This is a genomic window from Alistipes indistinctus YIT 12060, from assembly GCF_025144995.1.
Taxonomy (GTDB): Bacteria; Bacteroidota; Bacteroidia; order Bacteroidales; family Rikenellaceae; genus Alistipes_A; species Alistipes_A indistinctus.
The window spans coordinates 976,382-1,034,052 of the sequence record NZ_CP102250.1; the positions used below are offsets into that span (position 1 = coordinate 976,382).

The 57,671-nt window shown below is 55.3% G+C and carries 43 protein-coding genes and 1 tRNA gene (2 of these 44 running past the window's edge); 29 read left to right on the top strand and 15 right to left on the bottom strand.

What is annotated here, in order from left to right:
* From NQ495_RS04310 to NQ495_RS04320, 3 genes are all read right to left on the bottom strand, one after another.
* Positions 1-2,114, bottom strand: the 5' portion of a protein-coding gene (locus NQ495_RS04310) for a PEP/pyruvate-binding domain-containing protein (RefSeq protein ID WP_009134185.1). The gene continues 871 nt to the left of window position 1, outside the view; 2,114 of the gene's 2,985 nt are visible here — the first part of the coding sequence; its start codon is at positions 2,112-2,114; the stop codon falls past the left edge of the window.
* A 73-nt stretch (positions 2,115-2,187) separates the two neighbouring features.
* Entirely contained in the window at positions 2,188-3,498 is a 1,311-nt protein-coding gene (locus NQ495_RS04315; protein WP_009134184.1) for a sensor histidine kinase, read from the bottom strand.
* Positions 3,499-3,500: 2 nt separating this feature from the next.
* On the bottom strand, positions 3,501-4,859 hold the full coding sequence (locus NQ495_RS04320) for a sigma-54-dependent transcriptional regulator (RefSeq protein ID WP_009134183.1): 1,359 nt from the start codon (positions 4,857-4,859) through the stop codon (positions 3,501-3,503).
* Positions 4,860-5,135: 276 nt separating this feature from the next.
* On the opposite strand from NQ495_RS04320, the gene NQ495_RS04325 reads away from it, so the two are divergent.
* The 11 genes from NQ495_RS04325 (at position 5,136) to NQ495_RS04375 (ending at position 25,269) form a co-directional block, all read left to right on the top strand.
* Entirely contained in the window at positions 5,136-6,497 is a 1,362-nt protein-coding gene (locus NQ495_RS04325; protein ID WP_009134182.1) for a TolC family protein, read from the top strand.
* Between the two features lie 91 nt (positions 6,498-6,588).
* Positions 6,589-7,839, top strand: coding sequence for an efflux RND transporter periplasmic adaptor subunit (locus NQ495_RS04330; protein WP_009134181.1), 1,251 nt, complete (start codon positions 6,589-6,591; stop codon positions 7,837-7,839).
* A gap of 172 nt (positions 7,840-8,011) precedes the next feature.
* Entirely contained in the window at positions 8,012-10,342 is a 2,331-nt protein-coding gene (locus tag NQ495_RS04335) for an ABC transporter permease (protein WP_009134180.1), read from the top strand.
* Between the two features lie 58 nt (positions 10,343-10,400).
* The gene (locus NQ495_RS04340; RefSeq protein WP_009134179.1) at positions 10,401-12,764 is read left to right on the top strand and encodes an ABC transporter permease; all 2,364 of its coding nucleotides are present in this window, start codon (positions 10,401-10,403) and stop codon (positions 12,762-12,764) included.
* Positions 12,765-12,822: 58 nt separating this feature from the next.
* Positions 12,823-15,201 (top strand): ABC transporter permease, encoded by a 2,379-nt coding sequence (locus tag NQ495_RS04345; protein ID WP_009134178.1) that lies wholly within the window; start codon positions 12,823-12,825, stop codon positions 15,199-15,201.
* Positions 15,202-15,243: 42 nt separating this feature from the next.
* Positions 15,244-17,598, top strand: a complete 2,355-nt coding sequence (locus NQ495_RS04350) for an ABC transporter permease (RefSeq protein WP_009134177.1) — start codon at positions 15,244-15,246, stop codon at positions 17,596-17,598.
* A 50-nt stretch (positions 17,599-17,648) separates the two neighbouring features.
* The gene (locus tag NQ495_RS04355; RefSeq protein WP_009134176.1) at positions 17,649-20,009 is read left to right on the top strand and encodes an ABC transporter permease; all 2,361 of its coding nucleotides are present in this window, start codon (positions 17,649-17,651) and stop codon (positions 20,007-20,009) included.
* Between the two features lie 88 nt (positions 20,010-20,097).
* Positions 20,098-22,416 (top strand): ABC transporter permease, encoded by a 2,319-nt coding sequence (locus tag NQ495_RS04360; protein WP_009134175.1) that lies wholly within the window; start codon positions 20,098-20,100, stop codon positions 22,414-22,416.
* A gap of 50 nt (positions 22,417-22,466) precedes the next feature.
* On the top strand, positions 22,467-23,150 hold the full coding sequence (locus tag NQ495_RS04365; RefSeq protein ID WP_009134174.1) for an ABC transporter ATP-binding protein: 684 nt from the start codon (positions 22,467-22,469) through the stop codon (positions 23,148-23,150).
* 170 nt (positions 23,151-23,320) lie between these two features.
* Positions 23,321-24,646 (top strand): L-fucose:H+ symporter permease, encoded by a 1,326-nt coding sequence (gene fucP / locus NQ495_RS04370; RefSeq protein ID WP_009134173.1) that lies wholly within the window; start codon positions 23,321-23,323, stop codon positions 24,644-24,646.
* A 32-nt stretch (positions 24,647-24,678) separates the two neighbouring features.
* On the top strand, positions 24,679-25,269 hold the full coding sequence (locus tag NQ495_RS04375; RefSeq protein ID WP_009134172.1) for a hypothetical protein: 591 nt from the start codon (positions 24,679-24,681) through the stop codon (positions 25,267-25,269).
* 277 nt (positions 25,270-25,546) lie between these two features.
* Here the strand turns inward: NQ495_RS04375 and NQ495_RS04380 are convergent, their stop codons facing one another.
* The 4 genes from NQ495_RS04380 to gpmA form a co-directional block, all read right to left on the bottom strand.
* Positions 25,547-26,443, bottom strand: a complete 897-nt coding sequence (locus NQ495_RS04380) for a diaminopimelate dehydrogenase (protein ID WP_009134171.1) — start codon at positions 26,441-26,443, stop codon at positions 25,547-25,549.
* A gap of 191 nt (positions 26,444-26,634) precedes the next feature.
* Complete coding sequence (locus tag NQ495_RS04385; protein WP_009134170.1) at positions 26,635-27,690, bottom strand: Rossmann-fold NAD(P)-binding domain-containing protein; 1,056 nt, start codon at positions 27,688-27,690, stop codon at positions 26,635-26,637.
* A 249-nt stretch (positions 27,691-27,939) separates the two neighbouring features.
* The gene (locus NQ495_RS04390; protein ID WP_050808024.1) at positions 27,940-28,908 is read right to left on the bottom strand and encodes a bifunctional methionine sulfoxide reductase B/A protein; all 969 of its coding nucleotides are present in this window, start codon (positions 28,906-28,908) and stop codon (positions 27,940-27,942) included.
* A gap of 72 nt (positions 28,909-28,980) precedes the next feature.
* Positions 28,981-29,730 carry a 2,3-diphosphoglycerate-dependent phosphoglycerate mutase gene (gene gpmA, locus NQ495_RS04395; RefSeq protein ID WP_009134168.1) on the bottom strand — a complete coding sequence of 250 codons (750 nt, stop codon included), beginning with the start codon at positions 29,728-29,730 and terminating at the stop codon, positions 28,981-28,983.
* A 339-nt stretch (positions 29,731-30,069) separates the two neighbouring features.
* Between gpmA and NQ495_RS04400 the strand changes: the two genes are divergently transcribed.
* The 14 genes from NQ495_RS04400 to NQ495_RS04465 all read left to right on the top strand — a co-directional run bounded on the left by NQ495_RS04400 (position 30,070) and on the right by NQ495_RS04465 (position 42,167).
* Complete coding sequence (locus NQ495_RS04400) at positions 30,070-30,888, top strand: MotA/TolQ/ExbB proton channel family protein (RefSeq protein WP_009134167.1); 819 nt, start codon at positions 30,070-30,072, stop codon at positions 30,886-30,888.
* A 23-nt stretch (positions 30,889-30,911) separates the two neighbouring features.
* Positions 30,912-31,520 (top strand): ExbD/TolR family protein, encoded by a 609-nt coding sequence (locus tag NQ495_RS04405; RefSeq protein WP_040294518.1) that lies wholly within the window; start codon positions 30,912-30,914, stop codon positions 31,518-31,520.
* Positions 31,521-31,549: 29 nt separating this feature from the next.
* On the top strand, positions 31,550-32,206 hold the full coding sequence (locus NQ495_RS04410) for an ExbD/TolR family protein (protein WP_009134165.1): 657 nt from the start codon (positions 31,550-31,552) through the stop codon (positions 32,204-32,206).
* Between the two features lie 32 nt (positions 32,207-32,238).
* Positions 32,239-33,057, top strand: coding sequence for an energy transducer TonB (locus NQ495_RS04415; protein WP_009134164.1), 819 nt, complete (start codon positions 32,239-32,241; stop codon positions 33,055-33,057).
* 99 nt (positions 33,058-33,156) lie between these two features.
* Positions 33,157-33,390, top strand: coding sequence for a hypothetical protein (locus NQ495_RS04420; protein ID WP_009134163.1), 234 nt, complete (start codon positions 33,157-33,159; stop codon positions 33,388-33,390).
* A gap of 12 nt (positions 33,391-33,402) precedes the next feature.
* Entirely contained in the window at positions 33,403-34,347 is a 945-nt protein-coding gene (locus NQ495_RS04425) for a PstS family phosphate ABC transporter substrate-binding protein (RefSeq protein ID WP_009134162.1), read from the top strand.
* A gap of 34 nt (positions 34,348-34,381) precedes the next feature.
* Positions 34,382-36,013, top strand: a complete 1,632-nt coding sequence (locus tag NQ495_RS04430) for a tetratricopeptide repeat protein (RefSeq protein WP_009134161.1) — start codon at positions 34,382-34,384, stop codon at positions 36,011-36,013.
* 129 nt (positions 36,014-36,142) lie between these two features.
* Positions 36,143-36,931 (top strand): hypothetical protein, encoded by a 789-nt coding sequence (locus NQ495_RS04435; RefSeq protein ID WP_009134160.1) that lies wholly within the window; start codon positions 36,143-36,145, stop codon positions 36,929-36,931.
* On the top strand, positions 36,864-38,639 hold the full coding sequence (locus tag NQ495_RS04440; protein ID WP_147513067.1) for a glycoside hydrolase family 36 protein: 1,776 nt from the start codon (positions 36,864-36,866) through the stop codon (positions 38,637-38,639). Before NQ495_RS04435 ends, NQ495_RS04440 begins: the two co-directional genes overlap by 68 nt.
* A gap of 327 nt (positions 38,640-38,966) precedes the next feature.
* Positions 38,967-39,671 carry a DUF4396 domain-containing protein gene (locus NQ495_RS04445; protein ID WP_009134158.1) on the top strand — a complete coding sequence of 235 codons (705 nt, stop codon included), beginning with the start codon at positions 38,967-38,969 and terminating at the stop codon, positions 39,669-39,671.
* 122 nt (positions 39,672-39,793) lie between these two features.
* Positions 39,794-40,507, top strand: a complete 714-nt coding sequence (locus NQ495_RS04450; RefSeq protein ID WP_009134157.1) for a DUF5131 family protein — start codon at positions 39,794-39,796, stop codon at positions 40,505-40,507.
* A gap of 69 nt (positions 40,508-40,576) precedes the next feature.
* Positions 40,577-40,876: a GNAT family N-acetyltransferase gene (locus NQ495_RS04455; RefSeq protein ID WP_009134156.1), complete on the top strand. Its 300-nt coding sequence runs from the start codon at positions 40,577-40,579 to the stop codon at positions 40,874-40,876.
* Between the two features lie 29 nt (positions 40,877-40,905).
* On the top strand, positions 40,906-41,124 hold the full coding sequence (locus tag NQ495_RS04460) for a (4Fe-4S)-binding protein (RefSeq protein WP_009134155.1): 219 nt from the start codon (positions 40,906-40,908) through the stop codon (positions 41,122-41,124).
* A 65-nt stretch (positions 41,125-41,189) separates the two neighbouring features.
* Positions 41,190-42,167 (top strand): linear amide C-N hydrolase, encoded by a 978-nt coding sequence (locus NQ495_RS04465; protein WP_009134154.1) that lies wholly within the window; start codon positions 41,190-41,192, stop codon positions 42,165-42,167.
* Positions 42,168-42,460: 293 nt separating this feature from the next.
* On the opposite strand, the gene NQ495_RS04470 is transcribed toward NQ495_RS04465, so the two are convergent.
* Positions 42,461-42,533, bottom strand: a tRNA-Lys gene (locus NQ495_RS04470).
* Between the two features lie 211 nt (positions 42,534-42,744).
* Here NQ495_RS04470 and NQ495_RS04475 point away from each other — a divergent pair.
* Positions 42,745-43,911, top strand: a complete 1,167-nt coding sequence (locus NQ495_RS04475) for a sialidase family protein (protein ID WP_050807991.1) — start codon at positions 42,745-42,747, stop codon at positions 43,909-43,911.
* Between the two features lie 62 nt (positions 43,912-43,973).
* Positions 43,974-44,804: a DUF4886 domain-containing protein gene (locus tag NQ495_RS04480; RefSeq protein ID WP_232208911.1), complete on the top strand. Its 831-nt coding sequence runs from the start codon at positions 43,974-43,976 to the stop codon at positions 44,802-44,804.
* 142 nt (positions 44,805-44,946) lie between these two features.
* Here the strand turns inward: NQ495_RS04480 and rnhA are convergent, their stop codons facing one another.
* From rnhA to NQ495_RS04505, 5 genes are all read right to left on the bottom strand, one after another.
* The gene (rnhA, locus tag NQ495_RS04485) at positions 44,947-45,420 is read right to left on the bottom strand and encodes a ribonuclease HI (protein WP_040294515.1); all 474 of its coding nucleotides are present in this window, start codon (positions 45,418-45,420) and stop codon (positions 44,947-44,949) included.
* Between the two features lie 168 nt (positions 45,421-45,588).
* Entirely contained in the window at positions 45,589-45,972 is a 384-nt protein-coding gene (locus tag NQ495_RS04490) for a TraR/DksA family transcriptional regulator (protein WP_009134150.1), read from the bottom strand.
* Between the two features lie 116 nt (positions 45,973-46,088).
* Entirely contained in the window at positions 46,089-49,526 is a 3,438-nt protein-coding gene (gene ileS, locus NQ495_RS04495; RefSeq protein ID WP_009134149.1) for an isoleucine--tRNA ligase, read from the bottom strand.
* 225 nt (positions 49,527-49,751) lie between these two features.
* Positions 49,752-50,678: a DMT family transporter gene (locus NQ495_RS04500; protein WP_009134148.1), complete on the bottom strand. Its 927-nt coding sequence runs from the start codon at positions 50,676-50,678 to the stop codon at positions 49,752-49,754.
* Positions 50,679-50,857: 179 nt separating this feature from the next.
* Positions 50,858-51,643 (bottom strand): M48 family metallopeptidase, encoded by a 786-nt coding sequence (locus NQ495_RS04505; RefSeq protein ID WP_009134147.1) that lies wholly within the window; start codon positions 51,641-51,643, stop codon positions 50,858-50,860.
* A gap of 109 nt (positions 51,644-51,752) precedes the next feature.
* Here NQ495_RS04505 and gcvT point away from each other — a divergent pair, with 109 nt between their 5' ends.
* Both gcvT and nudC read left to right on the top strand, forming a co-directional pair.
* Positions 51,753-52,859: a glycine cleavage system aminomethyltransferase GcvT gene (gene gcvT / locus NQ495_RS04510; protein ID WP_009134146.1), complete on the top strand. Its 1,107-nt coding sequence runs from the start codon at positions 51,753-51,755 to the stop codon at positions 52,857-52,859.
* 109 nt (positions 52,860-52,968) lie between these two features.
* Positions 52,969-53,814, top strand: coding sequence for an NAD(+) diphosphatase (gene nudC, locus NQ495_RS04515; protein WP_009134145.1), 846 nt, complete (start codon positions 52,969-52,971; stop codon positions 53,812-53,814).
* A gap of 280 nt (positions 53,815-54,094) precedes the next feature.
* Here the strand turns inward: nudC and NQ495_RS04520 are convergent, their stop codons facing one another.
* Positions 54,095-55,891 (bottom strand): TonB-dependent receptor, encoded by a 1,797-nt coding sequence (locus NQ495_RS04520; RefSeq protein ID WP_147513066.1) that lies wholly within the window; start codon positions 55,889-55,891, stop codon positions 54,095-54,097.
* Between the two features lie 40 nt (positions 55,892-55,931).
* Positions 55,932-57,671, bottom strand: the 3' portion of a protein-coding gene (locus tag NQ495_RS04525; protein ID WP_009134143.1) for a tetratricopeptide repeat protein. It continues 1,245 nt past the right edge of the window; only the last 1,740 of its 2,985 coding nucleotides appear in the window; the start codon falls outside the window, past its right edge; it ends in the stop codon at positions 55,932-55,934.

The window sequence follows — 57,671 nt, forward strand, 5'->3', positions numbered from 1 at the left end:
TCGTCGAGCGACGTTTTGAACTCCTCGGGACGCAGGTTCAGCGCATACATCTCGCGCTGGGTATCCCGCAACGTCAGTTCGGTCGTCGAAAGCTGCAGCACATTGCGCGGGTAACGCGGTGAAAAACGCAGCGTTAATCCGCCTTCGACCACCAGTTTACCCAATCCGAAAGCCAGATTCACGATCCCGTCCTGCGGCTGCTCGTCGCCGATCGGGTAAAAATTCAGCGAGCGCGCCACGCCGGAGATGGTCGGGAAGAAATAACCGCTGTCCTCGGTACCGCAGACATCCTGGATCACCACAGCCATTTTTTCCTCGCTCAGCAGGTTCGAACTGGCCTGGATATAGGCCCGGCTCGCCGCGAAATAGACCGACGCATAGACGCTCTTGACCGCTTTGCCCAACAGACGCAACATCTGGTCTTCATTGTCCGTCTTGGGAATCATATAGGTCGAGTAGATACCGGCGAAGGGCTGGTAATGCGAATCCTCCAGTTTCGAGCTCGACCGAATCGCCAACGGCCCGGAAACGGTGCGGATGTAAGCCCGCAGATCGTTCACGAGCGTTTCCGGCAACCGCGAGCTGACGAATTCCGAGAGAATCTCCTCATCGCCCACATCGGCATTGATCACATACATCAGCCCGTTGTCCCGGACGAACTGGTCGAAATAGTCGGTGGCCACGACCACCGTGCGGGGCAGCATCACTTTGACTCCCTCGTATTTATCGTAGAGGTCGTAACGCTGCAACATATTATTGATGAAGGCCAGTCCTCGGGCCTTTCCCCCCAGCGACCCCTCGCCGATACGGGCAAACCAGATGTAGCGGTTATAGGTCTGCGCGTCGAAATGCGCGACCACGCCGTGCCCCTGTACGATGCGGTATTCGGTAATCGCTTTGGCAATGAACTCGCGGAGCCCGTCCACCGTCGGAAAATGGCTCTCGGAAACGGATTTGAACATACCCGCCAGCCGGAACAATCCCCGTGAATACATCCACTTCGACAGTCGGTTCCGGGAGGTGTAATAGAGCAACACCTCTTCGGGAATCTCCTGCACGAGCCGCTGCATATCGCGCAGGTCGCGCGCACGGCCGATCACCTCGCCGCTGCCGGGATCGCGGAATACGAAATCGCCGAAAGCGAACTCCTCGCTGATGTAGTCGCTCAGCTCGATCAACAGCGTTTTCGAATACTTGACGACAAATCCCACCCCCAGTTCCTCAGCCGTCTTGCGCATGCTCTCCTGGGAGGATTGCAACAGGAAAGGCATGTGCGGATCGTCGCTCTTGATCAGCCGGCACAGGTCGATCCCCGCATCGAGTTTCTCGCTGTCCGCAGGATCGTTCTTGTGCAGCACGAACCCCACATCGGAGATTACGCCCAGCAGGTTACGCTTGTAACGCTCGTAAAGCATCACCGCCTCTTCGTAATTGGTCGCCAGCAGGATTTTGGGACGCCCGCGTTTGCGCAGCATCTGTTGCTGCTCGTTGAGCGCCTCTTTGAGAAACTCAGCGCTCTGCTGCAGCACCAACTTATAAATTGCGGGCAGGTAGGTCGAGTAATAACGGATCGAATCTTCGACCAGCAGGATCGACTGCACGCCCACCCCGAGAATATCGTCGTCGGCGTTCATCCGGTCCTCGATCAGCTTGACGATCGCCAGGATCAGGTCGGCGTTGCCGTGCCAGCTGAAGATATAGTCGATCGCAGAACGGTCTTCGCCCTCTATGCGGCGGTAAATATCCTTCGAGAAGTTGGTCAGCAGCACGAACGGAATTTCGGGATGCAGCGCCTTGAGTTGTTTAGAGAAGTGGAATACGTCGAGATCCCCGACGTTGAACATACTGATAACCAGGTCGAAATCATTTTCACCCTGCAACAACTCCAGCGCCTCGGTCGAACTGCTCACCCGCGTGAACGACGGCGGGTTGCTCAGGTTCAGCTCCATATACTCGTGGTTGAGCTGCACCTCCAGGCGCCCGTCCTCTTCGAGGGTATAGGCATCATAGCTGCTGCAGATCAGCAAAATTCTGCGGATGCGCCGGCGCATCAGGTTACGGTAGTCGGTTTTGGCGAGCCTGCGCGCGCCGGATGGGATCGTTTTTTGTGCCATGTCGGATAAGGCTTTCCTACAAAACTACACAAAATCCGGTACTTCCGTCCTCCGGAGCCGCCGATTTTTCACATTAGCGGAACACCAGCCGGAACCGCGTCTCCCGGGGCGTCGAATGCTGCAACTTGAGGCTGCCGCGGTGCAGGCGCATGATCTGCCGCGAAACGCTCAGGCCGATGCCCGATCCATGCTCCTTCGTGGTAAAGAAGGGTACGAAAATATGCTGGGACACCTCTTCCGAAATCGGTTCGCCGTTGTTGGCCACATCGACGATCACATGCTTCTCGTCGTTGCAGAAAGCCGAAAGCGCGATCACACCTCCTTCGCGAGTACCGATCGCACCGGCGGCATTTTTCAACAGGTTCAGGATCACCTGCGTAATTTGGTTGCCATCGGCATAGAGGATCAAATCTTCGGGCTCGACGCGGATATCGACACGAATGTGCTGCTCTTCGATCTGGCGGCTGACCAGCATCACGATCCGCTCGAGGAATTTGCGCACGTCGAGCAGTTCCATCTCCGGCGCGGGAATCCGGGTAAAGCTACGGTAAGACTCGACGAATGAAATCAGGCTTTTGCTGGTCGCATGAATCGCTTCGAGACCGCGATAGGTGTCGTCATCGCGGTTGCCGTGCAGCCTGAGGAGCGTATCGCTGAGCGACATCACCGGCGTAACGGCGTTCATAATCTCGTGGGTCAGCACGCGCGTCAGTCGTATCCACGACTCCAACTCCTTATCGTCCAGCTCACGGTCGATGTCGTTCACGGCAATGATACGCAGCCTCGTGCCCCGGATCGTCACCTCAGAAGCCTGCAACGCCAAATTGACCTCTCCCCGCTCGTGATGCAGCGTCACACGCGTTCCTTCGCCAACTTCGAGCGCCCGGAACTTTTCGGTCAGCCCCTCCTCAACCCGGTCGAGCTGGCTCAGGTGCGTAAAAACCGACAACCCCAGCAAACGCAACGCCTCGGAATTGGTCTGCATGACGCTGCCCCGTTCGTTCACGACCACAATGCCGGTAATGATCCGTTCGAGGATCAGCTCATAATATTTCTCGCGCTCGATCGCCTCGTTCTTGGCCTTGACCAGCAACTCCTTGATCCGGTTGAGCGACCGGTTGAACAGGTCGTCCGAAAGCGAACTGCCGTAACGGGTGAACTGAAAGGCATAGTCGTTGTTTTCGATCGCATTGAACATAAACGTGATCTTGCGCGTATTGGACCGGTAGAGCCGGAAAACACCGCCTAACAACAAACAGGCGACGGCTGCCGTCAGGATTCCGTAAAACCAGAGATTGTGGATAATCAGCAGGGTTGCCCCCACCGTCGCCGCAATCAGCAACAGCAGCACCAACGCCAGCTTCGAGGCCACTCCCCTGAACATCCCTAAAGATTGTATTTTTTGATTTTGTTATAAAGTGTCTGCCGTGTAATCCCGAGTTGTACGGCCACCTGCGACAGATTGCCCTTGTGCTGGTCCATCGCCCGGCGGATCAGCGAGGATTCCATCTCCTCGAGCGTCGTGACGCCGCCCGGCATAACCGTTTCGTCGCGCTGCGCCAATACGAAATCGGCAGCTTGCAACCGCTCCCCTTCGCACAGAATCACCGCTTTCTCCACTGCATGCTGCAATTCGCGGATATTTCCGTACCAGGGATAGGCGCCCAGCTTCTCGGCCGCAGTCCTGTCGATCGCGGTAATGTTCTTGCCGTACCGCGCGGCATATTGTGACAGGAAACGTTCAGCCAGCGGCAGGATGTCCTCCGGGCGGTCGCGCAGCGGCGGCAGCGTCACATGGATCGTATTGATCCTGTAAAAAAGGTCTTCACGGAAAGAGCCGGACGCGACCATTTCCGGCAGGTTACGGTTCGTCGCGCAAATCAGCCGGATATCGACCGGCACCGGCGTATTGCTGCCCACGCGCGTCACGGTACGGCTCTGGATGACCGACAACAATTTGGACTGCAAATGGTACGGCAGGTTGCCGATCTCGTCGAGAAAGAGCGTCCCGCCCGAGGCCACTTCGAATTTGCCGGCCCGGTCGCTGCGGGCATCCGTAAAAGCCCCCTTGACATGGCCGAACAACTCGCTCTCGAAAAGCGTCTCGGTCAGGGCCCCCATATCGACGCTCACCAGCGACTCGTCCCGCCGCGCGGAAAGCGCATGGATCTCCCGCGCCAGCATATCCTTGCCCGTGCCGTTTTCCCCCGCAATCAGGATCGTGGCATCGGTAGGCGCCACCTTTTCAATCATCTGCCTGAGGGTCCGCATAGCCTCGGAATCACCCCAGAACATCGACGCCTCGCTGCGGAATTCACGCTTAATCTCGCGCAACTGCTTAACTTCCTGCTTCGAAATGCTCAGGTTATAGGCCGCCTGCAACGTGGCGATCAGTTTCGAATTATCCCAGGGCTTCACAACGAAATCGACCGCCCCCTTTTTGATCGCCTTGACGGCCAGATCGATGTCGGCATAGGCTGTAAAAAGCACCACCTGCGAGGCGGGAGACTCTTTCTTCACTTCGGAAAGCCAGTAAAGCCCTTCGTTGCCGTTGTTGATACCGGCCGAAAAGTTCATATCGAGCAGCACCACGTCGAATTTTTCCGAACGGAGCGTCGAAACCAGCGCGGTCGGCGCCGGAAGCGTCACCACCCTGTTGAAATAATTGCCCAGCAAGAGTTTCAACGCCGTGAGGATGCTTTTGTTGTCATCCACGATCAATATACTGCCCGCCTTACCCGTCATTTCATTTTTCCTTAAAAACTACCGGTCCTGTCGCGCCGACATTCCGGCGAATATCAAATCAAATATACCTAAAAAATCATCTGCGAAAACAAGCGCACAACCTTTACCCTCCATTTACAAAACGCAGGTTCGTCTAAAAATTATACAAGAGTGTCAAATTTATTGACACTCACCCGCACCAACCGAGCAACTAACACACTATACAACAAACACTTAATCCACAAGGCATACTTTTGGCACAAAAGAGAACCAAACACATCAGAAATTACACTAAAAATGTCACGAACCCGAATCATTCCCTTGATCACTCTGGTCACGGCAATCGGCACCCTTCCGGCCCGTGCGGCAGATGAGGGCAAAGCCTGGACGCTGCACGACTGTATGGCCTATGCGGTCGAACATTCGCCGCGCAGCAAGATACAGGAGCTGACGAATGCCAATACCGACCGCGATCACCTCGCAGCGATCATGAATTTTCTGCCTTACATCAGCGGTTCGGTAGGAGCCAATGCCAACTTCGGCCGATCGCTCGACCCCGAGACCAACACCTACACCGCTCAAAACAACTTCAATAACTCTTACAGCGTCTCCGGTTCGCTGCCATTGTTCAACGGTTTCAAAGTAGTCAACAACCTTCGCATCGCAAAAATAGCCCGGCTGCAGGGTGCCGAAAACATGCAGCTGATCAATGATGAAATCGCGCTCGAAACGATGCAGGCCTATGCCGACGTACATTATTACCGCGGGATGGTCAACCTGGCGGGGGAACAGCTCGCGGAGAGCAAAAACACGCTGTACCAGGCCAAAGTACAGGAGGAGTTGGGACTGAAAGGCAACGCCGACGTACTGGAAATCGAGGCTAAAGTGGCCAGCGAGGATTTCAATCTCACCCGGCAGCAAAACCTTTACGCCGATGCAATGCTGAAACTCAAGGAAGCGATGTTCTACCCGATCGGCGACACGCTTCCGCTCGATACCACACAGCACTGGGCAATGGCGCCTCTCGCACCGCACGTTCCTGCCGACAGCATCTACCGGACGGCCACCGATTTTCTGCCGAAAGCGCGGATCGCACAGCTCGACTTCCAAACCGCAATGCTCAACTTCCGGACAGCCAAATGGCAATTGCTGCCTTCTTTGTCACTCAGCGGCGGTGTCTCTACCAGTTACAGCCAGACAATCGGAGGAAACGCCGTAGAGCACGCTCCTTTCCGCCAACAATTCAAAGACCGGGTAGGTAAATATGTCAGTGTCGGACTTAATATTCCTATTTTTAAGAACTACTCGCAACAGATCACCATCGCCAAACAACGCAACCTGATGAAAATAAGCGATCAGGAACAAAAACAAACGCTGCACGAGATCGAAAGCGAAATCCAACGCGCCGTACAGGATATGGAAGGAACCGCCAAAGAATACATACAATGCACCAAACAAGTAATCGCCCAGGAGATGGCATACAAAGCCATGCGCAGGAAATACGAAGAGGGGCTCGCCAGCGTCATCGACCTGCAAACCTCTTCGAACCAGTTACTCGTGGCAAAAGCCGCGAAACTCAACGCACTGCTGCAATACCTGATCAAAAAACGTGTGGTCGATTACTACAAGGGTACTCCCTACCTCGAACAGGACTATTAACACAACCTGTACGGAATTAAAACAGAACCTGCGACAAACGGATACACCGCCCGAAACACGATAAGAACAAGAATCATTCAGACATACGGATATGGACAGAGTCATCGAAAACAAACGTTGGATCAAAAAGAAATACATCCCTTACCTGGCCGGCGGAGCGCTGGCGCTGATACTGGTTATCTGGCTGATTTTCGGCAACCACCTTTCGACGCTAAAAGTCGACAAAAGGCTGCTGACAATCGAACCCGCACAGCAAGGACAGTTCAACGACTACGTACGCGTGAACGGACAAGTACAGCCGGTCACGACCATTCAACTCAGTCCGCTCGAGAGCGGCATGGTGGAAGAAAAGCTCGTCGAAGAGGGAGCTATGGTACATAAGGGCCAGGTGATCGTCCGGCTGAGCAACTCTTCGCTCAGCATCGCGATCCTGCAAAGCGAGGCCGACCTGGCCGAAAAAGACAACTTCCTGCGCAATACGATGGTGTCGATGGAACAGCAGAAGCTCGACCTGCAGAAAGAACGCCTAAGCCTGAACATCGACGTGCAACGCAAAGAGCGCAAATACCGCCAGAACGAACGGCTTTACAAGGAAAAACTGATCGCACGCGAAGACTACCTTCAGGCCAAAGAAGATTACGAGCTGGCGCTCGAAACGCGCCATGTGGTACAGGAGCGCCAAAAGCAGGACTCGATCTACCGCACCACCCAGATCGAAAGCCTCGAAGAGAACCTGCAGAGCATGCGGCAAAATATGATGCTGATCCGTCAACGGATGGACAATCTCAACGTTAAATCGCCGATCGACGGCCAACTCGGAACGCTCGACGCAGAGCTGGGTCAATCAGTTTCCAATACGGTCAAGATCGGTCAAATCAACGACCTGTCGGACTACAAGATCGAAGCGCTGATCGACGAGCACTATATCGACCGCGTGCGCAGCGGACTGCCCGCATCGTTCGAACGGCAGGATGCCCGGTACGACCTGGTCGTCAGCAAGGTGTACCCCGATGTCAAGGAAGGTCAGTTCAAAACCGACTTCACCTTTACTTCGAAACGTCCCGACAACATCCGCACCGGCCAGACCTACTACATTAACCTCGAGCTCGGTCAACCTTCCGACGCAATTCTGATCCCGCGCGGCGCGTTCTATCAGAAGACGGGCGGCAACTGGATTTATGTGGTAACCGAAGACGGCAGCCGGGCATACCGCCGCACGATCCGTATCGGGCGTCAAAATCCGCAATATTACGAAGTGGTCGAAGGACTTCAGGCTGGCGAGAAAGTGATCGTATCGGGCTACGACACTTTCGGCGACAACGAAATGCTGGTGCTGAAATAGCACACAGAGAGGCTCTCGTTGCCAGAGCGGCAGATCGTCTCCGGCAACGGGAGTATATCTTCGGAGCACAAGACAAGACAAGACAAGACACACCCCACCAGAATCAAACACGACACTACTACAACTACCGCTACAAAACACTACTACTCACCTTACATTTAACACCAATCCGATGAAAAACCTGTTTTTTGCGCTCCGGTATTCGCTCAAATCATTGCGCGGCAACATCTCCCGGGTCGTTTCGATCACGCTGGGGCTGGCATTAGGGCTGCTCGCTTTCTCATTCATCGTATTCGACCTGTCGTACAATTCTTTCCTACCGGATAAAGAGCGCGTCTATCAATTTTGGGTATACTACGATGTTGACGGACAGAAAGGCAATTTCGACACAACATTCGGAACGGTCGCACCGGCCCTGAAGGCGGACTTCCCGCAAATAGAAACCGCCACCAGGTTTCGGCGCGAAGGCGCCGTGCCGTTCGAATCGGACAAACGCGACTTCGAAGCCAACCTGGTCGTTGCCGATACATCGTTTTTCGATGTGCTCGACCTCGGGGTCATAAGCGGTGACCCCCACCGAGCACTTGCCGGCAAGGACAAAGTGATGATCTCGGAGAGTTTCGCCCGTCGGCTGTTCGGGCGGGAGGACCCGGTCGGCAAAGAGCTAAGATATCAAAACAAACGACCCGTAACGGTCAGCGGAGTTTTCAAGGATATACCCCACAACAGTACTTTGTGGCCATTGGAAGCGATCCTATCGGAAAACGACTCTGAGATCAGCTGGAATAACGGCGATGGTTTCGATACTTACATCAAAATGCAACCCGGGACCGATCCCCGCACAATTGAACCGGAACTGAACGCTTTTTTCATCCGGCACGGAGCGCCCGATTTCATGGTCGATGCCATCCAGCAAGGTCTTCCGCGTTTCTTTTTCGTTCCCGTCACCTCCACCAACCTCGTCGACGGCAATACGGTACGCATGGCACTGATAATAGGCATTCTCGCGCTACTGATTATTTTCGTTTCGTCGATGAACTATGTGCTGATCTCCGTATCGATGCTGGTACGCCGCAGCAAGACGATCGGGACGCTTAAATGCAACGGTGCCGGAAGAGGCGACATCCTGGCCATTTCGCTTTACGAGACAGCCCTGCTGGTCAGTGCGGCGCTGCTGCTGGCGACCGTCCTGATCTACGCAATGCGTGCCCAGGTAGAAACGCTCACCGGCATCCCGGTTTCAGTGCTGTTCGCCCCGGCACGCATCTGGGCCCCGCTGTCGGTCATCCTGCTGGTATTCCTGCTCTCGAGCCTGATCCCCGCACTGTTGTTCGCTTCGGTATCGGTACAGGCCGCGTTCCGCAACTGTTCGGGCAACCGGCGGCGGTGGAAGCAATTGCTGCTGGCCATAGAACTGATCTGCGTCAGTTTCGTCACGGTATTCGTACTGATCACCGGACTGCAATTCCGGCACATGGTTTCGCTCGACATGGGCTACCAACACGACCGGCTTATCTACACAGAACTTAAAACGGACAGCCGTACCGCAAACCTATACCGCGAAGCGCTGCGGTCACTGCCCGAAGTGGAATGGATCGGGATGAGCCTTAACGTGCCTCTTAACAAATTTTACAACGGCACTCTCTGTACCGAGGGTGCAACGAACAATACGCTGTTCTCGTCCCGTACGGATATGGTCGACACAGGATACCTGGCCACGATGGGTATCGAGTTGGTCGCAGGCCGTAATTTCACCGACGGCACGCCCTACGATCAGGTGATCGTCAATGAACTGTATGCTAAACTACAAGGGTGGACAGACGATCCCGTAGGAAAAATTACTTATAACTTCGGTTCGCCGATGACGGTGATCGGCGTAATCCGCGATTTCAAAATCAAAGCCGTCAATGCAGAAGTCCCCCCCATGCAGTTACACTTTCTCTCGTTGCAAGGCAACCAAAACTTCGACAACCTCGTGCTCTCGATCCGGCTGCGGGAGATGAACAGCCGATCGATCCGGGCCGTCGAAGCCAAACTCAAACAAGTTACGCCGCAAGTCCGGTTCAAATTCCAGATTTTCGACGAGCAACTGACCGTGGAACGCCATTACGAACGGGCCTTTCGCAACACGGTAACGACTGTCTCGCTGGCGACGCTGATTATCGCGCTGATGGGGCTGATCGGCTACGTCAACGACGAAATCCGGCGACGCACCAAAGAGATCGCCATCCGCAAAGTCAACGGCGCCACCGCCCGCGATATCCAGCGACTGATCCTGCACGACCTGTCGGTGATCACGCTGCCGGCCATCCTGCTGGGCATAACCTCCGCCTACCTCTTCAGCCGCGAGTGGCTGATGCGGTTCAACGACCGGATTACGCTCCACTGGTGGATTTTCGCCGTAGGCGCGCTGTTCGTCGCAGTAATCGTCGCCTGCGTGGCGCTCTGGCAAACCCACCGATCCGCCCACGGCGATCCGATCAAAATGATCCGCACCGAATAAGAGCACCAACGATAACGACCCAAACGAACCGTTCACCGAACTTCAATCTTTTTACCGCATGAGAAATATAACCCTGGCCCGACGGAACCTTTTTAAAAGAGGACAAAACAACGGAATCAAAATTCTGTCGCTGGGCGTCGGTCTGGCGGTAGGATTGGTGCTGACCGCCAAAATCTACTTCGAACAGACCTACGACACTTTCTATCCCGATGCCGACCGAATCTGCAAAATTCAAGAGAATTTCTCGGTAAACGGCGAGAAACTAGAGGGAGGAACCGTGCCGGGAGGCATAGCTCCGGGGTTGAAGAACGACATTCCGGAAATCGAAGCGGCAACCCGGTTTACTCCTCTGGAAGAAGACAACACTCGCTTCGTCATTTTTACTGCCGACAGGCAACGCCACACCGGGAAAGTAATTCTGGCAGATTCATGCCTGTTCGACGTCCTGCCGCGCCCGATGATAAGCGGCAATGCAAAGGAAGTGCTGAGCCGTCCGCAATACGTACTGGTTTCCGAATCGCTGGCCCGCAGCCTGAACAAAGGCGGCGACCCGGTGGGCATGACCCTCCGGCTGGACAATTATGCGGACGTGGAACTGACCGTAGGCGGGGTCTTCAAAGACATTCCCGAAAACAGCCAGATTTCCTACGACGTCATCATTTCGATGAGTTCGATCGCAAAATTTATCTGGGACGGTACAGACAACTGGTATGCTAATGACCGCTACCATGCTTACGTGAAACTACGCCCCGGCGTGCGATACGAAACCGTCGGTCCAGCAATCCGCCGGTGTGTCGAAAAACATCTCGATGAGGCAAAACTCAAAGAAAGAGGCACCGAACTGTGCTACTACCTTCTCCCGCTGACCGACATTCACAAGCAGTCCCCCGGTGTGCGCCACATGAGCGTCCTGCTCGGCATGCTGGCTTTTGCGCTGCTGTTTACCGCCATGATGAACTACATCCTGATCATCGTCTCATCGATGATGGGACGCAGCCGGGAAATCGCCATCCAGAAATGTTACGGGGCACAAGGCAAAAACATCACGGGACTGATCCTGACCGAAACATTGTTGCACATAGGACTCGCGCTGCTGCTGACCGTTTTATTGCTGACTCTGTTCAGAGGCATGACGGAAGAGCTGCTCTCCGCTTCGCTGTCGTCCCTTTTTACGGGAACCAGCCTCGCGATCCTACTGGCGGTTTGCCTGTCGGTATTCGTTGTAACCGGCCTGATTCCTTCGGGCCTTTTTTCCCGGATTCCAGTATCGACCGCTTTCCGCCGCTCCACGCAATCCCGGAAAATATGGAAACGGATATTGCTTTTCATTCAATTCATGGCCGCCACTTTCCTGATTATCCTGCTGATCATCATCAGCAGGCAGTACGACCGGATGGTCAACGACCGACCGGGATACAACTACGAACGGGTGGTCTATTGCACCACCGACGGAGCGAAAACATCCGACAGGATAAAAGCGCTGGAGGAACTGCGCAGGCTGCCGGAAGCCGAAGAGGTAGGGTCTTGTTCCCTACTGCCTGTCCTGACCGGAAACAATGGAAATGATGCCACACTGAACGGTCGCACCCTTTTCAATTTTGAAGATCTCGACATGGTGGACACGGGTTTCGTCCGGACGATGGGGATAAAAATCATCGACGGGAAGATGTTCGAGGCCAGTGCGCCCAAAACATTTTCTGTCATGGTGAGCCGTTCGTTTGCGGAAAAACTGGCCCTGACCGCCGGATGGCACGACGGAGTGGTCGGAAAAATGTTCGAGATAAACAACTACACCCCTGCCACGGTCTATGGCGTCTACGAAGACATCCGCACCGGCAAAAACAGAATGGACGAACATCCGACGATCATGTATCATACCAATTGGTCGAGCCGCTACATCGTCATCCGGCTGCAATCGCTCACCCCGCAGGCCATCCGGCAGGTAAGCGACGTACTAAAGCGAATGCTGCCCGACAAGGATATCGTGGTCATACCCTATAAGGCCGAAATGGCTTACCTGTACAACGACTCCCGCCTGATGCGCAATACCGTGATGATCGGGGGAATCATCACGCTGCTGATCGCGCTGATCGGACTGATCGGCTATGTGCGTGACGAAACGAACCGCCGCAGCAAAGAGATAGCGATCCGCAAAGTGAACGGCGCCACGGCTGCGCAAGTTATCGCGCTCCTTTCGCGGGAGATCGGATATCTCGCCCTTCCCGCCACGCTGCTCGGCGCCGGGTTCGCCTACCTGGCAGGGAAAAGCTGGCTCGAACAGTACCCGGAAAAAATCACGCTGTCACCGTGGATGTTCCTCGCAGGCATCCTTTTCACTATACTGACCATATTTGTCTGCGTCACACTGCAGTCCTGGCGTATCGCAACCGAAAACCCGGCCAAAGCGATCAAATCGGAATAACAAACAGACTCCTGTAAACCTAACGCATGAAAAACCATATCCCCTAAGCATACACCTAATGAAAAACATCACCCTGGCATACCGGAGCCTTTTCAAAAAAGGACGAAGCAACGGGATTAAAATCCTCTCGCTGGGCGTCGGCCTGGCGGTAGGATTGGTGCTGATCGCCAAAATCTACTTCGAACAGACCTACGACGATTTCTATCCGGCCGCCGACCGGATTTACCGCATATACGGGAACTATTCGATGCCCGGCGAAGAGGGCGGCGAACCCTCTCTGATGCTTTCCGGTTATACCAGCGGCGGAGTCGCTCCGGGCCTGAAAACCGAAATTCCGGCGATCGAAGCGGCCACCCGGTTTACCGTTTTCAATTTCTCAGACAAAGAGGATGTCTTTTTCACCGAAGACGAAGAGCGTCGCTCCGGGAAATTCATCATGGCGGACTCCTGCTTCTTCGACGTGCTGCCACGCCCTATGCTGATCGGAAACGCCAAAGAGGTGCTCGCCCGGCCGATGTACGCGCTCGTTTCGGAAACGCTGGCCCGCAGTATCGGGCACGGAGAAAACGTCGTGGGGAAAAACATCCGGCTGGACAGCTACCCGAACAACACGATCATCATAGGTGGGATATTTGAAGAGATGCCCGAAAACAGCCACATCCAATACGATGCGATCGTCTCACTAGCCTCTATTTCCAAGTTTTTCTGGGACGGAACCGACAATTGGATAGGCAACGAGCGCTACGGCAGTTTCGTCAAATTGCATCCCAGTGCCAGCCCCGAAAGCATAACGCCGGCCATAGAGAAAGCCAAAGGAAAATACCTGGACACAGAATCCCTGCAAAAAGCCGGTTACCAAGTATCTTACACATTACAACCGCTGACCGGATTGCACAGCAGCGATCCGGCCACCGGGCGGATGAGCGTAATGCTAGCTCTGCTGGCTTTCGCGCTGTTGTTCACAGCCGTGATGAATTACATCCTGATCGTCATCTCGTCGATGGTAGGGCGCAGCAAGCAGGTGGCCATCCAAAAGTGTTACGGAGCCTCGGGCCGCAATATCTCGGGATCGATCCTGACCGAAACGTTATTGCACCTGTTCCTGTCGCTGGGCATAGCGGTTCTGTTCGTCATCGCATTCCGGACGACGGCTGAAGAGTTGCTGAACGTCCGGATTTCAAGCCTCCTTTCGTGGAGCAGCGGAGTAATCCTGACGGGAGTATGTCTGATCGTATTCATCATCACAGGCCTGATTCCCTCCAGCCTCTTCTCCCGCATTCCGGTGGCAACGGCCTTCCGGCGCTACAGCAAATCGAAGCGACACTGGAAACGGGCCCTACTGCTCGTCCAGTTCACGGCCTGCACACTGCTGACCATCCTGTTGATTATCATCGTACGGCAATATCATATGCTGGTGAACGACAATCCGGGCTACTCCTTCGACCGGCTGCTCTATTGCCAAACCGAAGGCGTCGCCCCGGCAGCCCGCGCCAAAGCGATCGAAGAGCTCAGGCGCCTGCCGTGCGTCGAACGGGTCTCCTCAGCCGACGCATTGCCCGTATTCGGGTCGGGAGGTAACAATGCCTTCTACGACGACAAAAAGGCTTTCAATTTTTCGGATCTTTCGGAAGTGGACACGGCCTATTTCGCGACGATGAACATCCCGATCATCGACGGCCGGAGATTCGAATCAGGCAGCTACAAATCTCCTTCGATCATGGTCAGCCGCGCGTGGGCCGACAAAATGGTGACCGTTTCGGGCTGGAAAAACGGCGTCACAGGCAAAACCGTCCGGATGACCCAACACGGCAACGTACTGATTACCGGAGTATACGACGACATTCGAATCGGGGGGAGCGGCCTGCACGACGACCCGTCAATCCTCGTGTACAGCAATCAGCCGCAGCGCTTTATCCTGATCCGGCTGTACGAAATGTCGCAGGAAAACATCCGGCGGGTAAGCGACCTGCTGACCCGCACGTTGACCGGGAAAGACATCGTCGTGATTCCATATAAAGCGGAGATAGCCTATCTCTATAACGATTCGCGGCTGTACCGCAATTCGGTTCTCATCGGGGGAATCATCACGCTGATCATTTCGGTTATCGGCCTGATCGGTTACGTTCGCGACGAGACCGTGCGGCGCAGCAAGGAGATCGCCTTGCGCAAGGTGAACGGTGCGACTGCAGGACAGATCATCGGCATGCTGACACGCGAAGTCTGCCTGTTGGCCCTGACCGGCGCCCTGGCCGGAGGTGCGCTCGCGTACCTGGCCGCAAGGAAATGGCTCGAACAATTCCCCGAAAAGATCGCGCTGTCGGCGTGGATATTCCTCGCCGGAATTCTTTTCATGCTGCTGATCGTCACAGGCTGCGTCATCCTCCAGTCCTGGCGCATCGCAACCGAAAATCCCGTCAACGCGATCAAAGCCGAATAAACAGACACCAAAATCCGTCCACACACTATACTACGCCAAGTTATGCAACTGATTCTGCGAAACTTTATAACCATCCTCAAACGCTTCAAAACGGCAAGCATCCTCAACGTCCTGGGGCTGTCAACGGCTTTCGCGGCTTTCCTCATTCTCCTGATGCAGGTTCGCTATGAACAGAGTTTCGATAAGTTCCACTCGAAAGCGGAACGTATTTACCGCCTGGAAGCGCAGGACGAAGAGGCGGGACGTACCTTATATGCCTGTATCCTGTCGCGCCCGCAAATCGAAGAGTTCGCCGCCTCTTCGCCGCACATCGCAGCCGGAGCGCTGACCGAAGACCAGGATGAGGTTTACCTGACCGTGAAACAGGGTGACCACCCGACGGGAATGCGCGAGCAGATGGTACTCTGCACCCCGGAGCTGGCGCAAATTTTCGATTTTGCCATGCTCGAAGGAGATACCACCGCCCTGCGCACTCCGGATCAGGTCCTCATTCCCCAAAGCATGGCCCGCAGGATGTTCGGCCACCGACCGGCCTATGGAGCGCAAATTACTTACGGATCGGAGCGCCTGACCGTCGGGGGCGTCTACCGGGATTTCCCGCGCAACACCCAAATCCACAATGCGCTGTACCGCAACATGGGCAAGCGGTTCGCCAACCAGCGGGGCATGTGGGCATTCAAGGGATACATCCTGCTCGACAGGGCCGCAAACAAGCAGCAAGTTGTGGACAACTACATGAAGAACTATGTGGCACCCCATCCCGACCAACGGCAAAAAGACTACCGGTTAACGCTGCTCTCCGACGTTTATTACACGAACGACTCCGAAGACATGACCCCGCAAACGCATGGGGACAAAGCGCAGACACGCCTGCTGCTGATCGTGGCGTTCCTGGTAATCGCCATCGCAGCGATCAACTTCATCAACTTCACCACGGCACTCGCTCCGATGCGCATCAAGAGCATCAACACACAAAAGGTGTTGGGCTGTTCCACGGGAATCCTGCGTGCCGGACTTATTTTCGAAGCCGTCGGGCTGAGCCTGATCGCTTATCTGGTCGCACTGGTTATCGTCCATGTGCTGTCATTGACCTCTTATGCCGACCTGATCTCGGCGGACATGGCCCTCACGGCCAACCTGCCGCTGGCAGCTTATGTCGCCGCAGGCGCATTGCTGGCGGGCCTGATCGCCGGACTCTATCCGGCCTGGTACATTACTTCCTTTCCGCCGGCCCTGGTACTGAAAGGTTCTTTCGGGCTTTCGCCAAAAGGGAAACGATTGCGAACCGTTTTGATTTCCATCCAGTTCATCGTATCGATCGTCCTGATTATCTCACTGCTGTTCGTCAAGATACAAACCCGTTACATGCAAACCACCCCGCTGGGATTCGACAAAGACAACATCGCCATCACGGAAATCAGCCCCGATATTTACCGCAACCACCGCGAGGCACTGACCGACAGGCTCGAATCGTTCCCGGGCATTACACATGTCAGTTACGCAAACAAAAAGTTGTGCAATTCGGACGATTACGGTGTTCAAGGCATTATGGATCAAGGGATAAACATCCATTTCGGCATTATGGCCGTCTCCCATAACTTCCTGACGACGATGAGCATCCCGATCATCGACGGCCGGAATTTCACCGATGTCGACGCCCGCAAGCAGGATGCGGCCACCCTGATCTGCAATCAAAAAATGGTCCTGGGGAATCCCCAACTTATCCCCGGGAAGCGCCTTGCAGACGGATTTGTCGCGGACATCGTAGGAACCTCTGCCGACATGCATTTCACCTCGCTGAGGAAACCGGTCGATCCGTTTGCCCTGATGCTGGTCTCAACAAAAAGTTCCCAGGTATTGAATTTCTGTTATGTGAAAATCAAAGCCGGCACCGACCTTAAGGCTGCGGTCGGACACATCAACCAGTCGATCCACGCCATCGACCCGGCCTACCCGGTGAACGTGGAGTTCTTCGACAATGTGTTGAATGCACTGTACCAGGGTGAAATCAAACTGAACCGACAAATTACCCTATTCAGCCTGCTGGCGATTCTCATTTCGATGATTGGCGTTTTCGGGCTCGTCATCTTCGACACGCAATACCGCCGCAAGGAGATCGGGATCCGCAAGGTATTCGGCGCGACAGTCGGAGAAATCCTCACGATGTTCAACAGGACTTATCTCTACATTGTTGCCGTCTGCTTCGTAATCGCCGTACCGGTAGCGTGGTACGAAATAAAACTCTGGCTGCAAAATTTCGCCTACCAACCCCCCATCCGCATCTGGGTTTTTGCCGTAGCGCTGCTGGTCGTACTGGCTGTCACTATCCTCACCGTCACGCTGCAAAGCTATAAAGCTGCGACCGAAAACCCCGCTCAATCCATCAAAACAGACTAAATATAAAACAATCCGGGAATATTCCTATCTTCAAATACCATCGCAAGGACATGAAACTGATTATTCGCAACTTTTCAACACTGCTCAAACGTTTTCGCCTGGCCAGTACGCTCAACATCCTGGGTTTGGCAGTCGCTTTCGCCGCATTCACCGTTATCCTGATGCAGGTGAACTACGAACGGGGATTCGACAAATTCCACTCGAAGGCCGACCGCATTTACCGGCTCGAAGGACTCGACACCGACCATGAACGGGCTTACTTCGCAAGCACGCATTCCCGCCCCGTGATCGACGAATTCATCCGTTCCTCGCCACACATCCGAACCGGCACACTGGTTTCCGATTGGGGACAGCAATACATCACGGTAGAACGCAACGGGGCGAAAACAGGTTTCTTCGAATATTCACTGCCCTGCTTCCCCGAGATCGTGCAGATTTTCGACTTCAAAATGATCGAAGGGGATACTTCGGTACTGCGCAAACCCGCCTATGCACTTATATCCAGCAGTATGGCGGAACGGTTGTACGGTACGGAACCGGCCCTCGACAAACAATTCACCTACGCCGGAACGACCTTCACGGTCGGAGGTGTTTACCGGGACTTTCCCCGGAACAGCCAACTCAAAAATGGTTTTTATTACAATTTCGGACCAGGAGCTACGAACGATTGGGGCAACTGGAGTTACAAGGCCTATATCCTGCTGGACGATCCGGCCAACAAAGAGGCGGTCGTGGAGAACCACCGGCAAAATTATGTCCGCAAACAGGACAATCCCGACCACTACGCTACCGACTACCGCCTGAACTTGCTCTCGGATGTTTTCTACTCGAACGACGTGGACGGCATGAGCCCGGAAACGAACGGTGACCGGAGCCAGACTCGGCTGTTGCTGATCGTGGCCTTCCTGGTAATCGCCATCGCAGCGATCAATTTCGTCAATTTCGCCACGGCACTGACCCCGATGCGGATCAAGAGCATCAATACGCAAAAAGTGCTGGGCAGCCCCAACAGTCATCTGCGCTGGGGATTGATCCTCGAGGCGGTCGGGATCAGCCTGATCGCATACCTGATCGCCCTGATTATTGTTTACCTGCTCTCCGTCTCCTCGTTCGCTACGCTCATTACGGCCGATATGACCCTACAGGCCAATGGGCACCTGCTGTTACTGACGGCCGGCGTCGCGCTGGCGATCGGTTTCATTGCAGGCTCCTACCCGGCCTGGTACATCACTTCGTTCCCGCCCGCGCTGGTGCTGAAAGGCTCTTTCGGCCTCTCCCCCAAAGGGCGAAAACTTCGCACCGTTCTGATTTCGATCCAGTTCATCGTTTCGATCATCCTGATTATCTCGCTGCTGTTCGTCAAGTTACAGACCCGTTACATGAAAACCACACCGGCCGGATACGACCGCGACAACATAGCCGTCGTAGGGCTAAGCCCGGAAATAGCCAAAACACAAACCGAAGTACTGTCCAACCGGCTCAAAGAATATGCGGCTGTGGAGGATGTAACGTTCGCTCACCAACTATTGGGCGGCTCCGACGACTACATGGGCTGGGGAAGAGGGTATAAAGACGGAGACGTCCACTTTAACGCATTCCCCGTTTCGCCCGATTTTCTGAAATTCATGCGCATCCATATCGCCGAAGGCCGGGACTTCAGCGAATCCGATCTGCTCAAACCGGACTCGGAAGGCACGCTGGTCATCAACCGCACGATGCAGCAGGAATACGGCCTGGAACTCGGAGACATTATACGACGGAACATGGAAGTGGTCGGGATCATCGACGATATCAACTACACTTCGATGCGCAAACCGATCGAAGCGCAGGTATTCGTGCTCCAACCCGATATATTCAAATACAAAATGCCGCTCTACGTCTGTTATGTCCGGCTCCGGCCCGGGACCGACCTGCCGGTAGCCGTCGAACAGATCAAAAAAACGGTCGCGTCACTCGACCCGGCCTACCCGACCGACGTGCGGTTTTTCGACAACGTACTCGACACGCTCTACAAAAACGAACTGCGCCTCGACCGTCAGATCACGCTGTTCAGTCTGCTGGCCATCATCATCTCGATTATCGGAGTCTTCGGGCTGGTCATTTTCGACACGCAGTACCGACGGGGAGAAATCGGGGTGCGCAAAGTGTTCGGCGCGACGGTCGGCGAAATCCTCGCGATGTTCAACAAGACCTATGTACGCATCATTGCCGTCTGCTTCGTAATCGCCGCACCGATAGCCTATTATGAGGTATCACTCTGGCTCAAGAATTTCGCATCCCGTACCCCCGTCCACATCTGGGTGTTCGCAGCGGCCTTGCTGATCGTGCTGTCGATTACGCTGCTGACCGTCACGCTGCAAAGTTATAAGGCCGCAACAGAAAACCCGGCAAACGCCGTTAAAAGCGAATAGGCTGCCGGCGAACTTACACCGAACACGCACTAAACACGCCCCCGCATTAACTAAAACGAATACACTACGGCCTAAACTACCCAAGACCATGAAAACCATCTTCGATTTCCGGGCATTTCTCAACTTTCTGGGCCGCAACAAGCTCTATACGGCGATCAATATCTTCGGATTTTCCATCTCGCTGATGTTCGTGATCCTGCTGGTCACCTATACCCGTCAGGAATACGCCGTGGATCAGTTCCACTCCAACAAAGAGCGGATATTCCGGCTGTGCGACGAAACGGACGCCTGTTTCGCCCCGTTGATCGGCCGGGACCTGAAAGCGCGTTACCCGGAGATCGAAACCTACGTCCGCTTGTTTGAGACGGATGAGGTCGCAACAACTGGAGAACGCCACTTGAAAGCAAAGATACTGTTGAGCGACCCCGATTTCTTCAGGATGTTCTCGTTCCGACTCGCAGAAGGCGATACCGCCCAAGTCCTGCGGTCGAAAAACGGGGCGCTCCTTTCCGAATCGTTCGCGCGCAACCTGTTCCCCGAAGGGGATTACCTCGACAAAACCGTTACGATCAAAGGCGAAAGCGTCCCGGTGACGGGAATTCTCCGGCCGTTCGGCAACAGCCAGTTCGTCACTCCGGACGTGATGCTCTCTTTTGAAGAATGGGCACCCTTAGTTTACGGGTGGGACGGTGTCCTGAAACGCGGATACGCCAGTGCTTCGTTCCCGCTGTACCTGATGCTGAAACCGCATGCCGACCTGTCGGCCAAGATGCCGGATATGCTCTCGCACCTCAAAACCTACTACTGGCCCTACAAAGACGACCATGCCCGTGAATTGACAATCATTCCCCTAACCGAAGTTTACCTATCCAATCCGTTATACGCGAGCGAACAGATCCGGATCGGCAGCAAAACGCTGATCAACACGTTTTTCAGCGTAGCCATGCTGATCCTGCTGTTCGCCGTAATCAACTACATCAATCTCTCGACAGCCCAATCCGAATCCCGGGCCCGGGAGATGGCCGTCCGGCGCCTGCTGGGCTGCTCACGCAAAGCGCTTTTCACCCGGCTGATCGTCGAATCCGTTCTGCTGTGCATCCTTTCGTTGCTGATCGCACTACTGCTGGCCGGCATAGCCGAACCTATTTTCAACCGTATCCTTCAAACCCATATTTCGGTAAGCAATCTTTTCTCGGCAAGCAACTTGGGAATCGGGGTAGTAGCCATCATTCTGCTGGGCCTGCTGACGGGAGTAATCCCGGCCTCTGTCATCACACGGGCCCGCCCGATAGACGTGGTCCGCGGGAGTTTCCGGCACAAGACCAAAATGGTTTACAACAAAATTCTGATCGGGTTCCAATACCTGATCACGATCGTTTTGCTGGGCTGCACGCTGACCATGTCCCGCCAGATCGACATGATGCTGCATGCCGACCTGGGTTTCGACACCGCAAACAAACTTTACCTCTCTATCCAGAATATGAACGGCTATCAAGCCTCAGGATTAAAAAACCGATTGCTGCAAATCGCCGGAGTGGAAAATATCTCCCGGGTACGCGGGGTTCCTATGTTCGCCAACAACAATTCATCAGGCGTATGGCACAACAAACCAATTCATTTGGAAATATTCGAAGGAGATAGTACCTATGTCGGTCTCATGGGCTTCAGAAAGATACAAGACAACCGGAATTTTGCACAGAATGCAATATGGCTCAACCGAACGGCTATGCGAGAATTGGAACTCCCCGACAATGCGTCTTACTGCGAATACCTTAAGAGTCCAATTGCCGGAGTTATCTATGATTTCCTGTATCAAGACCTTACCCATCACCCCCAGCCCTGCGTCATCAAACCATTGCCTGAAAAAGAATGGTGCTGGGCCTTCGTCATCCAATTGACAGACGAATATTCGATTACAACACTCCAGAAGATCAAACAGGCGTATAACGAATATACGGGAGGAATGCCAATTGATTACAAAACATTCGACGACGTTATGCACCAACAATACGCCGCCCAGCAGCGGATGTCCGATATCCTGTTCGGTTTCACGCTGGTAGCCATCCTCATTTCGGCATTGGGTATCCTCGCCATGGCGACCTATTTCATCCGGCAGCGTTCGATGGAGATCGCCGTCCGCAAGGTCTTCGGATCGACGAACCGGGAAGTGCTGCAACGGTTGGTCCTTCACTTCGTCCGCTATGTATTGGCCGCTTTCGTCATCGCCGTACCGGTCATCTGGTACCTGATGCACGACTGGCTCTCGCAGTACGTCCTGCGCATCCCGCTCAGCTGGACGATCTTCGCGCTGGCCGGACTGACCGCGCTGGCCATCGCAGTGGCGACCGTCTTCGGCCAAAGCTGGCGGGCCGCCAACAGCAATCCGGTGGATGCCATCAAACGGTAACATTTGCAAACAAACGATATTGAATCCATAACCATTTAAAACCAAACATCATGTTAAAGATCGAAAACCTGAGCAAAACCTTCCGCACGGAAGAGATCGAGACGATCGCGTTGAACAACGTTTCGATGGAAGTGAAAGAGGGTGAATTCGTCGCCATTATGGGGCCGTCGGGCTGCGGCAAATCGACGCTGCTGAATATCCTCGGCCTACTGGACAACCCCACCGCAGGCAAATATTACCTGCTGGACAAAGAGGTCGGCGGGCTGAAAGAAAAAGAGCGTACCCTGTTCCGCAAGGGCAACATCGGATTCGTCTTCCAGAGCTTCAACCTGATCGACGAACTGAATGTCTATGAAAACGTAGAACTGCCGTTGATCTACCTGAAAGTGAAAGCGGCCAAACGCAAAGAGATGGTACACGAAATTCTCAGCCGCATGAACATCAGCCATCGTGCCGGACACTTCCCGCAGCAGCTTTCCGGCGGTCAGCAACAGCGCGTAGCGATCGCCCGCGCCGTGGTGGCAGGTCCCAAACTGATCCTCGCCGATGAGCCCACCGGTAACCTGGACTCGAAAAACGGCAAAGAGGTGATGGACCTGCTCACAGACCTGAACCGCAACAGCGGTGCGACGATCGTGATGGTGACCCACTCGCAGCACGACGCGTCGTTCGCGCACCGCGTGGTCAACCTCTTCGACGGCGAGATCGTAACCGACATCAAGAACCGGCTGTAGCCTGCGGGTCGTAATTCCGGCCGCAAGGCCGGTCCGCGGTAAACCGCCCCCGCCCCGGAAAGTGATTTTTTCTTCACTTTTCGGGGCGGTTTGCTTGTTAAAACAAGTTGTTTCGGTTACATTTGCTTTCGCCAAAAAACTTTTAACCGAACCTTTAACGTCCAATTTGCATGAACCCGAAACCTAAACTGGTATCCCGTGCGGTCTTGGTGCCGTTTATTCTGGTCACCTCCCTCTTTTTCGCCTGGGGCTTCGCCAACGACATCACCAACCCGATGGTGAAGGCCTTTTCCAAAATTTTCCGCATGAGCACCACTGACGGCGCACTCGTGCAATTGGCTTTTTACGGCGGTTATTTCGCAATGGCCTTCCCAGCGGCGCTGTTCATCAGGAAATTCTCATACAAATCGGGAATCCTGGTCGGTCTCGCCCTTTATGCATGCGGTGCACTGATGTTTATCCCGGCCAGCAAAACCGGCCTCTACTTTCCATTTCTGATCGCCTACTTCATCCTCACCTGCGGACTCTCGTTCCTCGAAACCAGTTCGAATCCCTATATCCTCAGCATGGGCGACGAATCGACCGCTACCCGCAGGCTGAACCTCTCGCAGGCGTTCAACCCGATCGGATCGCTGCTGGGCATGTTCTGCGCGATGCAATTCATCCAGGCGCGAATGAGCCCGCTCGACACGGCGGAACGGGCACAACTCTCGGACGCAGAATTCGAAGCGGTCAAAGCCGCCGACCTGAATGTCCTGATCACTCCTTATGTGATTGTAGGATTGGTTATTTTGGCTCTTTTCTTCCTGATATTTTTCACCAAAATGCCGAAAAACGGCGATAAAGACCACTCGATGAACCTCGGGCGCGTGCTCAAGCGCATTTGGGCCATCCCGCGCTACCGCGAAGGAGTGATCGCACAGTTCTTCTACGTCGGGGCACAGATCATGTGCTGGACATTCATCATCCAGTACGGAACGCGGGTTTTCACCCAAACGGGCATGGAAGAACAAGCCGCAGAGGTGCTTTCGCAGCGTTATAACATCGTGGCGATGGCAATCTTCTGCGTAAGCCGCTTCATATGTACGTTCCTGATGAAATACTTTTCGCCGGGGGCCTTGTTGATGACATTCGCCATCGCAGGCTCCGCACTGACCGCAGGCGTAATCGGATTTCAGAACATTAACGGGATGTACTGCCTGGTAGGCGTATCGGCATGTATGTCGCTGATGTTCCCGACAATCTACGGCATTGCGCTCGAAGGGCTGGGCGACGATGCCAAATTCGGAGCTGCGGGCCTGATCATGGCTATCCTCGGCGGTTCGATCATGCCTCCTGCACAGGCTGCGATCATCGACCAGGGGATGCTGTTCGGCCTCCCGGCCGTAAACGTATCGTTTATCCTGCCCCTGATCTGTTTCCTGGTTATCATCGTGTACGGCTACCGGAGCCATACGATCCACCACCGCGATAGAAGAACGGCAGCTAAGGCATAGCGCTCCGGTTCCACCTTACTGCCGCCTGCCATATGAAAAGTTTAATTATTTGCGCGCTGGGTTCGCTCTTTTTCGGCTGCCATCATCAACCGAAAGAAGCGTCTGTTCCCCCCGCAATCACGAATACACAAGCCGCCGATACTATGTGGAAAAAAGAATTTGAACAACTGCTGCCCAAACTGGGCCACCGCAATTGGATTCTGGTCGTGGACAAAGCTTTCCCGTTACAAAGCGCGCCGGGCATCGTCACGATCAACACCGGCGAGCCGATGCGTCCCGTACTCGGCGAGCTCGTCCGGATGCTTGAAAAAGCTTCGCACGTCAAGCCGGTTTATTACACCGATCTCGAGTTAAATTCGCTTTCGGACGACCTTTGCCCGGGAGCGGAACAGGCCCGTACCGAGATTTTCCAGGCCCTGCAGGACGCCCAGGTCAACACGATCCTGCACGAAGAGGTTTTCTCGAAGATCGACACGGCATCGAAACTCTTTACCACCGTGGTACTGAAAACCGAATCAACCATTCCCTATTCGTCGGTATTCATCGAACTGGACTGCGGGTACTGGAGCGCTGCCGCAGAAAAAGCATTGCGGACAAAAATGAAATCGCGCCCGAAACGGTAAATATCGAATTCGGACATTGCCGCATGCGTGGTTCCGTCCGGCATAGCCATAAAGCAAAAAGCGATCCCGGGGGGGATCGCTTTTGCTTTTATCGTTTTTGTCGTTCCTATTATTGTCCTGAAGCAGTGCTACGAAACGCACATACCGGACCTGGTCATATTCTGTTCCGGTACGTTCCTCATGCGCACCTCCCAATATCAAGGATACCCCGAGAAATATCCAGCAATACTCAGGAACATCCGCAGACATCCCGATCAGGAGATGCGCACGAAGCAGGTTACACCAACCGCCGGATCAGCGCTTCACGTTCGCCGTACAGGTAGTCGATCGGCGGAATTTCGATCATCGTATAGACGCCGGGCTGCTGCACCAGTGACGCCCGGGCCGCAGAAACGAGAATCTGCCCGGTCAGCGCAGGATTGTTGATCGACATGTTGAACTCGAAACGCTGGTTCTGCGTCTTGCCCGAAACCCCTTTGCGGGTCAGGTTCACGCCGTGTCCCATGTCGAGAAGGTCATCGACGCACTCTACCTGCATCACATGTGTCTCGTCATGCACGAAATAGTCGTCGGATTTGATCGCCTGGGCCACTTTCGAAAAATCGTATCCCTCCTTCAATTCGACATAGACCATCCGGCGGTGGATACCCGTCCCGGTCGGAATCGTCATCGACAAAGCCGCTTTCACGCCGTCGACCGCTTTTACCGCCACGGTATGGCCCATACTCATGCCGGGGCCGAAATTCGTATAAGTCAACCCTTTCGGAGCACAGGCCTCGAGCAGTGCACGCACGACCGAATCGCTGCCGGGATCCCAGCCTGCCGAAATGACAGCCACGGCACCGTGTTCCTTAGCGACAGGCGTCAGTCGGCTGCGCAGGCCGGCAATGTCGGTGTGGATATCAAAACTGTCGACCGTATTGATCCCCTGCGCGAGGATCTTCCCGGCCTGCTCCTCGACGCTGCGCGACGGTGTGCACAGCACAGCCACATCGACCCCTTCGAGTTTCTCGACCGAATCGACCACACGGTACCCTCTCAATTCGTCGGGCACATTCGACGCATCACGGCGCACGACGCCCGCCACTTCAAAATCGGGCGCTGCATCCAACGCTTCCAGCACATACCGGCCGATATTGCCGTAACCCACTACGGCTGCTTTGATCTTTTTCATCGTTCGTATTTTATCTGTTTAGTATCGGTTTTATCGTTTCAACATCGTCATGTCCAGCCGAGGGAATTTAGCCCCGAACCCCGACGACCGGTTGCGCCCCGGGAGGGATCCTCATCGGGAAACTCTCGGCTATAAAAATCTCCACCGGATGCAAACCTAGCCCGCTCCTCCCGGAAAGCAGTCCACCCGGTTCAGAGCCCGATCAGCCGCAACTCCCCGGCAATGCCCCCCTCCCGGCGCACGATCTCCAGCAACGACTCCTGCATCGGTTCCGGCGGTACCACGATTCCCCGCGCTTCAGGATGGTTCAAGATCCACTCCAGTCCCGCATTTTGCAACGCGAAAGTGGTTTCGATATAACGCAGATGCGTCGGCTCCTCCAGCGCAAAATTCACCGCCACCTTGCGGTTCAGCACGCTCTGCTCCGGGAACAGGGGGCCGTATTCATCCTCGGCGCCGATATTGACCAACACCTGCCCCTCCAGAAACGGCTCCACAGGATACCGGCGGCCGATCACACCCGCAACCGAGGTGGCCGTCACGATATGCGTCGCACGGCGAACCGCCGCCACGACCGCATCGGGATCTTCCATATCCACGAAGGGGAAATCCCCCTCCGGAGTGTTCTCCAGCCGCCCGCGCACCGCAACGGCCTCGACCACTTCGACCGGAACACCCGCCGCCCTGAGCCGCATGCCCACACCGCTGCCGATCTTTCCGAAACCGAACAGCAGCCAACGCTGGGACGGTTCCACCCCCAGACCGAACGCCTGCAGGCCACGGATCAGGCCGTCGCCCGTTCCGAGCGCACCTTCGATCCGTTTGATCCGGCTGCCGTCGGTATTGAAACAGGGTTTATCGCAATCGGCATAGTAACCGATCCCCGAATGGGTCAGTTCGGCGAAACCGTATTTGGGGCGCAGGTCGCTGTGCAGGCCGATGCAGTCGGAAACCAGATCGAAACCCTCTTCCTTGTTCGTCGCGATTCGAATTCCCTGAGCTTCGGCCCATCCGATGAATGCCGGGTCGTACGGCACCCCGCCGATATGCGACAAGGTCACCTCCGCCCCGCCCGCCATCAGCGGCAGGAATTTGGCGATCGTATTAAAAAACAACGGGGTAGCCTCCAATATCCTCAATCCGGCAAACGGTCGGCGGCCCTGGAAATCGTTGTATTGCGCGCGAATCACGGGGTAATCCTGCGGCGCATAATGGGATTCGAGATATTGCAGCAATTTTTCGGTCATCGACAACCTGTGTGGCGGGTTCAAAACCGGTGTTTCCAGTGCAAAACCGAAACTTTGCACAAAGAATCGAACAAAGATACATTTTTTTTGACATTTCCCATTTGTCCGGCCAATTTACCCACCGTCCCGGACATGCCGTACCGGACAGGATATGTTATAAAACAGGCCGGCCCGGGCAATTTACCCGGGCCGGCCTGTCCCATTCCTGATTATCGGACCATACCATATCCCGGCATGGCCCGCAACCAGCTAAAACCGCCGCGTATACTTGTGGCAATAGGGAAGCGTGCCTTTGCGCTCGTAGTAATCCTGATGATACGCCTCAGCCGGATAGAAAACCGATGCAGGCGTAAGCCGCGTGACCACGCTATAGCCTTTTGCGCGCAAGGTGTCGAGCAACCGTTCTGCCACGGCCCGCTGTCCGGGCGACGCATAATAGATTTCAGAACGGTACTGGTCACCCACATCGGGCCCCTGGCCACCGGCCTGCGTCGGATCGTGTATCTCCAAAAACAGCTTCGCCAGCGTCTCATAATCCGTTTTTGCCGGATCGAACACGATCCGCACCGCTTCGGCATGGCCGGTTCGCCCGGTACATACCTGTTGGTAGGTGGGATTGGGAACGTGGCCTCCCGTGTAGCCCGACTCGACAGAAATCACGCCCGGCACCTGTTGCATCATGTATTCGACTCCCCAAAAACACCCTCCGGCAAAGATTGCGGTTTCGGCACGTTTCTCCCCCTGTTCTTTCGCGCCTGCAGGCCCGGAAGGCAACTCCACGCCGCCTCCCGCGGCACCGGATCCGGCTGGAACTGCAGCCGTACCGCCGACCGGAACGATCTCCGAAACCAGTGCGACAGGCTGTTCCGCAGGAGCAAAGTCGAGCGAAATGGAATTCACGCAATGGCGCGTATTCTTCGGTGTGAACCGTTCGCCCTCGAACACATGGCCCAGATGGCCGCCACAACGGGCACAGACGATCTCGGTCCGCCGGCCGTCGGCATCGGGCACCCGTTTAACAGCGCCGGGAATCTCATCGTCGAAACTGGGCCAGCCACAACCGGAATCGAACTTGTCCGACGAACGGTACAACGGCGCACCGCACCGGCGACAATGATACGTCCCCGATTCATGGTGGTTTTCGTATTTACCGGAGAAAGGGCGCTCCGTCCCCTTGTGCAGGATTACCCGCTGCTCTTCCGGGGTCAATGGTTTCATAATCTTCGCATTTACGGGACCCAACGGTCCCAAAACGAATAACAATACCAGAATAAACCGCATACGGTATAATTATGCTTTCTTACCTTGCGATGCCACTGCATTCATCTTGCGCCTGATCTCTTCGGGATCGCCAAGGAAGTAATCTTTCTCCAGCCTGAGGTGACGGTCGTCGAACTCGAACACATAGGGAACCCCGGTAGGCAGGTTCAACTTCACGATCTCATCGTCCGGAATATGCTTCAGGTGTTTGATAATCCCGCGCAGGCTGTTGCCGTGGGCCACCACAAGCAGTTGGTCGTGATGTTTCAGCGAAGGGAAAATCACATCGTTCCAATAGGGCAAAATCCGTTTGACCGTATCTTTCAAAGATTCGGTTCGCGGCAATTCGGCGGCAGGTACGTCACGATAGCGGATGTCGAAGCGCGGATTGCGCGGATCGTCCTCACCCAGCGGCGCCGGCGCGATATCGTAGCTGCGGCGCCAGATAAGCACCTGCTCTTCGCCGTATTTCTGGGCCGTCTCGCTTTTATTCAGCCCCTGCAACTGGCCGTAGTGCTTCTCGTTCAACCGCCAGCTCTTCTCCACCGGAATCCACTCCTGATCCAACCGGTCGAGCACACAATTTAATGTACGTACCGCCCGTTTCAAATAAGAAGTATAAGCTTTGTCGAAATGGAAATCATCGGCGAGCAACTGCTCCCCCGCCGTATAAGCCTCGGCTTCGCCTTTGGCAGTCAAATCGACATCGGTCCATCCGGTAAACCGGTTTTCCATGTTCCACAGGCTTTCGCCGTGACGCAGTAAGACGATTTTTTTCATAAGGCACTCTTTATTTTGTAGAATATCTGCTATAATAAGTAAACGTTAACATCTATCATTTATGATGCCACAGGCTTGCCGAGACTAACGTTAAATTAAAAAAACATTGTCCAAACAACCCGTGGATTGTGTTTTTTCAAAAAAAAGAATTACTTTTGGCTCGGTTAAAGTTAAACCCGGGGCATATTGTGCGATTTTCACTAGAAGAGCGAACAGATTGTATGTTTTTTTAACATAAAACCGCCCGCCCGGCCTCGGGGAAAACGGATGAACCTGAACTTCCGAATTCAACAAACAAAAAACCAAACAACCAAACCAAACCAAAACAATACTTAAAACATGAAAACAACATCTTCAAAACCTGCAAAGAATTCTGTTGGCGGCGTACGTTCTGCCGGTATCGTTCTGCTGATCTGCTTCATCATCGCAGTGTGCCTGTTCAACTTCGTTTTCGGTAACCCCGCAAACTTCATGAACAACGACCCCAACAACCATCCGCTGCCGGGCAACATGCTGGGTACTATCTATAAAGGAGGTGTCATCGTACCGGTTCTGCAGACCCTGTTCCTCACCGTACTCGTATTGAGCGTTGAGCGCTGGTTCGCCATCCGCAAAGCCAACGGTAGCGGTAACCTGACCAAGTTCGTCCGCAACGTGAAAGACTGCCTCGAGAAAAACGACCTGGAAGGCGCCCGTGCACTCTGCGCAAAACAGCGCGGTTCGGTTGCCAACGTAGTTCTGTCGGCTCTTGAGACCTATTCTCAGGTAGAGAAAGACGAAACCCTGAACAAAGAACAGAGCGTAGCTGCGATCCAGAAACGTCTCGAAGAGGCTACCGCACTGGAGCTGCCCACCCTGGAGCAGAACCTGCCGGTTATCGCTACGATGACCACGCTGGGTACCCTGGTCGGTCTGCTCGGTACCGTTATCGGTATGATCCGTGCATTCGCCGCTCTGGCCAACGCAGGTGCTCCTGACTCGATCGCCCTGTCGACCGGTATCTCCGAGGCCCTTATCAATACCGCCTTCGGTATCGCAACCGGTGCCTGCGCCGTTATCTCTTACAACTACTACACCAGCAAAATCGACAAACTCACTTATAGCATCGACGAAGTAGGTTTCACGATCGTTTCGGCTTACGCTGTAGCACATAAATAACCCATCGACCAATACGTTTAGCTATGCCTAAAGTAAAAGTAAAAAGAAAAAGTACGTTCATCGACATGACCGCCATGAGCGATGTGACTGTACTTTTGCTTACATTCTTCATGCTGACGTCGACCTTCATCCAGAAGGAGCCGGTCCAGGTGAGTACGCCGGGTTCGGTATCGGAGATCAAGATCCCCGATACGAACATCCTGCAGATCCTGGTCGATTCCAAAGGCAAGGTCTTCATGAGCCTCGACAGACAGGAGGATCGTGCGGCAGTGCTGGAGAAGATGGGTGAACAGTACGGCGTATCCTTCACGGCAGCGGAAGTCGGCAAATTCAAACTGGCCAACTCTTTTGGTGTGCCCATCAAAAAGATGAAGGACTTTTTGGCGTTGCCTTCCGATAAGCAGGATGCTGTCCTGCCCTCGCTGGGTATTCCCACGGACAGCACGGACAACCAGTTTAAGGAATGGGTGAAGGTGGCCCGCGAACAAAACCGCGACCTGCGGATCGCCATCAAGGCCGACCAGACCACTCCTTACGCTCAGATCAAAAACATCATGAAGTCTCTGCAGGATATCCGGGAGAACCGTTATAACCTGATCACTTCCCTGAAAGTCGTGTCGGAAGACATGTAAACGTTAATCGATTAAAAGTAAGAAAAGCTATGGCTGAAGTACAAGCAAAAGATAACGGAGGGAAGGAGAAAGGCAAACAGAAGAAAATGACCATCCGCGTGGACTTTACCCCGATGGTGGATATGAACATGCTGCTGATCACTTTCTTCATGTTGTGTACCTCCCTCAGCAAGCCGCAGACCATGGAAATCAGTATGCCCTCCAACGACAAAGTCACCGAAGAGGAGCAGAACAAAGTACAGGCTTCGCGTGCAATCACCGTCATCCTGGGCGGAGATAACCAATTGTTCTATTATACTGGCGAACCGAACTACGAGGACTACAACTCCCTCAAGGAGACCTCATACGAGGCGGACGGGCTGCGTGAACTGCTGCTCAACCGCAACCGCGAGGTGGTCACCGAGATGAACCAGTTGAAAAAGGATAAGGCAGAACACAAGTTGACCGAAGAGCAGTACGACGAAAAAGTCAAAGAACTGCGCAAGAACGAGAAAACCTCTCCGATCGTGATGATCAAGGCCTCGGACGACGCCAGTTACAAGAACCTGATCGACGTACTCGACGAAATGCAGATTTGCAACATCAGCAAGTATGCGATCGTCGATATGACCGAAGGCGACACGTTCCTGTTGGACAACCTGGCAAGCAAAGGCGAGCTGACCAAGAACATTGACCGATCCAAATAACCAACTAACGACACACATTTAAACCGAAAGAAATGGCTAAAATAGATTTAACTTCGAGGGAATGGTGCGAGTTGGTTTTTGAAGGCAAAAACAAAGCCTACGGTGCTTACGAGATGCGTCAAACGTCTCCGTCACGGCACAACAAGGCTACGATTATCGTAATGATTTTCGTTCTGATCGCATTCTCGCTTCCCGCTTTGCTCAAGATCGTCGTTCCGAAGCAAGAAAAGGAAGTCATGACCGAAGTTACCGAATTGACCAACCTCGAAGCTCCGGAAGAAAAGACCGAAGAGATCAAGAAACCGGATCTTCCTCCTCCTCCTCCCCTCAAAAGCTCCATCAAGTTCACCCCGCCGGTGATCAAGAAGGACGAAGAGGTACGCGAAGAGGATGAAATGAAGACCCAGGAAGACCTGAACCTCAACAAAACCGCAATCTCCATCGCCGATATCAAAGGTACCGACGATATCCACGGTAAGGACATCGCAGACATCCGCGAGGTGGTTAAGGAACCTGTAAAAGAAGTAAAACAGGAGATTTACCACTCGGTAGAACAGATGCCGCAGTTCCCCGGCGGAGACAAGGAATTGATGAAATACCTGCGCGACAACATGCAATATCCGCAGGCCGCCCTTGAAAACAATATTCAGGGCCGTGTTATCGTTCAGTTCGTAGTAGGTAAGGACGGTTCAGTCAGCGACGTGCAGGTCCTGGCCGGTCTCGACCGCCTTTGCGACCGCGAAGCCGTACGCGTGGTGGAATCCATGCCCAAATGGATTCCCGGCAAGCACAACGGCGTATCGGTCCCCGTATACTACCGCGTTCCGGTAACGTTTAAGATCCTGCAATAAGAAACAACGCTTATTTATTATACCGGGCATCCTTTTTTGTGGCTTTCCACACAAAGGATTCCCGGTATTTTTTTAACTTTGCAAACAGAGGCACAAAGTATGGAAAACGGAAACAACAGGACAGCCCGCTCACGGGGAGCTTTGATGATGTACATCTTCGGGATATTCATGCTCGTATTTTATCTGGGAATGGCCTATATGTTCCTTTTTTCCAGGGTGCTCGCCGAGAGAATGTCACCCACGGTACGTTACGTCATGGGAGGCGTATTCCTGCTTTACGGAGTCTACAGGCTTTACCGGCAGGTAAAAGCCACTGACCGGGATAACGAATAAAACAGCAATGCCATGTCAAGGAATGCCGCAATCGTTTTGATGCTGTGTGTCGCTGTGGCGGTTTCATCGTGCCGCAACCGCAGCAAACAGCCTACCGATACCGTATCGAGCGGTGTCATCAAAATCAGTGCTGACGAAAGTTTTCGTCCGCTCATCCAGCAGGAGATCGACGTTTTCGAAGGGCTCTACCCCGCCGCCGGGATCATTCCCGAATATACCAGCGAGGTCGAAGCGATCAACCTGCTGATCAAAGACAGCGTGCGACTGGCCGTCAGCACCCGCAAACTGACCCAGCCCGAGATCAACACGCTCAATGAGAAAAAACTTTTTCCCAAAGAGATCAAGATCGCGACGGACGGTATCGCGCTGATCACGAACAAACAGAATACGGATTCAATGCTTTCGCTGCCGAATCTGACAAAAATCCTTACCGGCAAGATTACCAAATGGAAGGAACTCGACCCGCAAAGCAAACTGGGCGACATTCAGGTGGTATTCGACAATGCCAACTCCAGTACGGTCCGCTACGCGATCGATTCGCTCTGCGGCGGCGCGCCCCTCTACGAAGGTCTCAGCGCCCAGGGCAACAACCCGCAGGTAATCGACTATGTCGCCAAAACCCCGAATGCACTGGGAGTGATCGGCGTCAGTTGGATCGGCAACAAGGGCGACTCGACGAACCTGTCGTTCTCGGACCGAATCAACGTCATGCGTCTCAGCCGCGAAGATCCGGCGATGGTCGCCAACAGTTGCAAACCGTTCCAAGCTTATCTGGCATTGGGGCGCTATCCGCTTACGCGCGATGTATACATCCTGCTGACAGATCCCAAAAGCGGACTGGCCTCCGGCTTCACCACTTTCATAAGCTCGGACCGCGGACAGCGTATCATCTTAAAATCAGGCATCGTTCCCGCCACCCAGTCGATCCGGCTGGTGAACGTCCGTGAAAATCTCTAAAACATCTAAAACTCAAATAATCAATCATTCTGTTATGAACATCCGGAAAACATTACTGACCACCACCCTGTTCTTCGCAGGAACCGCCACCGCCCTGCTCGCAGACAACGGTAAAGCGATCGAATTCTACAAAACGGGCCGTATCGAACCGGCAAAAGCCATGTTGCTGCAAAATCTCGCCACCGGTGCCGGAGACAAAGCCGAAGCCGCCTATTACCTCGGCGAAATCTATAAGGATGCCAACCAACTCGACTCCGCAGCCTATTACTACGGCGTCGGCAAAGCCGCTGATCCGGCCAACCTGATGAACTCGATCGGCGAACTTTCACTGCTGAAACTGAAGAACCCCACGGCAGCCGACCAGCAATTCGAAGCCCTGCTGAGCAATAAACTCAACCGGAAGAATCCCGACCTGCCCAGCCTGTACGTGGCTGCCGCTGCCGCTTACAAAGACCGCCCCATCAAAGCCGAAGAGTTCCTCAACAAAGCCAAGGCGATGGACAAGAAGTTAGCCAGCATCTACGTGCTGGAAGCCGACATGCAGGCTGCCAACAAAGACTACAACGGCGCCGCCGCCAACTACGAGCAGGCCATCACCTTCGACCCGAACTGCAAAGAGGCTTACGTGAAATATGCGCGCATTTACGCCCCGATCAACTCGGAAGTCGCTGCGGAAGTGCTGAACCGCCTGCTGGCTCACGACCCCTCGTCGGCAGTCGCACACCGCGAGCTGGCCGAAATCTATTACAAGGACGGCAAACTGCTCAAAGCCGCTGAAGCGTATGCGGAATACATCAACGATGCCCACGTTTCGACCAGCGACTACGCCCGTTACGCAACGATCCTCTTCTTCAAGGGCGACTACGCTAAATCGAAAGAGATCGTGGAGCAGGCCCTGCCGAAAACCCCGAGAGATCTGGTCCTGAACCGTCTGATGTTCTACAACGATTTCGAGCTGGGTAACAAGGAGGCTGCACGCAGCGAAGCCGACAAGTTCTTCAATGCCGGTTACGAAGCGGCCGATTTCATCGGCCAGGACTACCTGTACTACGGTCGCCTGCTGATTCAGGACAAACAGTTCCAGCAGGGTATCGCCCAGTTGCAGAAGGCACTCGAGCTGGATCCGGGCAAAATAGAGCTCTACCAGGAGATCGGTTCTGCATACGAGGGTATGAACGACTATGACAATGCCATCGCCAATTTCAGCCTTTACATCCAGAAAGCTCCCGAAGATCAGGTACAGGTTGCCGATTATTTCAACCTCGGCAAAGCCGCCTACTATGCCGGCAGTGAAATGGACACCACCGCTGCCGATTACCAAGCCAAGAAAGCGGCTTACTTTGCCAAAGCGGACAGTATGTTCAGCTTCGTGGCCGAGAAGGTGCCCGACAGTTACCTGGGCCACTTTTGGCGCGCACGCGTGAACTCCGCGCTCGACCCCGAAACAGACAAGGGGCTCGCCAAACCGTTCTACGAAAAGACGATCGAAGTACTGGACGCCAAAGGCGACGGCGATCCCCGCATCTATATCGAGTGCTACAGCTACCTGGGCTACTATTATTATGTCAAGGAAGACATCGAAAACTCGAAGATTTACTGGGAGAAGATTCTCGCGATCGATCCGACCAACGAAATCGCTAACCGCGCGATGAGCGGCCTGAAATAATCCCGTTCGACAGACTATGCCGCAAGCCCCCGTACCTTAGGATACGGGGGCTTGTATATTGGGTGGGTTGCATATCTGCAAACAATTCATTATCTTTAGAATTACTACTTTCCCAAGAACCCATCCGCTATGAAACGTTTGAGACTCTGCGTGTGCGTACTGACATGCTGTTTGGCAACCTACGCCGCACCCGTATCGGGCAGTAATCCGCCCGGTCCTCACAACCAACACGGGAATGAACCCGTCTGGGAGCACAACCTTTTCTCCGCCGGATACGATCCGATCTCCTTCAACGGCGGCACAGTTTCGGCAATCATCCTCGAGGACGGTACCGAACGCAAAATCACACCGCAGGGAGAACCGCAGGTCGAAATGACGGAACGCCCCACCCCGCTCGGACCGGCCGTGCAACGGACATACAGCTGGACGACGGTGCAGGGATACCGCCTTGAATACAGGATTACCCGGATCGGCAACGATGCTTTCACATTGTCGGCCGCCCTGACCAACGGTTCGCTGAACCCGATCCGTCTGAAACGTTTCTGGTTGCTGAAAACCCCGGAAAACGGGATGACGGTTACCGGAGAACCTTCGGATTGGATGCTCTCCTCGACCGACCCCGAAGCGCGCCGCTGGGGCACACTCGACCGGCGCCTGCCCACCGAAAGGGAATTGTTGCAGGAAGGCGCTTTCTGCCGCAACTACCTCATATCCGGTGGAGACGAAACCAAAATCAACGACCCGGCATGGCGAGGATTCGGCGACAATATGAGCCTTTACCACCGTTCGGGCAGGGGGGGTAACGTTCGCCGCCGTCGATACCGTCGCGGACGTCAACTTCGATATCCGGGTGGAGGGTACGCAGATGCGGCTCGACATCTGGTGCGACATGACCGGAGTCCTCGTGGAATCGGGTGAAACGCGGCCCTCCGACGAAGTACTCGTGGCAATACGGCCGTGGGGCGCGGCTATGCAGGCCCGTAGCCGCTGGATAGCCGACGTCGCCGGGGTCCGGAATACGAAAAAGCCTGTTTTCGGCTGGTGCAGCTGGTACCGGAGCAAAACGGACGTAACGGCCGAAGAGGTGTGTTCGCTGGCCGACTATGTGGGAAAAAACCGCGACCGGATTCCGATGGAAGTGGTACAGATCGATGAAGGGTGGCACCGTTCGCGCTACGACTGGCGGGAAAACGGTAAATTCTCCATGGGTATGGACAGCATTGCGCGCTGTATCCGGAAAGCGGGTATGGTGCCGGGCGTTTGGCTCTGCCCCGTCAATCCCGAAGTAATGCCGTTCGAGGCAGGATCCCCGCGCCGGGTTTTCCCGGCCGAGTGGTATATCAATTACGGCACCGGCGAACCGTCGATGACCCGGCTCGACCCCACCCAACCCGAGGCACGGGCCCATATGCGCAAGGTGCTGCAAACACTCTACGACCAAGGCTACCGCTATTTCAAACTTGACTTCTCATACATCCCCAACGACAGCCGCAGTTTTTACAACCCGAAAGTGACACGCCTACAGGCGCAGCGGGCGCTTTTCCGGCTGTACCGCGAAGCGATCGGCGAGGAGAGCTACCTTATGGCATGCTGCTACCAGCAGCGCACGATCGTCCCGTATGCCGACGCCAACCGCATCGGAACCGACTGCTGTGCGGAAGAGGGTTTCTGCCGCCCGCTGGCAAGCGACGGGCTGCCGGGCAACTTATGGAGTCCCTATTTCCCGATCCTGTCGATGGCGAGCAGCTGCTATGAAAACGGCATCCTCGGCAACAGCGATCCGGACGTCACCTACCTGGCTTATACGCACAAAACCAAACCGGCACAGCTGCTCACCTTCCACAGTTTCATCGGAACGCTGGGCGGCGCGGTGCTGACCTCCGACCTGCTCTACCTGCCGGAGTTCGACCAGCCGCAGAATATCCGCCTATTCGAAATACTCAACCCGTCCGCGCGGGAAAAGGGGGTATCATTCAGCGGGGGATTCGACCCCTACGGACGCGAATTCGGCTGCGTGGTCGAACGTTCGTACGGAAATTCGGTCAACCTGCTGCTGTGGAACCCGGAACACAAACAGGCCGCCGACCTGACCATGACCCATGTTCCGCTGGAGAAGATCGGAAAGCGGTTCCACGTCTGGTCGCTGTGGGACGAGGCTTACCTGGGTATCCACGGCAACGATTTCCACGTGCCGCAGGTGGCTCCCTACGAACACAAATTGCTGCGCCTGACCGCACTTTCAGAGGGTCCCAGCCTGATCGGATCCAATCTGCACATCAGCATGGGCGCCACCGAGGTGCTCTCGTTAGAACGGCAGCAGGACAAACTGCAGATTACCCTCGATCCCGACGCCGGCGCACGCAACGGCAAACTCTTCATCTATTCGGAAGAGCCGCTTTCGCAGGCCGTTTCGACGAACTCGGATGTTTTCGTATGCAAACAGCAGGGAACAGACCACGTCTATGTGGTCACGCTGACCGGCCGGGTCCGGGAGCGGCCCGAAACAGTCACCCTCCGGATCGGAGCCGGAGAGGCCCCCGGACAACAAACCGTACTGAAAGACAAAGCCCGTGCGGCGAAATGGGATAAAGCCTCGTTTTCGCAGGGGTGGCTGACCGCCTGGTAAAACAGGAGATACAAAGTTCTGCCAACCGGAGCCATTAGCGGAAGACCCGCCCAAAAACGGCACAATATTAAGAAATGAAGCCTCGTGCTGAGGCTTCATTTTTCATATGCGCTCTATCCACTCGATACCTGCCGGATACCTACCCTCGGATGCCTGCTCCGATTATCCGTTCCGATACCTGCCCGGATGCCTGTCAACCATTTAACCGCTAAAAAACACTGCATTTCACAAAACAACAGTTGTTCATTCCTATTGTTTGCCCGGCACATAACCCGATACGGTATAAAGTTTGTTTCAACACAACACAAATACCGAAACCGAAAGACGATGAGTTATTTTCCCCTCCTCGCAGCGACCACCGTATTGGCCGGGCTGCTTTCAGCGATCTTTATCGCGATTGACCTTTCGAAGCATCCGCAACGGATGAAAGTGATGAATGCCGTGTGGGTATTGACCGGTTTGTGGGCCGGACTGCTGGGTCTGGGGGCTTATATCCTCTTCGGGCGGCAGGACGATCCGGCTGAAAACCGAAACGCAAACGGCTCGAACCCTGTTGCGCCCGGCAAACCCATGGCCATGGAGCGTCCCCGGTGGCAGGCAATCGCCCTCTCGACACTGCACTGCGGAGCGGGATGCACGCTGGCCGACCTGACCGGAGAGTGGTTTACGGCCGTTGTGCCCATATCCGTCGGCGGCAGCCTGATCGCCGGCAGCTGGATATTCAACTACCTGCTCGCACTAGTGTTCGGTTTTTGGTTTCAATACCTGGCCATCCGCAGCATGGGCGGTCTCTCGGCCGGGCGCGCACTGAACCGGGCCGTCAAGGCGGATTTTCTCTCGCTCACCGCATGGCAGGCGGGTATGTACGGCTGGATGGCCCTCGTCTATTTCGTTTTCTTTGCCGCAACGCCTCTACCCAAAAGTTCATGGACCTTTTGGTTCATGATGCAGCTCGCCATGTGCGCCGGTTTCCTGCTCGCCTACCCGGTAAACGGATGGCTGATTCGCCTCGGCATCAAAAAAGCGATGTAAAAAAGTTTTGAGACAAAACTTCGGAAAACTGAAAATCGAAAAACAGCAAACAGGAAGACCGCAAACCAAGAAGCCGCATATCGGAACGAAGGAAATCGTATCTTTGTTCAAAACCTGCGATTATGCCCCTGTGGAATCCCTGGCACGGTTGCCACAAACTGAGCGCCGGGTGTCGGCATTGTTACGTGTACCGGATCGACGAAAAGCACGGTCGCGACAGTTCCGTCGTCACCAAAACGCGCAATTTCGGTTTTCCGGTGCGGCGCACACGTACCGGCACCTATAAAATTCCGGCCGGCAGCACGGTTTTCACCTGTTTCAGTTCCGACTTTTTCGTCGAGGAGGCCGATCCTTGGCGGCCCGAAGCGTGGGAGATGATCCGGGAACGCAGCGACCTTCATTTCTTCATGATTACCAAACGGATCGACCGGCTCGAAGCGAACCTGCCGCCGGACTGGGAAGCGGGATACCCTCACGTCACGATCTGCTGCACGGTCGAAAACCAGGAGCGGGCCGACTACCGGCTGCCGATCTACCGGAATGCACCGATCAGACACAAAATAATCATCTGTGAACCGCTGCTCGGACCGATCGACCTTTCGCCGTGGCCCGGCCCGTGGTTCGAACAACTGGTCGCCGGAGGCGAATCGGGCCTCGAAGCGCGTACCTGTTCTTTCGAATGGGTGCTCGATCTGCGCAGGCAATGTGTCGAACGCGGCGTATCGTTCCGTTTCCGGCAAACCGGAGCCCGGCTGCTCAAAGACGGAACGCTCTACCGCATCCGCCGCCAATTCCAGCACTCACAAGCCCGCAAATCGGGCCTCGACTACAAATAATCCTCCGTTCGTCTGGGTTGGCAAGCATATTGCTTGAATATTGGCAAACCAAGCCTTAACACCCGGATTATGGAAACATACCCATTCACCGATAACACCGAAAAAAAGCAGTATGAACTGCATGTCGGCAACCTGACCCCGAAAATCGAATACATCAAGAACAAAAACGGGGAGATATACCTGACGCATACCGAGGTGCCGTCCGCACTCGAAGGCAAGGGCATCGGCAGCCAGCTCGTCGAACAGGCTTTGAAAGATATCGAGCGGCAGGGACTCCGGCTTGTCCCGCTATGTCCTTTCGTGGCCGGTTATATCCAAAAACATCCGGACTGGAAACGTATTGTGATGCAAGGCATCAATATCGGCTGACCCGCAACGGCTTTAAACAAGACATCCTCATGGGAAAGAAAATCGAATATTCAAACGACGAACTGACCATCATCTGGCAGCCCGAGGTCTGCCAGCATGCAGGGATCTGCGTCAAAATGCTGCCTCAGGTATACCGTCCCAAAGAACGCCCCTGGCTCAGGATCGAAAACGCTCCGACAGACCGGCTGATCGCGCAGATCAACTGCTGTCCGTCCGGCGCACTGAGCTACCGGATGAATACAAAATAGTATCTCAATCATAATAGTATATAGTATCTCAATCATAATAGTATTTCACTCACACCTTGCATTTTATGTGTACCAGAGTCGTTTATCAAGGAACTAACGCAACGATCCTCACCGGAAGGTCGATGGACTGGAAAGAGGAGTGCCGGAGCAATTTGTGGATTTTCCCGCGCGGCATGGACCGTAGCGGTGAAGCCGGCAATAATCCGGTACTGTGGAAGTCGAAATACGGCAGCGTGATCGCTTCGGCCTACGACATATGCAGCACGGACGGCATGAATGAACGGGGATTGGTCGCCAACCTGCTTTGGCTGGCCGAATCCTCCTATCCGAAATGGAGCGGCACCAAACCGGGACTGACCATCGCGGCGTGGGTGCAATATGTCCTCGACAATTATGCGACGGTTTCCGAAGCAGTCGACGACCTCTCCCAGGAGAAATTCGAAGTGGTCTCGAGCCTGATGCCCGACGGATCGCGGTTTGCGACGCTGCACCTGGCCATCTCGGATGCTACCGGCGACAGCGCCATATTCGAATACCTCGGCGGCAAACTGACCGTTCACCACGACCGCAGCTACCAGGTTATGACCAATTCACCGGTATTCGACCAGCAACTCGCGCTGAACGAATACTGGAAAAACATCGGGGGCACCACCTTCCTGCCGGGTACCAACCGGGCCGCAGACAGGTTCGTCCGGGCCTCGTTTTACGTGAACGCCGTTCCGAAAACCGACGACCAGCGAATCGCCACCGCAAGCGTATTCAGCGTTATCCGTAACACTTCCGTCCCCTATGGTATCAGCACGCCTGACGAGCCGAACATTTCATCGACCCGCTGGAGGACGGTCTCCGACCAGAAAAACCTGATTTACTTCTTTGAATCCACTCTTTACCCCAATGTATTCTGGGTCGATTTTAAAGAGGTTGACTTTTCGGAAGGAGCTCCGACCCAAATGCTGGACCTCGTCGGAGGAACGACCTACGCCGGGAACGCCACCGACCGGTTCACGGAAGCACAGCCGTTCAAATTCCTCGGGGTAAAATAATTTATAGCACTGAACAGCCGGAAATATTCCGGTTTTCTATCGGCCGAATCATTCCCTTTGATGATTCGGCCTTGTTTGTTCCATTCTGTTCTGCCTGATGTTCCCGGCATACGGACAGGCTGGCGATGACGCTGCTCTCAGGGAGTGGTGGACCCGAATGAATGCAACCAAAAAGGAAGTATTGGCTACACAGTTCAAATGATTTTCAGTACAATAACCCCAATCTACACAATAAATGAAGCCTCTTTCCAGAGGCTTCATTTGAATTCTGTGCTCCCTCAGGAGCTTGAAAGTGATCCGTCTGGGGCTCGAACCCAGGACCCCAACATTAAAAGTGTTGTGCTCTACCAGCTGAGCTAACGAATCTCCGTTTTTCGTGGTGCAAAGATAATCAGTTTTTTCTTTATCCCAAAAAAATCAAACGTTTTACACAAAGTAAAAGATTCATTTCGTCTCTCATGCACACATACGGCACGCTTGGAAACGAAAAATTCATTAATTTTGAATACAAATAAAATTTCAGACCGTGTTTCTTTCCAACCGTAAAAATTCCACATTTTGTCCGGGTACCGGAGTCATGCTCATCGGTTTTCTGCTTATTCTTGCTACCGCCGTAGGATGCGGCAGCGACAGGCCGCCGGGCACCGTAATCTGCCACTACAATCAACAGGACAGTATCTACGTCGGCTCCCCCAGCCTTTGTATCCTGCCGGACGGCACCTACATCGCTTCGCACGATGAATTCGGCCCCGGTTCCTCGTCCACGACAGCAGCCGTCACCCGGATCTACCGCTCCGAAGACCGGGGCGAACACTGGCGCCCGGTCACACGCCTCGACGGACAGTTCTGGTCGAATCTTTTCGTGCACAGGGGAATACTCTTCCTGATGGGAACGGACAAAGAGCACGGCAACCTCATCATCCGGCGCTCCGAGGACCGGGGTAATACATGGAGCTCCCCGATCGACAGCATCACGGGCCTGTTACGGATGGGTGAATATCACACCGCTCCCATGCCGGTAATATCCTACCGGGGACGAATATGGCGGGCCGTAGAGTGCGCACGTTCCAACACGGATATTTGGGGAAAGCGTTACAGCGCGATGATAATCTCGGCACCGGACAGTGCAGACTTGTTACAAGCCGCCAGTTGGAGTGTCACAGACAGTTTGCCGTACGATTCGACCTATCTGGACGGGAAATTCGGTGCATGGCTCGAGGGAAATGCTGTCGTCACACCCGACGGGAATGTCGCCGACCTGCTGCGCGTAGATTATGCTCCGGGACCCGAATACGCCGCCCTGATCCGGTTGCGCGATTCGGTATCATTCGACCCGTTCGACCCTGAAAAAGATTTCGTCCGGATGCCGGGAGGAGCCAAAAAGTTTACAGTGCGGTACGACTCTCTCTCCGGCCGCTACTGGTCGTTGGTCAACTATGTCACACAGGAGTGGGCCGGCAAACAAAATCCCGCATGGGTCAGAAATACCCTGGCGCTATCCAGTTCGCCGAACCTGCAGGAATGGACCGTGCACCGCACCGTGCTGCACCATCCCGACATTGCCAAGCACGGTTTCCAATATGCAGACTGGCTGTTCGACGGAAACGATATCGTATTGCTGTCCCGTACGGCTTATGACGATAACGGAACCGGTGCGCACAACTGCCACGACGCGAATTACATGACCTTCCACCGCATTAAGGACTTCCGTAAGGCCTTGACCGAACAAGCCGGCAACCGGTAACCAACCCCGACGACAAAACTTTTACATTCATGAAGCCCAATCGTTTAAACAGATTTTCGTTATTGTGCAGCCTGATCTGCTACCTGATCGTCTGCTGCCCGCCTACCCTGACTGCCCAACAGCAACCGCGCGAGGTCGTCCGCATTCTCGCCGTCGGCAACAGCTTCTCCGACGACGGGGTGGAATACCTGGACGAACTGGCCAAAGCCGCCGGCATCCGGCTGATCGTCGGGAACCTCTACATCGGGGGCTGCTCGCTGGAGCGCCACTGGGAGAACGTCAGCAAGGGACTTCCCGCATACGATTACCGCAAGAACTGCGAAGGCGTGCAGTCCAACACCCCCAAGACCTCCCTCCTGTCGGCATTGCAGGACGAACCGTGGGACTACATTACGGTTCAGCAGGTCAGCCAGAATTCCGGCCTATACGACACCTACTACCCCTTCATGCCCTCCCTGCTGCAATACCTGCGCACACACGCAACCAATCCCGGGGTGCGCTTCGCCATCCATCAGGTCTGGGCTTATGCCTGCGATTCCAACCATTCGGGATTTGCGAATTACGACAACGACCAATCCCGAATGTATCGGGAAATCGTCAAAACGGTCAACCGGGTCTCCCGCAAAGAGCACATTCCGATCGTGATACCGTCCGGCACGGCGATCCAGACCGGGCGCAACCTGATGGGAGATCGGATGACCCGGGACGGATTCCACCTCGATTACGGACTGGGCCGCTACATCGCAGCCTGCACCTGGTATGAAACTTTTTTCGGGCCGGTCGAAGGCAATCCGTTCCACCCCGAAAGCGTATCGCCCCGGGAAGCCGCATTGGGCCAACGTATCGCACACACGGCCCTGCAACATCCCGACGAGCCGGGTGTCCTGAAATGACACAAGCCTCCCAAGCATCTCCGGACAAAGGAGGGAACACTGCCGCAGGCAAGGGCCCGGACACAAAAAGAAAAGCGTTTCCCTGACAGAACCAAGGGGGGGAGAACGCTCCGGATGCCAGAAGAAAAAAGGTAGCGCCCGCTCAAAGCAGGCTGCCGGCCTCACCGGCCCGGTACCCCGTATCTTCGATCAGGTCGCCCGACGACGAAGCAGCCACGGCCAGCCGGTCGCATCGCTCGTTTTCAGGAATTTCGGCGTGCCCCTTAACCCAGACGAAACGCACGTTATGCCGCCGGTACAGGGCGAGAAACCTCCGCCACAGGTCGGGATTTTTCTTGTCTTTGAATCCTTTGCGCTCCCAGCCGAAGACCCATCCCTTCGCAACGGCATCGACCACATATTTCGAGTCCGAATAAACCGTTACGTCGCAGCCGTCGTTTTTGAGCGCTTCGAGCCCGGCGATGACCGCCATCAGCTCCATCCGGTTATTGGTCGTATGCGCATAGCCGCAGCTGAGTTCCTTGCGGTAAGGGCCGCTCATCAATACGACGCCGTAACCGCCCGGGCCGGGATTCCCCAGCGCCGAACCGTCGGTATACATAGTAATTGTCGCCACTGTCCGTTTTCTTCTCTTTATGAATGTTACCGTGCCGCAGGCACGAAAAAAGAGGGCATACCACCCTCTTTACCGTTTTACTCCGGCATCGCCCGCCTCGTTTCCCCGGCGCCCGTCCTTCGGCTCCTCACCGGACCGGGCGTATGTCCGGAGACACCGCAGCACCGGCTAACGGCGCTCGCCTTTGGCTTCGATGCACAACGTTGCGTGCGGTACGATCCGCAGCCGCTCTTTGGGGATCAACTTACCCGTCTCGCGGCAAATACCGTAAGACTTGTTCTCGATGCGCACCAATGCCGCCTCGAGGTGCTGGATGAACTTCAGCTGCCGCTGGGCCAACCGGCCCGACTCCTCTTTGGAAAGCGTCGCAGCACCCTCTTCCAGCACTTTGAACGTCGGAGAGGTATCTTCGATGTCGTTGCTCGAAGTGTGGGTGATCGTAGAACGCAACAGGTCGTAATCGGCCTTGGCCTTCTCCAGCTTATCCAGTATTATCTTCTTGAATTCGAGTAGCTCCTCATCTGAGTACCGAGTCTTTTCATGCTCTGACATGGCTCAAAAATTTAAATATTCCAGACCATCCTGCGACGATCTTTTTATAAAGATAAAATTAATTTCGGAATATACCAACATTTTCGCGCCCGGTCCGGATGAAATTCACCCGGGTGTCAGACGCGCTCCACTTTCATTCTCACGGTCAGTTCATCCAGCTCTACCGGGACGCTTCCCGCCTCATCGAGGGAATCCGCCAGTGCGACGCTCAGGGCCAGCGTCTGTGCAGCGATGTAATCGCCGAACGACTCGACGGCTCCTGTCAGCGCTTCATGCCGCTCGATCACCACGCGGATACGGTCGGTCACTTCGAAACCGCTCTCCTTACGGAGATTCTGGATCCGGTTGACCAGCTCCCGGGCGATACCTTCGCGACGCAGCTCCTCCGTCACAGTAATGTCGAGCGCGACGGTCAGCTTGCCCTCCGTAGCGACCAGCCACCCCGGCATGTCTTCCGACACGATATCGAAATCGGCTGCAGTAGCTTCGATCCGCACGCCGTCGATTTCGGCCGTCCAGCGGTCCTCCCGCTCGATCTGCGCGATGTCCCCCTGCGAAAAAGCGGCCACCAGTGCCGATATCTGCTTCATCTGCTTGCCGTAGCGCGGCCCGAGCGTCTTGAAGTTCGGCTTGATCCGCTTGGTAATTACGCCGGTGGTATCCTCGATAAATTCCAGCTCCTTGACGTTTACCTCGCCGAGGATCAATCCCCGAACCGCTTCGATTTCGGCTTTAATAGCCGGGGCAAGCACCGGGATCACGATCTTCGTCAACGGCTGGCGCACCTTGATATTGACCTTACGCCTCAAGGCCAGCACCATCGACGACACTTTTTGTGCCAAAGCCATCATCTGTTCCAAACGAGCGTCCACCAATTCGGCCCGGAAAGCCGGAAAATCGGCCAGGTGCACAGAGGTGTCACCGTGGCGTCCGCTCACCGCATTCAGGTCGGTGAAGATCCTGTCGGTAATGAACGGTGCGAACGGTGCGGCCAACTGCGAAACGGTCTCCAGACAGGTGTACAGGGTTTGGTAGGCCGCCAGTTTGTCGGGAGTCATGCCGCCGCCCCAAAAGCGTTTGCGGTTCAGGCGCACATACCAGTTCGACAGGTTTTCATTCACGAAATCCTGGATCGCACGGGCGGCCGGGGTCGGATCGTAATTTTCGAGCGACTCGGTTACCTCTTTGACCAGCGTATTGAGCAGCGAGATGATCCAACGGTCGATCTCCGGGCGTTCCACCACGGGAATTTCCGCCTCGCGGCCCGTAAAGCCGTCGACATTGGCGTACAGCGCGAAGAAGCTGTAGGTGTTGTACAGCGTTCCGAAGAACTTGCGCCGCACTTCGTCCACGCCGTCCACGTCGAACTTGAGGTTGTCCCACGGCTGCGAGTTCGAGATCATGTACCAGCGCACCGCATCGGTACCGTATTTTTCAAGCACCTCGAACGGGTCGACCGCATTGCCCAAACGCTTGCTCATCTTATTGCCATTCTTGTCGAGCACCAAACCGTTCGAAATGATATTCTTGAACGCCACGCTGTCGAAAAGCATCGTCGCCAGCGCATGCAGCGTGAAGAACCAGCCGCGCGTCTGGTCGACGCCCTCGGCGATGAAATCCGCCGGATAAACTTTCCGGAACTTCTCCCCGCTGAGTTCGAACGGATAGTGCACCTGGGCATAAGGCATCGCCCCCGAGTCGAACCAGACGTCGATCAGGTCGCTCTCGCGCACCATGCGTTCGCCTTTCGACGAGACGAGCACGATGTTGTCCACATAGGGACGGTGCAGGTCGAACTTATTGTAATTCTCCTTCGAAAAATCTCCTTCGGTAAAGGCCGCGAACGGATTTTCGGCCATAAAGCCAGCAGCGACCGACTTGTCGATCTCCGCCTTCAGTTCGGCGACAGAACCGATGCATTTCAGTTCGCTATGGTCTTCGGTCGCCCAGATCGGCAGCGGGGTACCCCAGTAGCGCGAACGGGACAGGTTCCAGTCCACAAGGTTTTCGAGCCATTTGCCGAAACGGCCGCTACCGGTCGAAGCCGGTTTCCAGTTGATCGTTTCGTTGAGTGCGATCAGGCGCTCTTTCACGGCTGTCGTCTTGATGAACCACGAGTCGAGCGGATAGTAGAGCACCGGTTTGTCGGTACGCCAGCAATGCGGATAGTTGTGGGTATGCTTCTCTATTTTGAACACCTTGCCTTCCGCTTTCAGCATCATGCAGATCGAGACGTCGAGCGTCTCGTCGGCATCGGTCAGCTTCGGATCGTAGGCGTTCTTGACAAAGCGGCCTTCGTACTCGCGGTACGCCTCCGCATCGACATTCGATGCGACGAACGCCGGGTCCATATCCGCCATCAGGAAGAACTTGCCCGTGCGATCGACCATCGGCTGGCGTTTGCCCGCTTTGTCCACCACCACCAGCGGCGCGATATTCTGCTGCTTGGCCACCCGGTCGTCGTCGGCACCGAACGTCGGCGCGATATGCACGATCCCGGTACCGTCCTCGGTGGTCACATAGTCACCGGAGATCACCCGGAACGCATCGCCCATCGGTTTGATCCACGGAATCAGCGGCTCGTACTCGATCCCGGGCAGCTCTTTGCCGAGGAATTCGCCCGTCACCCGGTACGGAATGTTCTTCCCGTCGCCGTTGTAGCCGTCCAGATCGAGTTCCTCGTTCTTTTTCGGAAAATAGTTGTGAAACAGGTCACGGGCCAGCACCACTGTAACGGGCTCCCCCGTATACGGATTGTAGGTCCGCACCCGTACGTAATGGATACCGGGACCGACAGCCAGCGCGGTATTCGACGGCAGCGTCCAAGGTGTGGTCGTCCAGGCCATGAAATAGAGGTCGCCCTCCACACCCTCGAACAGCTTTTCGCTCTTTTCGTTGCGGATCACCTTAAATTGTGCGGTACAGGTGGTATCCTTCACATCGCGGTAACACCCCGGCTGGTTCAACTCGTGGTTGCTGAGGCCCGTCCCGGCCGCAGGCGAATAGGGCTGGATCGTATAGCCTTTGTAGAGCAGTCCTTTTTTATAGAGCTCGCTCAGCAGGTACCACAGCGTCTCGATGTATTTGTTGTCGTAGGTGATATAGGGATCCTGCATGTTGACCCAGTACCCCATCTCGCGCGTGAGGCTCTCCCACTGGTCGGTATAGGTCATCACCTCGCGGCGGCAGGTATCGTTGTACTCTTCGATCGAGATTTTCGTCCCGATATCCTCTTTGGTGATTCCGAGTTTCTTCTCGACGCCCAGTTCCACGGGCAGGCCGTGGGTATCCCAGCCAGCCTTGCGGTGCACAAGGAAACCGCGCTGCGTCTTGTAACGGCAGATAATATCCTTGATCGTGCGGGCCATCACGTGGTGGATGCCCGGACGGCCGTTGGCCGAGGGCGGCCCCTCGTAAAACACGAACGTGGGGTGTCCCTCGCGCGTGGATATGCTTTTGCGGAACGTATCCTCAGCGTCCCACTGTTTCAAAACCTCCTGTGTGATCCGGGGCAGGTCCAGCCCCTTGTACTCGTTGAATTTCGAACGGCCCATAACTATTTTCGGATTCTCGTTGCGTTTGCCGGGAATGCGCCCCGGCGGTAACGGGCAAAAATAGGTATTTCCGGGCAGAATATCAAGAGTAAACACAATTCCGGCAACAATAGCCGGGCGTGTTCGAGTGAAAGCAGTGTATCGAATCACTTGTCCTCGATCCGTCAGGAGATCATCGGCCCCAAATGGCGTACCGGAGATACTCCTTCGATCCGCCGGGAACTCTTACCCGTCCAATTGGTGCATGGGTGAAGAGATCGTGGATTTGTACGAACGTACGACGAAGAAAACGCCCGCGAAGACGACGAGCGCCCCTACGACCCGTTCCCAGGTCAAATGATCCATATGCAACGCCACCGAGAGGATTGCGGCTCCCACCGGCTGCAGGTAGAAAAAGACGCTGCTGATCGTCGGTTTGACATAATGCAGGCTGAATATCAACAGGTAATTAGGGCCGAAGGTGGGAATCAGGATCACATAGAAGAACATCCACAGCGCTTCGGCGGGCATCGCGGCGAAATCGGTATGGATCATCGAATCGAACCCGAACGGCAACAACATCACCGCAGCCATCGGATAGTACACCCTCAGCACCGTGATCGGCCTGTATTTCATGATCAGCCCTTTGAGCCACACCATCGAGAACGACGACGCAGCGATGGCGCCCACGACAAACAGGTTACCCATCAGCTTCTCGCCCGAAGTGACGGCACCGCCGCCGCTGAGGATGACCAGCAGCGCACCGCCCATTCCCAACACCATGCCAAAAACCTTCATCGGCGTAAACCGGTCGATCCCGAAAAAGAAAGAAAAAACCAGCACGAGGATCGGGCCGAGCGTCGCAATGATCGACGCTTCGATGGGACTCGTATGCTGCATACCGATCATCAGCAGCAGTTTTTTGGCGATGCCCATCAACAGCGCCGCCCCGATGAATTTATAGATGTCGTTCCGGTCGATTTTTTCGATGCCGCCCCAAAAAAGCGAGACCAAACCGAGCAGTCCCGCTACTGTAACGGCAAACGTCGCCAGCGCGACAGGCGTGATGTAATGGGGCATCAGTACCTTGTAAAAAGGATAGTTGACCGCCCACACCAGATTGGCCAGCAACAGGCCGAGATGGGCCCGGGTCACGTTCTGTAATTTCACCATCAAGAGTCTTTTCCGGAAGACCGGTACAAGAAACGCGCCAGCTCCTGTTTAGAGGTTTGCGGATCCGGACCTTTGGCCGCATGCGGGCATACCCGGACGACCGGGCCTGCCGGCTTTCTCCTGCATCTTTTGTCCCCATAGCGGACCGACCGGTTTTCCTCACATCCGCCGGACAGGGACTAAGCTCCCGACCGGCGGCCGAGATGCAGGTCGGCTTTGCTCCGCATGCGGGCTGCCCGCCACGCGCTGTCGGGATGAGTCGAAAAGAGTTGCATCACCTCGTCCGCTTCGCTGCCACCCTGGCGTGAGATTTGCGTGATCTTCTCCAGTGCGGAAGCCATCGCATAGGGATCGTAACCGTTCCGGATCAGGAATCCGAAACTGAAATCGTCGGCCAGCGTCTCCTGTCCCTGCGAAAACTGCGCCGAGGCGTACTGTTCGGCTATCGAACCGAGTTGGGAGGCGCTCAGCGCACCGAGTGCGCCGCCCACGGCGCCCAGCGCATTGCGGGCCGCCGAAGCGAGGTAGGCTTTGCGCATCGCACCGATCGTATCGTGATTACGCACATGCCCCATCTCGTGGCCGACGATGGCCATCAGTTCGTCGTCACCGAGGCGGTCCATCAGGCCCGAAAAAACGCGTATGCTGCCGTCGGCCGTGGCGAACGCATTGACTGCAGAGGTTTTGTACACTTTGAAATTGAGCGGAATGCCGTTGACCGCCACATAGCGCCCGGTCAGCCGCGCCAGCCGTTCGGCGTACGGATCGCCGGCAGGGGCTACCCGGTTCTGTGCGTCGCAATACCGGACATACTGCGCGGCCATCCGTTGCACCTCGTCATCGCTCAGGTCGGCCGCCTTGAGCACATCGACCGTGGCCTGCAGGCCCGGATGCGGCAGGCGTATCCGGGCGCGCGTCACCACGAGCAGGTAGATCACCAATGCTATGATAAGGATTTTAATCATCGTCCTTTCGGATGTTTTTCTTTCGGTAAAGGCTATAAAATTAAACGAAAATAGCGTAACTTCGCAAGCAAACCGAAAAAACGAACCCACAAAACAAACACCCCGTAACATGAAAACAACCCCGTTTACGAAGTATCATATTGAGAATGGCGCACGTATGGCCGAATTTGCCGGATTCAACATGCCGATCGAATTCTCCGGCATCAACGACGAACACCACACCGTACGCGAGAAGGCCGGCGTATTCGACGTCAGCCACATGGGCGAAATCTGGGTCAAAGGGCCCCGGGCGATCGACTTCCTGCAGCATGTCACCTCGAACAACGTAGCCACGCTGTACGACGGGAAGATCCAGTATTCGTGCCTGCCCAATGGACGGGGGGGCATCGTGGACGACATCCTCGTCTACCGCATCGACGCCGAGACTTTCCTGCTGGTGGTCAACGCTTCCAACACCGAAAAGGACTGGAAACACCTCTGCAAAGAGGGTGAGGCCTTTGGCCTGACGCCGGGCAAAGAGCTCTACAACGCATCGGACGAAATCGCCCAGCTGGCCGTACAGGGCCCCCTGGCGATGCAGATCGTCCAGCGGCTCTGCCCGAATGCCGATGTCGAGCACCTCGAATACTACACCTTCATCAAAACCGAGGTGGCGGGCATCCAAGACGCCATCGTGTCGGCCACCGGCTACACCGGATCGGGCGGATGCGAAATTTATGTAGCCAACGAAGACGCCGACAGGTTGTGGACGGCCCTCTGGAAGGCGGGTGCGGAACTGGGGCTGAAGAATATCGGGCTCGGCGCACGGGACACGCTGCGCCTCGAGATGGGCTTCTGCCTCTACGGCAACGACATCGACGACACCACCTCGCCGATCGAAGCCGGACTGGGCTGGATCACCAAATTCGTCGACGGCAAGGATTTTATTGACCGGGAGGCCAATGCAAAGATCAAGGCAGAGGGGCCGAAACGGCGTCTGGTCGGCTTCGAACTGACCGAGCGGGGGATTCCGCGCCACGGTTACAAACTCGCCGACAACGGCGGCGGCATCATCGGCGAGGTGACTTCCGGGACGATGTCGCCCTGCCTGAAAAAAGGCATCGGGATGGGTTATGTAGCCGCTTCCCACGCCGCTCCGGGCAGCGAAATCAACGTAATCATCCGTGAAAAACCGATCAAGGCGGTGGTAGTCAAACTGCCGTTCATCAAAAAATAGGGGCCTGCCGTTTTTACCGGCCGTCAACGGCCAATCCCGCGACAAGCCATAGCAGAGCCGCGGGCAGGATCGTACAGACCGGTAATATCCGATTTTCCAAGATTCGATCATGCCAGACACACCCCATAACAGACCGGATAGGCGGCCCTCCGAGGCCGCCTATTGGTTTCTCTTCGACCGAGACCGCCTGCTGCTGCGGCACAATACGGACGGATGGTACATTCCGCTGGCTGCGGAACCGCCCGTAGAAGCCGCAGCAGCAATGGAGATTACCGGACAGGTCGCCCGGACGACTCCAGGCCCGGAACCCGCTTCCAATACAATCAGGTACTTTGCCTCGTCGGTCGAGGTTCCGCAGGCAGCCCCGGCCGGAATGGAATGGGTCGCACTGAGGGCCTCTTACGACCTGCTCGGCGAACGGGTGTACGCCTTGGCCGGAAAAGCCTTCGAACTGGTACACTGGGAACGCAACAGCCGCTTTTGCCCGGCCTGCGGTACGGGGATGGAGCCCCACTCCGAGATTTCGAGGCGCTGTCCGACCTGCGGCAAAGAGCTGTTTCCGGCTATCTCTCCGGCAATCATCGTACTGATCTGCAAAGGGGATTCGATCCTGCTGGCCCGCACCTGTTATTCCCGGTCACCTTTCATGGGACTCGTGGCGGGATTCCTCGAGACGGGCGAATCGCTGGAAGCATGCGTACACCGGGAAGTGTTCGAAGAGACGGGACTGCAAATCCGGAACCTCCGCTACTTCGGAAACCAACCGTGGCCCTATCCCAGCGGCCTGATGGTGGGTTTCATCGCCGACTACGCGGCCGGGGAGATCCGCCTGCAAAAGGAAGAGTTGAGCGAAGCGGCATTTTTCGACCGCAACCGCCTGCCTCCGTTGCCACCACCGCTCAGCCTGGCCCGCCGCATGATCGACTGGTGGTTGGATTGCCCCTCATCCCGCTAACCCCTCGAATTTTCCATTTACCCCTGCCCTCCATTATCCCTTGCACTCGGATGATTCATAAGCCGTCAGGCAGACACTGTGCGGTTAATCCTGGCCGGGAAAGCCCTTCTTCACAGAAAAACCCAGACAGCCCCTGACACACTGAAGGCCGCCTCCCGACGGCCTTCAATCATATCATTTATACCCTTTCCTTTGACACTCCTGCACATACCCGGCACTCTCCCGCATGTACTGTTCCGGAACCGCCCGCTCCCCGCATCGGGAACAGCCGGAGAGCGGCTTAAAACACAAGTTTCACACCGGCCAGTACGTTGATGCCCAGCCCGCGGTAGAAATAATACGGATAGAGTTTCTGGTTAGCCAGGTTGTTTCCCTGCAGGAACACCCCGACAGCCTTCGAGATGCGGTATTCGGCGCCGAAATGGACATCGACCGTCGTACCTACCTGCTGCCAGATCAGTTCCGGCAAGGACATCATGATCTCCCTACCCGACAGCGCGAACCAGCGGCTCGACTGCAGCGTAGCCCCGGCGGTAAGGATCATTTTGTCGCGGATGCTGTAACGCAGGTCCAGACGACCCGTAAAATTGGGGACTCCCGATACGTGGTCAAAACGTTTTTTAGAGAAGCCTTTGTACTGCACCGACGCTTCTATCCCGAAAGCCCCTGAAATACGTCCCTCCAGATCGGCACCCACCGTCCACATCGTCACGGTGTCGTTCAATACGTCGAACAGGTTTCCGTAAGATTGCCGCTCAGGAACGAACAAATTGGCAAACGTTGCCATATCCTGGGCGTGCGTCAGACCGCCGTAGACTTTGTACGAAAAAGCCGACGAGAAGCTGCCCGTAATGCCGACACGTCCGTTATACTCCGAAGTATTCGGGGCCCACGCCGATCCGACATAGGGATTCATCGAAGCCAGCGTCCGGTAGTCGTTGCTTTTCAGCCTGCCGTCGATCTCCACGAACGGGACGAAGTAGCCGTTGGTTCCGTCATAGCGCAGCGTAAAACGGGGATAGAAATAGCATTTGGATTTCTCCGTCTCACCCCTGAGATCCCTATCGAAATTGCGGCTGTTGAACGTGAAATCCACACCGAGCGAGAAGTCGAATTTACCCGCTTTCAAGTGATAGAGCGGCGCCACCGTCACCAAGTGGTTATCCTGCCCTCCCAGCTCGTCCATTCCGAAATAGCCTTCGTACTGCGTATGCAATGTCACTTCGTGCATGCCGCCGAAACGCTTGCCGAGATCGAGGTAAGCGTTCATTCCGGTCTGCGCCCGGTCGAAACGGTCGTTGAAATAGGCAGCGTCCACCCCGACCCTGAAATTAAAGAGGGAAAGGTCTTCGAACGTATCGCCGAAACCGACTTTGCCCCGGACGGTCGTAAAGTGCTGCCGCAAACCCGAAGCGGTCGTATCGAACGAGGCCGGGAGCGGCATATCCGGATTCGGATTGGCATACCCGTAACGAGTGACCATGTCATAGTCCACGCCGATCTCGCCGTTGAGGACGTAGCGTGTCCACCGCCGCTCGCCCAAAACACCGATCTTGTTGAATGTCTGCGATGCCGGGGTCTCGATCCCGTCGCCGTTCTCGAGCTTGCTCCAACTGCCGTAATGGTTCAGGTAGGCGCCGAACATCCCCTTCGATTTGCCCGTCGTGTTGAAATAGACATCGGCGAGGCTCTGCATCGGATAGCCCAGTGCGACCTTGGCATACAGCGGATTCAGCCGTTTGTAGAGGTCGATATCCACCGTTGCGGCCTTGATCGGGGTCACTTCGAAACCGTAAGCAATCGGAGAAGGGGTAATACCGTAGCTGAATTCGGGCCTCAACTTGACCGTATCGACCAGGTTCGGCTTCACATTGAGTTTGTTCGCCTCGCTCACGGTCGGTTCGTACGCACGGGTCACCTCCATCTCTCGGTTCAGGTCGCCGGCTTTGGTCTCCTTGGTCTCCGCAGCCTTTTCGGTCTTGGGTTTGGAGGCGCTTTTGCCGCCGCGCTTTTGCGCCGAAACCGACAGGCCGCAAGAGAGCAGCAGTACCGCCAATATCACTTTTTTGTTTATCATCGCCGTATCCATATAAAACTCGTTATCCGGTTCAATCTCGCTATTTCAGTTCATTCATCTTGCGCCGGGCCTCCTCTACCACGCCGTCGGTCTTGTCGGTGTAGCCGTCCACGATGCTCTGGTAAGTCGCCTTCGCCTGGAACGCGTCGTTCTGCTGCACGTAAATATCGCCCAGAATCAGGAACGCCTTACCGGTCCAGTATTGATAGGGCGAGTTTTGCTCGGCCAGCGCGAACACTTCGGCCTCGGCCTCCTTAAGCTTGCCCTGTTTGTACAGGATCGACACGATCCGGTAGCGGCTCTCGGCCCCTTCCCGCGTCCGCTCTACTGCCACCTGGCGGTAGAGTTTCAGTGCTTCGTCGTCGTGTCCGTCGGCCTGCAGCGCGCGGGCCTTCGCAAAGTTGGCCTCACGGGTCAGGTCGGCCGTCACGTACGGCGAGGCGAGCACCTCGTCGGCAGCCCGGCCCATCTCGGCGACATTACCCGTCGCGATCACCGCACTGAGGTAACCGCCCAATGCCGAAGCGATATCGGCGGACTTGATCGCCACCGTCGAAAGGGTTTTGTACAAAGCCGCCGCCTGTGGATAATGTTTGTCCTCGACCTGCATTTTGGCAGCCTGTTGCAGTGCGGGAACTTTGTATTCGCTCATCGGCATCGAGCCCACCTCCTCGAAGGCGGCCAGCGCACCGGCCCGGTTCCCCTCGCGCAGCGAACAATCGCCCAACGCATAAAGCGCCTCGATACGGAACGAGCCCTTGGGATACTGGCGCAGGTAGTTATCCATCAACGTCAGCGCCCGGGCATAGTCGCCGTTCTGGTAAACACGGTTGGCCGCAGTGTACGACAGCGAATCGCGCTCGACCATCGTCACATTCGTTTCGACCCCGCTCTCCCGGGCAAACGCCACATAGCTGTCCACATCATTATTGTCCACGTAGATATTCCGGATGCTCAGCATCGCATCTTTCGCCTGGCGTGACGACGGGAACTCGGCAACGATCTGTTTGTAATAGCGCAGCGCCTCGTTCCCGTTGCCGAGGTTCTGGTAGGTAAGTCCCAACTGCGAAAGAGCCGGCAGATAATAGGGCGATTCGGGATAGGTCGCCGTCAGCCGCTTGAGCACCGCCGCACCGTCGTTGAAACGTTCGGTCTGCACGTAGGTGCGGCCCAGTTCGTACATCGCATCGTCCACATAATCCCCCTTGCCCGACGAGATGATATCCCTGAGCGACTCGATCTTGCGGTCGCGCTGATCCAGCAGGCCCAGCATCACCGCGCGCTGGAACTGCGCGTAGTCGGTCGCCGGCGCATTCAGGCGGATCGCCTGGTCGTAGTTATTGACCGCCTCGCGGTAATCGCGCTGGGCAAATGCCGCATCGCCGAGCCGGTTGTAAGCATCGGCCCGCAGGTTGTCGCGCGTGGGATAGACCGACAGGAACTTGTGGAAACTGGCCGCCGCATCGCCCCAGCGCTGGGTATTGAAGTAGCAATACCCCAAATTGTAATGAGCCACCTTGTTCTCATACTCGGTGCCGGGCGAAAGCTGGATATAGTCCCTGTACAGCGGAATGGCACGCGCATAGTTGCCCTGCCGCGCGTAAGTTTCGGCCCGCCAAAACTTCGTCAGTGCGGAATATTTCGCATTGAACCGGTTTGCATCGGCCACATCGAACATCCTGAGCGCCTCGGGATACTCCTCTTTCTGGAACTGCTCCAACGCCCGGAAATAGGCGATTTTCTGCATCGCGGCCTTCACATTGTTGTCCGGGTCGCGCAC

What these genes read in the sequence shown, in the direction of transcription:
- NQ495_RS04315 (WP_009134184.1), bottom strand. Translation starts at nt 3,498, where the DNA reads ATGTTCAGGGGAGTGGCCTCGAAGCTGGCGTTGGTGCTGCTGTTGCTG.
- NQ495_RS04320 (WP_009134183.1), bottom strand. Translation starts at nt 4,859, where the DNA reads ATGACGGGTAAGGCGGGCAGTATATTGATCGTGGATGACAACAAAAGC.
- NQ495_RS04325 (WP_009134182.1), top strand. Translation starts at nt 5,136, where the DNA reads ATGTCACGAACCCGAATCATTCCCTTGATCACTCTGGTCACGGCAATC.
- NQ495_RS04330 (WP_009134181.1), top strand. Translation starts at nt 6,589, where the DNA reads ATGGACAGAGTCATCGAAAACAAACGTTGGATCAAAAAGAAATACATC.
- NQ495_RS04335 (WP_009134180.1), top strand. Translation starts at nt 8,012, where the DNA reads ATGAAAAACCTGTTTTTTGCGCTCCGGTATTCGCTCAAATCATTGCGC.
- NQ495_RS04340 (WP_009134179.1), top strand. Translation starts at nt 10,401, where the DNA reads ATGAGAAATATAACCCTGGCCCGACGGAACCTTTTTAAAAGAGGACAA.
- NQ495_RS04345 (WP_009134178.1), top strand. Translation starts at nt 12,823, where the DNA reads ATGAAAAACATCACCCTGGCATACCGGAGCCTTTTCAAAAAAGGACGA.
- NQ495_RS04350 (WP_009134177.1), top strand. Translation starts at nt 15,244, where the DNA reads ATGCAACTGATTCTGCGAAACTTTATAACCATCCTCAAACGCTTCAAA.
- NQ495_RS04355 (WP_009134176.1), top strand. Translation starts at nt 17,649, where the DNA reads ATGAAACTGATTATTCGCAACTTTTCAACACTGCTCAAACGTTTTCGC.
- NQ495_RS04360 (WP_009134175.1), top strand. Translation starts at nt 20,098, where the DNA reads ATGAAAACCATCTTCGATTTCCGGGCATTTCTCAACTTTCTGGGCCGC.
- NQ495_RS04365 (WP_009134174.1), top strand. Translation starts at nt 22,467, where the DNA reads ATGTTAAAGATCGAAAACCTGAGCAAAACCTTCCGCACGGAAGAGATC.
- fucP (WP_009134173.1), top strand. Translation starts at nt 23,321, where the DNA reads ATGAACCCGAAACCTAAACTGGTATCCCGTGCGGTCTTGGTGCCGTTT.
- NQ495_RS04375 (WP_009134172.1), top strand. Translation starts at nt 24,679, where the DNA reads ATGAAAAGTTTAATTATTTGCGCGCTGGGTTCGCTCTTTTTCGGCTGC.
- NQ495_RS04380 (WP_009134171.1), bottom strand. Translation starts at nt 26,443, where the DNA reads ATGAAAAAGATCAAAGCAGCCGTAGTGGGTTACGGCAATATCGGCCGG.
- NQ495_RS04385 (WP_009134170.1), bottom strand. Translation starts at nt 27,690, where the DNA reads ATGACCGAAAAATTGCTGCAATATCTCGAATCCCATTATGCGCCGCAG.
- NQ495_RS04390 (WP_050808024.1), bottom strand. Translation starts at nt 28,908, where the DNA reads ATGAAACCATTGACCCCGGAAGAGCAGCGGGTAATCCTGCACAAGGGG.
- gpmA (WP_009134168.1), bottom strand. Translation starts at nt 29,730, where the DNA reads ATGAAAAAAATCGTCTTACTGCGTCACGGCGAAAGCCTGTGGAACATG.
- NQ495_RS04400 (WP_009134167.1), top strand. Translation starts at nt 30,070, where the DNA reads ATGAAAACAACATCTTCAAAACCTGCAAAGAATTCTGTTGGCGGCGTA.
- NQ495_RS04405 (WP_040294518.1), top strand. Translation starts at nt 30,912, where the DNA reads ATGCCTAAAGTAAAAGTAAAAAGAAAAAGTACGTTCATCGACATGACC.
- NQ495_RS04410 (WP_009134165.1), top strand. Translation starts at nt 31,550, where the DNA reads ATGGCTGAAGTACAAGCAAAAGATAACGGAGGGAAGGAGAAAGGCAAA.
- NQ495_RS04415 (WP_009134164.1), top strand. Translation starts at nt 32,239, where the DNA reads ATGGCTAAAATAGATTTAACTTCGAGGGAATGGTGCGAGTTGGTTTTT.
- NQ495_RS04420 (WP_009134163.1), top strand. Translation starts at nt 33,157, where the DNA reads ATGGAAAACGGAAACAACAGGACAGCCCGCTCACGGGGAGCTTTGATG.
- NQ495_RS04425 (WP_009134162.1), top strand. Translation starts at nt 33,403, where the DNA reads ATGTCAAGGAATGCCGCAATCGTTTTGATGCTGTGTGTCGCTGTGGCG.
- NQ495_RS04430 (WP_009134161.1), top strand. Translation starts at nt 34,382, where the DNA reads ATGAACATCCGGAAAACATTACTGACCACCACCCTGTTCTTCGCAGGA.
- NQ495_RS04435 (WP_009134160.1), top strand. Translation starts at nt 36,143, where the DNA reads ATGAAACGTTTGAGACTCTGCGTGTGCGTACTGACATGCTGTTTGGCA.
- NQ495_RS04445 (WP_009134158.1), top strand. Translation starts at nt 38,967, where the DNA reads ATGAGTTATTTTCCCCTCCTCGCAGCGACCACCGTATTGGCCGGGCTG.
- NQ495_RS04450 (WP_009134157.1), top strand. Translation starts at nt 39,794, where the DNA reads ATGCCCCTGTGGAATCCCTGGCACGGTTGCCACAAACTGAGCGCCGGG.
- NQ495_RS04455 (WP_009134156.1), top strand. Translation starts at nt 40,577, where the DNA reads ATGGAAACATACCCATTCACCGATAACACCGAAAAAAAGCAGTATGAA.
- NQ495_RS04460 (WP_009134155.1), top strand. Translation starts at nt 40,906, where the DNA reads ATGGGAAAGAAAATCGAATATTCAAACGACGAACTGACCATCATCTGG.
- NQ495_RS04465 (WP_009134154.1), top strand. Translation starts at nt 41,190, where the DNA reads ATGTGTACCAGAGTCGTTTATCAAGGAACTAACGCAACGATCCTCACC.
- NQ495_RS04475 (WP_050807991.1), top strand. Translation starts at nt 42,745, where the DNA reads ATGCTCATCGGTTTTCTGCTTATTCTTGCTACCGCCGTAGGATGCGGC.
- NQ495_RS04490 (WP_009134150.1), bottom strand. Translation starts at nt 45,972, where the DNA reads ATGTCAGAGCATGAAAAGACTCGGTACTCAGATGAGGAGCTACTCGAA.
- ileS (WP_009134149.1), bottom strand. Translation starts at nt 49,526, where the DNA reads ATGGGCCGTTCGAAATTCAACGAGTACAAGGGGCTGGACCTGCCCCGG.
- NQ495_RS04500 (WP_009134148.1), bottom strand. Translation starts at nt 50,678, where the DNA reads ATGGTGAAATTACAGAACGTGACCCGGGCCCATCTCGGCCTGTTGCTG.
- NQ495_RS04505 (WP_009134147.1), bottom strand. Translation starts at nt 51,643, where the DNA reads ATGATTAAAATCCTTATCATAGCATTGGTGATCTACCTGCTCGTGGTG.
- gcvT (WP_009134146.1), top strand. Translation starts at nt 51,753, where the DNA reads ATGAAAACAACCCCGTTTACGAAGTATCATATTGAGAATGGCGCACGT.
- nudC (WP_009134145.1), top strand. Translation starts at nt 52,969, where the DNA reads ATGCCAGACACACCCCATAACAGACCGGATAGGCGGCCCTCCGAGGCC.
- NQ495_RS04520 (WP_147513066.1), bottom strand. Translation starts at nt 55,891, where the DNA reads ATGATAAACAAAAAAGTGATATTGGCGGTACTGCTGCTCTCTTGCGGC.